Below are 57,671 nucleotides of genomic sequence, written 5' to 3'. Positions count from 1 at the left end.
GACTATGCGCATGAATTGGGCATGGCCACTATCTTGTGGTGTTATCTGCGCAACAACGATTTTAAGAAAGACGGGGTAGACTATCATGCTGCCGCCGACCTAACCGGGCAGGCAGACCGTCTTGGAGTTACCATTAAAGCGGATATTGTGAAGCAGAAGTTGCCTACTAATAACGGTGGTTTCAAAGCAATTCATTTTGGAAAGACAGACGAAAGAATGTATACCGAACTGACTACCGATCACCCGATTGATCTTTGCCGTTATCAGGTAGCCAACGGATATATGGGACGTGTCGGTTTGATTAATTCCGGTGGCGAATCACATGGAGCTTCCGACCTGAAAGACGCTGTTGTTACAGCGGTAGTGAATAAACGTGCCGGTGGTATGGGGTTGATTAGCGGACGTAAAGCTTTCCAAAAACCGATGAAAGAGGGAGTGGAATTGCTCAATGCCATCCAGGATGTATATCTGGATGCATCTGTCACCATTGCTTGATTGAGTTTGATTGTTAGAATGGAGAATGGGGTATGGCTGTGTCGTACTCCATTTTTTATTCAGTGAAGTTATATTCGGATAAGAAATATGCTGGGTCCGAAAGGGTGTAGCTATCCGAGGCATAGGGTGTAGCCATGTACTCCGGATGGTTATACCCTATGCATCGGATGGCTACACCCTATTGCTTTTTCCTTATTTTCTCTTTATACTGAGTCGGTGTCTCTCCTGTATATTGCTTGAATGAAGTACTGAAATAACGGGATGTTGTAAATCCTATTTTTTCCGCTATCTCTGTAAAGGTGAGATCGGTGGTTGAGATCAGTTGGATGGCCTTTTCCATGCGGAATTTATTGATGTAATCGTTGGCGCCCATGTTGGTCATGGCCTTTAACTTGTTGTAGAGTGAAGCACGGCTCAATCCCATTTCCGTACAGAGGAAGGTGACGTCCAGTTCGGGACTGTCCAAGTGGTCGGTGATTAGCCGGTTCAGTTTTCGTAGGAAAGTCTCGTCTGGTTGGCTGAGTTCGCTCTTTTCCTCTTTGGGGATATTTTTAATGTCGGTGTCCGTTTTACTTTTCTCTCCGTTACGGAGCCGGTTTCGTATCAGCTCTACGATTTGCAGTTCTCTTTCACCCGTCTCGGTGAACGAGGGGAGGAGTTCGTTGCTGACATTGACCAGGAATCGGATTTTTTCTTCATATTCCTGTAACTCCCGCTCTTTTAGTTCCCATTTCAACCGGTTTTGCCTGCGGCGCAGAATGGTGAGAATGACGGCAGCAATGACACCCGATGCAATAAGCAATACACAGATGATGAACCATCCGCTCCGGTACCAGGGAGGTAGTATGGTGAGTGACAGGATAGGACGGAAGGGAGTCCAGTCGCCATTCTTGGTACTGCATGCGGCCAATATCCGATATTTGCCTGCCGGAAGTGAACGGATAATCAGTTCCGGATCGTACGATTCAATCGGTTCGTCGTTCAATCCTTCTATCTGATAACGGTATCTTTTTTTACGGAAAATATCTTGTTCGTGGGACATTATGCGTAAGGTTATGGTCCGGCTGTCCTGCGGGAGGGTCAGTTTCTCCGGCTGTCCTGTTATCTGGTTAATGGCCGGCTCACCGTTTATGTATACGTCGGTCAGTTCCACTTCCGGAAAGTCGGATGGAGCTGTCGAAAAACGGTTATCGATGCAGAGCAGTCCGTTTGCGCCTCCCATATAAACTTCTCCCTTGCCGGAGACAAGCCGGGGTTTTGCCAGATATTCATTCGGAATAACTCCGTCCGATTCGCCGAAAAGGATGAACTTCCGGGATTGCAGCATCCAGGCAAACAACATGTGGTCTGCCCCGATCCATACTTTTCCCCGATGATCGCAAATGACCGAACTCACTTCACCGAACAGGGAAGTTGGCAACGGATGATACCGGTTGGTCGACGGCGTATACTGTCCCAGTCCGGTGTTGCTGCCAATCCAGAAATCACCTTTCTCGTCCATCGAAACAGAATATAATAATGTATCGCCCGTACAGCTGAAAAGTCTTTTCAGACAGTTGTTTGTCCGGTCCAGTTCGTAGAGGGTACGGCTGTCGTTGAGGTAGGTGAAACGCTCGTTGTGGGCAATGGCATTCATGCTGCCGGCAATCTCCATACCTTCTTCTTCATTCACTACGCGTATTTTCTGCGAGCCGGTGTCGTATCGGTAAATATGTCCTGCCAGCAAGAGGACGCTGCCCGGTTCGTCCTGATAGACATTTACCGCCATTCCGCTGTAGTAGAGATATTGTTTGAGGCGGGGATGGTCGATGGTCAGTAACTGTTGTTCTCCATTCGCTTTGTTGTAAACAAACAATCCTTTTGAAAAGACAGAGAGTAAGAGTGTTTCCCGGGTGAAACCGGCGATAGAGACTACTTTGTCTCCCCAGGTAGACCGGTCGTGACGGAACTCTTCCGTGTCGGGGTCAAGACTGTTGATACCTCCGCCGTCTGTACCGATCCAGATCCGTCCGTCCGATTCGTCCTGATAAAGACTCAGTACGGCGGGATCACTCAGCCCTTTGCTACTTCCGGGAAAGACATCGGTATAGGTCTTCATGGATACTTCACGGATATTGATCAAACCCTTGCGAATGCTTCCGGCCCACATGTTGTTATAGGTATCGTTGTAGAGCGATAGGATAGAGTTGACGGGAAGTGAATAGTTATCTCCGGGGATATGTTCAAGAACGCTGATCTGATGGTTGTCCGGACGTATGATATTGATGCCTCCTCCGTCTGTTCCTACCCAGATGTGCGAGTCCCGTTCGGCTATGCTAAGCACCACGTTGTTGCTGAGGCGGGAGTTTGCGGTAGTGTACGAGGCTAACAATCTGCCTTCGGGACTGAAGCAGCGCAAGCCTTCATTGTAGGGGGCCACCCAGATGCGGTTGTGCGAGTCGATCAGGAGTGCCATGATCTCTTTCCCACAGTCGAATGGAGGGAGACGGCGTTCTCCCGAACGGAGATTGATCAACCTGAGACCTTGCCACCGGCTGCAACATAGCAGCGTCTCTTCGTCCCATCGGCTGATGGCGGAGATGGCGAAGTAAGGGTCGGAACTGAAGTCCAGCAGAAGTTTTACGGAACGGTTTTCATAATCGTAACGATAGATGCGGTTGCGGCCGCCGAAGATCACCCCCTGTTCCGTCAGGCAAGCGGAATAGGCGAGGATGGAATGTCCCTGTTCGTCTTGTGGAGTTGTAAAATCGTCGCTTTGCCTGCGATACTGCGCTATTCCGTCATCGGTCAGTACCCAGATGTTGTGTTGATTGTCTTCAATGATCTGATGGATGTAATTGTGTGGCAACGAGTGCGCATCTTCTTTCCGGTGGATATATTTCTTCAGCTTTTCTCCGTCGAACCTTCCCAATCCCGCATTGGTGCCTATCCATACGAAACCTTTGGGTTCGGTATAGACACATCGCACGGTAGAAGGGAGTCCCTCCTTCAGGGAAATCTGTTTATAGTAGTAATGGCCGGCTTTCAGCGGGAGGCAGCAGACTGCCAGAAGTATGGTCAACCAACAGAGAAGGCCGGTATATGGGTTGTTTTTCATGGATGCATATCTATCACGTTAACGGCAAAAGTAACAGTTTGCATAGACGTGACCAAAAAAATGGAAATAAAATCTTATCTTTGCCGAAATGAATAACATTAACCACAGAGTACACAGAGTCCCATAGAGCGTATCTTCTATGCTTCCTTCCTCTATGGAACTCGGTGTGACTCTGTGGTGAGCAAATCAAAACACTATGAACAAGAGATTATTATTCCGTTTAGCTCCCGGTTTGTTGGCCGTTGTGCTATTCTGTGCCTGTCGCCCCGCAGTTATCGAAAAGGGGAATCTGGACGTAATTCCTCAGCCGCAAGAGATTGTCCTTGCCCAAGACACTACACCTTTTGTTATCAACCACAGTACTACGATCATCTATCCGGCAGCTAATGAAAAAATGCATCGTACTGCCGATTTTCTGGCTACCTTTATAAAAGAGATGACCGGAACCGAAGTCCGTGTGTCCGATAAAGAGAAGGGCAGTAACGCCATTATCCTTGCTGTAGATACGACAATGACTCACCCGGAAGGTTATAAACTTGAGATCACCCCTGAGAAGGTTCTTCTCACCGGAGGCAGTGAGGCCGGAGTATTCTACGGTACCCAAACCATCCACAAAGCCCTTCCGATTCTGAAGGACGGAAAAGTGGCGGCAGCTCTTCCTGCCGGGACGGTTACCGACTTTCCCCGTTTCCGTTATCGTGGATTCATGATCGACGTAGGTCGCCATTTCTTCCCCGTCAGCTACCTCAAACAGATGATTGACCTGATGGCATTGCATAACATCAACTATTTCCATTGGCACCTGACCGAAGACCAGGGGTGGCGAATTGAAATCAAAAAGTATCCCAAACTAACGGAAATAGGTTCCAGACGAGATTCTACCATTATTGACTGGGAAACCAAGAAGTTCGATGGAAAGCCTCACAGTGGTTTCTATACACAGGATGAAGCCCGTGAGATTGTCCGTTATGCGGCCGATCGCTTCATTACGGTAGTTCCCGAAATAGACCTTCCGGGACATACTACAGCCGCCCTGGCTTCTTATCCGGAACTGGGTTGCACGGGTGGTCCCTATAAGGTGCTTTGTTCATTTGGTGTATTTCCCGATGTGCTTTGTGCCGGTAACGAACAGACACTTCAGTTTACTAAAGACGTGTTGGACGAGATTATGGATATTTTCCCTTCCGAATACATTCATATCGGTGGAGACGAGTGTCCGAAGAGCCGTTGGGAGAAATGCCCTAAATGTCAGGCTAAAATTAAGGAACTGGGTATCAAAGCGCTGCCTAAACATTCGAAAGAGAATCAGTTGCAGACCTATTTCATGTCTGAGTTGGAGAAAGAGATCAACGCCCACGGACGCCGTATGTTGGGATGGGACGAAGTATTGGAAGGCGGTCTGACCCCGAATTCTACCATCATGTCATGGAGGGGTATTCAAGGAGGCATCGAAGCTGCGCGCCAGCATCACGATGTCATCATGACTCCTATCCAACGGCTCTATTTCAGCAATCCGCGCATTAATAAGATGACCGGATTCGAATGGATGAATCGTGTATATAACTTCGAACCTGTTCCTGCCGAACTGACCGATGCCGAAAAGAAGTTTGTAATCGGTACTCAAGGTTGTATCTGGACGGAGTGGACTGCCGATTCAACCAAGATGGAGTGGCAGATTTTACCTCGAATGGCTGCTTTGTCCGAAATACAATGGACATTGCCGGAACATAAAAATTTTGACCGTTTCATGGAACGTCTGCCTGAGATGTTGAAGATTTATTCCGACCTGGGGTATAGCTACCGGAAAGATGTCTTTGCGGCAGATACGGTGGCAGTGAAGCAATAACTGCAAGTTATTAATAATTATAGAGGGCACAGAGATTTTCCATTGAAAGAAATTATCTCTGTGCCCTCTGTGTATTCTGTAATGAAGTAAAATGTTTCTTCTTATTTTTCTCCCGGTAACAGTGGGAAATTAGGATTTGGCACATGTGCAGCCTGCATGATGCCTTTCAGTTCGGCCACTTTTTCCGGGAACTGGTTCAGTACATTGTGGCGTTCCGACGGATCGGAATTCAGGTTGTAGAGTTCGAAATACGGGTTTTTGCCGCGAACGTTCATGTGAACTAACTTCCACGGGCCTTTACGTACGGCCTGGCGTCCGTTCATCTCCTGGAACTCAAAATACAGATATTCGTGTTCTTTCTGTCCTTTGCGGTTTTCAAGTAGTGGTAACAGGCTCACACCGTCCATCTGTTGGTTCTTGGCTTTCGGGTTCAATATTTCACGGAAAGTGGGCATTACATCCCAGAACGAACACATGAAGTCGGTTTGGGTACTGGGTTGTACACGTTCCGGCCAAGAGATGATCATCGGTACACGGATTCCTCCTTCGTAGAGGTCGCGTTTATATCCGCGCCAGATGCCGTTGCTATTGAAGAAGTCCGGATCGGCTCCGCCTTCCATGTGCGGTCCGTTATCGCTGGCAAAGATGATGATGGTGTTGTCATAGATACCCATATCTTTCAGCTTCTGTACAATCTGGCCTACATATACGTCGAGGCGGTAAACCATGGCTGCAAAGGTTGCGTGAGGGTAGAACTGAGAGCAGTATCCGCCTTTACGGAATGCCGGGCTACCCGGTTCGGTGCCATGGAAAGGCTTCTCGGGATACTTGCCGCGGAACTTTTTGATAATGCTGTCTTCGGGCACAATCAGTTCGGCATGAGGGATGATGGTAGGATACCACATGCAGAACGATTCTCCGCTTTTTCCCATCCGGTCAAGGAAGTCGAGTGCCTTTGAGTGGATCAGGTCTTGTGAGTAAGTACCTTTGCCATACTGCACATCCAGTGTGTTGTCTTTCAACTCTACTCGTTTGTCATTGTCCCACAAGTGATCGGGATAGTAGCTGTGTGCCAGCAATTGGCAGTTGTAACCGTAGAATTCGTCAATTCCCTGTTTTTTCGGATCGCCTGTAGAGCCGATGAATCCCAGTCCCCATTTACCGAAAGCGCCGGTTTTGTATCCTGCGTTCTGAAAATCGTGGAAGATGGTCTGTGCATCTGCCGGCAGAGGGAATTGTCCTTCCGGATCGAGTTCGACGTTACCACGGATAGCCGTATGTCCGCTATGAGTGCCTGTCAGCAGGCAAGAGCGTGAGGGGGCACTTACCGTTGTTCCCGAATAACATTGGGTGAAGCGCATTCCTTCCTGGGCCAGTTTGTCGATGTTGGGAGTTTCGAACTTCTCTTGTCCGTAGCAACTCAGGTCACCGAATCCGAGGTCGTCGGCCAAAATGAAAACTACGTTCGGCTTTTTGGGGTCCTGAACTTTTTTCTTTTGTGCAAACGCTTGTTGTGTTCCGGCCATGCCGACAAGCAGCGCACTGCTGAGCAATAATTTTTGATTCATAAAAAGAGTTTGTTGATTAGGTTTGTATTTAGTTCATTCAGTATTTGTTTTTGAGTTTAATTCACCACGGAGGCCACAGAGAACACAGAGAATATCTTTCTCTCAAACATCTTAATCAACAAGAGATCAAAACTCTGTGTCCTCCGTGTACTCTGTGGTGAATCGTATTCATTTCTAAACAGTTTTGTCAGGCTTCTATGTCTGCAAATATACAAATTTCAGTTAAGACTCGTTCACAACAGGCTTCCGATTTTGTCTATCCGATGTTCAAAAACGTCTATAAATGCCCTTTTTATTCCATTATTAGACGTTTTCAGAAGAATCATAGTTGTTTTTGAACTCTATGGGGTGTTAAAACTCTTTATATTTGTACCACTAATTAATCCCTAATAGAAAAACTACTTTATGATGAACAACCTATCTTCCGGAATTCTCTGCTCGCTGACAGGTGCGGCGGCAGTAGCTTCTTTGGCTTCATGTGCCACAGGCAAACAGAAAGAAGAGCAAAAACCCCTGAACATTGTTTATATTATGACGGACGACCATACGGCACAAATGATGAGCTGCTACGATACCCGTTATATGGAAACTCCGAACCTCGACCGTATTGCCCGTGACGGCGTACGTTTTACAAATTCCTTCGTTGCAAACTCTCTGAGCGGTCCCAGCCGTGCTTGTATGATCACAGGCAAGCATAGTTGTGCCAACAAGTTTTATGACAATACTACCTGCGTGTTCGACAGTGCCCAGCAAACTTTCCCGAAACTGCTTCAGAAGGCCGGCTATCAAACTGCACTCGTAGGCAAGTGGCACCTTGAGAGTCTGCCCTCAGGATTCAATTATTGGGAGATCGTGCCCGGACAAGGTGACTATTATAACCCCGACTTTATCACTCAGGACAACGACACCGTTCACAGACATGGGTACATTACCAACCTGATTACCGATGACGCTATCGATTGGATGGAGAACAAACGTGACGAGAGCAAACCGTTCTGCCTGCTGATTCACCATAAAGCTATCCACCGCAACTGGATGGCGGATACCTGTAACCTGGCTTTGTACGAAGACAAAACCTTCCCGCTGCCCGACAATTTCTTTGACGATTACGAAGGCCGTCCGGCTGCCGCAGCGCAAGAGATGAGTATTGTGAAGGATATGGATATGATTTATGACCTGAAGATGCTTCGCCCCGATAAAGATTCACGTTTAAAATCGCTCTACCAGAGATTTCTGGGACGTATGGACGAAGGACAACGTGCGGCATGGGATAAATTCTACGGTCCGTTGATCGATGACTTCTACAAGCAGAATCTAAGTGGGAAGGAACTTGCCAACTGGAAGTTCCAGCGTTACATGCGTGACTATATGAAGACAGTGAAGTCGCTGGACGACAATGTGGGACGTGTGCTTGACTATCTTGAAAAGAAAGGATTACTGGATAACACCCTGGTAGTCTACACTTCTGACCAGGGCTTCTATATGGGCGAACACGGCTGGTTCGACAAACGCTTCATGTACGAAGAATCGATGCGCACACCGCTGATCATGCGTATGCCGAAGGGCTTTGACCGTCGTGGCGACATTACCGAAATGGTTCAGAACATCGACTATGCACCTACGTTCCTTGAATTGGCCGGTGCTCCCGTTCCTGCCGATATTCAGGGTGTATCTCTGTTACCGTTGCTGAAGGGTGAACAACCCAAAGACTGGCGGAAGGCACTGTACTATCATTTCTATGAGTATCCCGCCGAACATATGGTGAAACGCCATTACGGGGTACGTACCGAACGCTATAAACTGATTCATTTCTACAATGACATCAACTGGTGGGAACTTTATGATATGCAGGCTGATCCGACGGAGATGCATAATCTGTACGGGCAGAAAGAATACGAACCTGTAGTGAAAGAACTCAAAGAGCAGATGCTGCAACTTCAGGAACAGTATAATGATCCGGTACGTTTCTCGCCGGAGAGAGATAAAGAATAAGTGGAAATCCCGGATATATGAAACACATTATAATATGCATACTCCTGCTGACGCTCTGCCCCCTTGCGGCGTTGCAGGCCGATGACTTAACACAAACAGTTTCTATAGTCCCCTGCCCGGTACAAATGGTATCGGGCACCGGGCATTTCCGTTTTTCGGGAGGTACTACGCTGGTTGTGGAAAATGCCGAGCAGGCGAAAGTGGTACAGAATTTTATAAACCTCTTCACCAAAGCTGCCGGGTTTACTCCCGTACTGAAAACGGGAAAGATGAAAGGCGATGTACGTTTCGTCACCGACAAGTCATTGAAAAGCGAAGCCTATCGGTTGGATATCATTCCAGAACAGATTACGGTCAGAGCATCGGATGTGAAAGGGTTTTTCTATGCCTTGCAGACCATCCGCCAGTTGCTTCCTCCCGATATTGAAAATCATCATACAGTCAATGCACTGTGGACGGTTCCTTGTTTGAGCATTCAGGACGAGCCCCGTTTCGGTTACCGGGGGCTAATGCTTGATGTTTCCCGCTTTTTTCTTCCCAAAGAATATGTGTTGAGAATCATCGATTGCATGGCTATGCTGAAGGTGAATAAACTCCATTTCCATCTGGTGGACGATAATGGCTGGCGGCTTGAAATTAAGAAATATCCCCGGCTGACCGAGGTCGGTGCCTGGCGGGTGGATCATACCGATGTGCCATTCCATTCGCGCCGGAATCCGTTGCCCGGAGAACCGACTCCCATCGGTGGCTTTTATACCCAGGAGGATATGAGGGAGATGATAGCTTATGCTGCCGACCGTCAGGTAGAGATCATTCCCGAGATAGAGATGCCGGCACATACCAATTCGTCACTGGCTGCTTATCCGCATCTGGCTTGTCCCGTGGTAGACCGGTTTATCGGTGTATTGCCCGGTCTGGGTGGAGACCATGCAGGAATCATCTACTGTGCCGGAAACGATAGTGTATTCACTTTTCTGCAAGATGTCATTGATGAAGTGGCTGCGCTTTTTCCTTCACATTACATCCATCTGGGTGGCGACGAAGCGCAGAAAACTTATTGGAAAAAGTGTCCTCTTTGCCAGGATCGTATGAAGAAAGAACACATTGCCCATGAAGAGGACCTTCAAGGCTATTTCATGAAGCGGATAGGCGACTATGTGCGCAGTAAAGGTAAAGAGGTGATGGGATGGGACGAGTTGACAAACAGCTTCATCCCCGAGGGAGCCGTTGTCTTCGGTTGGCAAGGGATGGGCAACGCTGCCCTGAAAGCTGCTGCGCAGGGACATCGCTTTGTGATGACTCCGGCCCGTGTGATGTACCTGATCCGTTATCAAGGACCGCAATGGTTTGAACCACTCACTTATTTTGGTAACAATACGCTGAAAGACGTTTATCAATACGAACCTGTGCAGAAGAATTGGAAGCCCGAATATGCTTCGTTACTGATGGGCGTACAGGCATCGTTATGGACGGAGTTCTGTAACCGTCCCGAGGATGTGGACTATCTCGTCTTCCCCCGTCTGGCAGCACTTGCCGAAGTGGGATGGAGTCGCCCGGAGCAGAAAAACTGGGCTTCGTTTCTGAAAGCGCTGGATCGTTATAACGAACACCTTGCCGTCAAAGGGGTGGGATACGCCCGTTCTATGTACAACATACAACATACGTCTACTCCGGTTGATGGTACATTGCAAGTGAAACTGGAGTGCATGCGTCCCGATGTGGAAATCCGTTATACAACCGATGGCGCCGAGCCGGGAGCAGCTTCTGCTCTCTATACTCAGTCACTCATGTTCCGTACCGCACAGACCTTGAAGTGTGCCACTTTTGCCGATGGGCGGCAGATGGGAAAGACCCTCGTGTTACCTTTGTCATACAATAAGGCTACTGCGAAACCGGTATTCACCCGGGGGGCTTCCGGTGTTCCGGTTTTAACCAACGGAGTGCGTGGCAGCTTGAAACAAACCGATTCCGAATGGTGCTCGTGGACAGACAATGATAGTATTTCTTTTACGATAGATTTGCAAAAAGAAGAAAATATCCATACTTTTACGCTGGGTTCTATTACAGTGTACGGAATGGCTGTGCACAAACCGGAGTCCGTCAGTGTTGCGTTGTCTTCGGATAACATTAATTTTACGGAAGTGGGAGAGAAGCGATTTACTCCCGAAGATATTTTCCGTGAAGGAACTTATGTGGATGATTTGAAATTCGATCTGGGAGCGGCAAAGGCCAGATATGTGCGCGTTACAGTTCGTGGAGCCGGAAAATGTCCTCCTGATCATGTGCGTCCCGGACAGGAAGCGCGCGTCTTTTTTGACGAAGTTATGATCGAATAGGATCCGTATTTACCTTTAAAAATCAAAGGGAGATGTGTCAAAAGTCTTCTGTCGCGAGTTTTGACACATCCCCCGAGAAAGATAATTGAATATTAAATACCTGATAAACAATGAACAAACCTATCAAACTAACCTTTCTACTGCTACTGGCCTGTCTGGTTATGGTGCCCGCAAAGGCGCAGAAGACTCCCGAATGGCAGAGCCAATATGCGGTAGGCCTGAACAAGTTGGCCCCTCACACCTATGTGTGGCCTTACGCAGATGCTGCCGATGTGAAAAAAGGGGACTATGAACAGTCTCCCTATTATTTGAGCCTGAACGGCAAATGGAAATTCCATTGGGTGAAGAATCCCGACCTCCGTCCGAAAGACTTTTATAAACCTTCGTTCTATACCGGAGGGTGGGCAGACATTAATGTACCCGGAAACTGGGAGCGTCAGGGATATGGAACTGCTATTTATGTGAACGAGACTTATGAATTCGATGATAAGATGTTCAACTTCAAGAAAAATCCTCCTCTCGTACCGTCTGAAGAAAACGAAGTTGGCTCTTACCGCCGAACTTTCACTGTGCCTGCCGGATGGAAAGACCGCCGGGTGGTTCTCTGTTGTGAAGGTGTCACCTCTTTCTATTATGTATGGGTGAACGGCCATTTCCTCGGTTACAACCAAGGCTCAAAGACGGCAGCCGAGTGGGACATTACTGACAAGCTGGAAGAAGGCGAGAATACCGTCGCACTTGAAGTCTACCGCTGGAGTTCGGGCTCTTACCTGGAATGTCAGGATATGTGGCGTTTGAGCGGCATTGAACGTGATGTATATTTATATAGTACTCCGAAGCAGTACATTGCCGACTATAAAGTAAATGCCACCCTCGAGAAGGAGCGTTACAAAGATGGTATCTTCGGACTCGATGTTACCGTTGAGGGACCTGCCAATGGAGCGGTATCTATAACTTATAGCCTGAATGATGCAGCCGGACGTCCCGTACTTTCGGGCGAAATGCCTGTCAAATCACGTGGGTTGAGTAACTTCATCACTTTCGGTGAACAGCGCCTGAAAGACGTGAAGCCTTGGAGTGCCGAGCACCCCAATCTCTATACGCTCGTGTTGGAACTGAAAAATGCGGGAGGACGGGTGACGGAAGTTACCGGTTGCGAAGTGGGTTTCCGTACTTCGGAGATCAAGGACGGACGTTTCTGCATCAATGGTGTACCTGTGCTGGTGAAGGGAACCAACCGGCATGAACATTCGCAATTGGGACGTACTGTCAGCAAAGAGCTGATGGAGCAGGATATCCGATTGATGAAGCTGCACAATATCAATACCGTGCGTAATTCACATTATCCCACTCATCCGTACTGGTATCAGCTTTGCGATCGCTACGGACTTTATATGATCGACGAGGCCAACATCGAGTCGCACGGTATGGGCTACGGTCCTGCTTCGCTTGCCAAGGACAGCACTTGGCTGACAGCACACATGGATCGTACACACCGTATGTACGAGCGTTCGAAGAACCATCCTGCCATCGTCATTTGGTCGTTGGGTAACGAAGCCGGAAACGGAATTAACTTCGAACGTACCTATGACTGGTTGAAATCGGTAGAAAAGAATCGTCCCGTTCAATACGAACGTGCCGAGCAGAATTATAACACCGATATTTATTGCCGGATGTACCGCAGTGTCGATGAAATCAAAACCTATCTGGCACAGAAAGATATTTACCGTCCGTTCATTCTTTGCGAATACGTGCACGCCATGGGCAACAGCGTAGGTGGCCTGAAGGAGTATTGGGATGTGTTCGAAAATAATCCGATGGCACAAGGCGGTTGCGTGTGGGACTGGGTAGACCAGTCGTTCCGTGAGATAGACGCGAATGGGCGTTGGTATTGGTCGTATGGTGGGGACTACGGTCCCAAAGGAGTTCCGAGTTTCGGTAATTTCTGCTGCAACGGGTTGGTAAGCGCTGACCGTGTCCCGCATCCGCACTTGCTTGAAGTGAAAAAGATTTATCAGAACATCAAGTGTACCTTGCTCAATAAGAGTAATCTGACCATAAGAGTGAAAAACTGGTTCGACTTCTCCAATCTGAACGAATATATCCTGCATTGGCAGGTGGTGGGCGATAACGGACAAACGGTCACAGAAGGAACAAAAGAAGTGAATTGTGCGCCACATGCTACGGTTGATATGACATTAGGAAAAGTTGTCTTGCCTGCCAATGTGCGTGAAGGATATCTCAACCTGAGCTGGACTCGTAAAGAAGTTTCACCGATGGTGGGTACTGATTGGGAGGTGGCTTACGACCAGTTTGTATTGCCCGGAACAAAGAACAGTACAGCTTATCTGCCTGCCAAGGCCGGACAGACTGCTTTTACGCTGGATAAGGCGACTGGTGCTTTGAACTCTTTTACACTGGACGGGCAGGAATTGCTGGCAACTCCTGTTACACTGAGTCTTTTCCGTCCCGCTACGGACAATGATAACCGCGATCGCAACGGTGCTTATCTTTGGCGTAAATCCGGACTCGATCAGCTGAGCCAGAAAGTGGTGTCACTGAAGGAGAGCAAGAGTACCGCTACTGCACGAGTAGAAGTCCTGAATGCGAAGGGAACTAAAGTGGGGGATGCCGATTTCATTTACTCACTGAATGCTGCCGGGGCTTTGAAGGTGAAAGTGACTTTCCGTCCCGATACGGCTGTGGTGAAATCAATGGCACGCCTGGGGCTGGCCTTCGAGATGAACGATACGTTTGGCAATGTGGCTTATCTGGGACGCGGTGATAACGAGACTTACGCTGACCGTATGCAGTCGGGCAAGATAGGGCTGTATCGGACTACTGCCGAAAGGATGTTCCACTATTACGTGACTCCGCAGTCTACCGGAAATCGTACGGATGTCCGCTGGATGAAATTGGAGGATGAAGCCGGACAAGGAATCTTTGTCGATTCGAACCGTCCGTTCCAGTTCAGTGTCGTTCCGTTTACTGACGATGTGCTGGAGAAAGCCCGCCACATTAACGATCTGGAACGTAACGGCCGTATCACTGTTCATCTGGATACCGAACAGGCAGGTGTAGGGACAGCAACCTGTGGTCCCGGTGTACAACCGCAATACCGTGTGCCGCTGACGGAGCAGAGTTTTGAGTTCACGCTGAGAGGAGTGAAATAGACAGAATATTTAACGTGGAATAGAAAAGGATACGGTTTACCACAGAGTTTCAGAGAGTTTTTAAGTTCTTGTTAATAGGATATTGAAGAGAGGAAAATCCTTTGTGAGAGACTCTGTGTTACTCTGTGGTGAATCAAACTTAAAACAATAGATTTATGAAGAAACTTATTTTATCGACGGTTCTGCTTGCAGCTATCTGTACAGCCGGACAGGCCCAAAAAAAAGACGACTACTATGTGAAGCACGTGGAATTTCCGCAAGGTGCTACCCTTGAGCAGAAAGTCGATATGGCAGCGCGTCTTGTACCTACTCCGCAACAGCTGGCGTGGCAACAGATGGAACTGACTGCTTTCCTTCATTTTGGTATCAATACTTTTACCGGGCGTGAGTGGGGAGACGGAAAAGAGGATCCCGCACTCTTCAATCCCTCCGAACTTGATGCGGAACAATGGGTGCGTTCACTCAAAGAGGCGGGTTTCAAGATGGCTATCCTGACCGCCAAGCATCATGATGGATTTTGCCTGTGGCCTACCAGGACTACTAACCACTCCGTGGCCTCTTCTCCTTGGAAAGGCGGAAAGGGTGATGTGGTGCGTGAACTCCGTGATGCCTGTGATAAATACGGTATCAAGTTCGGTGTTTACCTCTCTCCCTGGGATCGGAATGCATCTTGTTATGGGGATTCTCCGAAATACAACGAATTCTTTATCGAACAGCTGACTGAACTGCTTACCAATTATGGTGAAGTACACGAAGTCTGGTTCGACGGAGCCAATGGTGAAGGTCCCAACGGAAAGAAACAGGAATATGATTGGACCGCCATCCTCTCTACCATCCGTCGTCTTCAACCCCATGCAGTGACTGCCATTATGGGTGACGATGTACGATGGGTAGGCAACGAACGCGGACTGGGACGTGAAACGGAGTGGAGTGCCACCGTATTGACTCCGGGCACTTATGCCCGTTGTGAAGAGCAGAACAAAGCGTTAGGTGTAAAAGCGACTTCCAAAGATTTGGGCGGACGCGACATGTTGGTTAATGCCAGAGAACTCTTCTGGTATCCTTCCGAGGTGGATGTATCGATCCGTCCGGGATGGTTTTATCATCAGCAGGAGGACGGTAAGGTGAAGAGCCTCAAGCATCTGACCGATATTTATTTCAAATCTGTGGGTTACAACTCGGTGTTGCTGCTCAATATCCCTCCCGATCGGCGCGGACGCATCAGCGATGCCGACGTTAACCGTCTGAAAGAGTTTGCCGACTATCGCAAAGAAATTTTTGCCGATAACCGTGTGAAAGGCGGATTGAAACCATGGGCTGCCAAACCGGGTGATACCCATACCTATCAGCTGAAACCGAAATCGGAAATCAACGTGGTGATGCTGCGTGAGGATATCTCGAAAGGACAGCGTACAGAAGCTTTTACTGTCGAGGCACTGACTGCCGGAGGATGGAAGGAGATAGCCAAAGGTACTACCGTGGGTTATAAACGTCTGATACGTATTCCGGCTATCGAGGCCACTCAACTGAGAGTGAAGATTGATGCTTGCCGTCTGACGGCTAATATCAGCGAAGTGGCTGCCTACTATGCCCGTCCGTTGGAAGAGGCGTCTGCGAAAGAAAATTGGAACGATCTGCCTCGTGCTACATGGAAACAAGTGACTGCCTCTCCGTTGGTGATTGATCTTGGAAAAGCCGTAGAGATGGCAGGTTTCGTATATGCTCCTGCCAATGCGGAAGCGAAGCCGACAATGGCTTTCCGTTATAAATTCTATGTAAGTATCAATGGTGAAGACTGGAAAGAAGTGCCGACTACCGGGGAGTTCAGCAACATTATGCACAACCCTGTTCCGCAGACCGTTTCGTTCGGCAACAAGGTCAGTGCCCGCTACATCAAACTCGATGCCACTACACCGGACGCTACTCCGGCAAAGGTCGCTTTGAACGAAATCGGTATCCGTTTGCAGAAGTAAGTCGTTCCATTGAACAACTGCTCCAGGTTATCTGTTTGAATATAAGATATTAAACACTATTAGGTATGAAATTCTTTATTGATACGGCTAACTTGGAGCAAATCCGGGAAGCACACGATTTGGGAGTCTTGGACGGAGTAACGACTAATCCTTCTCTGATGGCTAAAGAGGGGATAAAAGGAGTCGGGAACCAGCGGAAGCATTACGTGGAGATATGTAACATCGTGCAAGGCGATGTCAGTGCCGAAGTGATCGCTACTGATTACGAAGGAATGATTCGGGAAGGAAAAGAGCTGGCAGCCCTCAATCCCCACATTGTGGTGAAGGTGCCCTGCATTGCCGACGGCATCAAAGCCATCAAGCACTTTTCCGAACAGGGCATTCGCACCAACTGTACGCTGGTCTTTTCTGCCGGTCAGGCTTTGCTGGCTGCCAAAGCGGGAGCTACGTATGTTTCTCCTTTCGTAGGACGCCTGGATGACATTTGTGAAGATGGTGTCGGACTGGTTGCCGATATTGTGCGGATGTACCGTTTCTACAATTATCCTACTCAGGTGTTGGCGGCCTCCATCCGTAGCACCAAGCATATTATGGAATGTGTGGAAGCCGGTGCCGATGTGGCGACTTGCCCGTTGAGTGCCATTAAGGGGCTGCTGAATCATCCGTTGACAGATGCCGGGCTGAAGAAATTTCTGGAAGATTATAAAAAGGTAAATGGATAAGGATTTCTGGTAACAGATGAAGCTGGCTGTATTGAAAATACCGTTTTTCAATACAGCCTTTTTTATTTGGGCTAAACCTAAAGCCCATTCAGATGTTATTTTGATAAAGTGAACATGTTAAAATAAAGACGATAGTTATGATAGATTTAGGAAGTTGGATGAATAAAATCCTTATAGGTTGGGGAGTGGACCCGAAAATAGCGAATACCTTTGATGAAACGATTATTGCCATCCTGATGATTTTTATTGCGGTCGGACTGGATTATCTTTGCCAGGCCATTTTTGTGGGTGGAATAAAGCGTCTGGCACGGCGGACTCCTTATAAATGGGATACATTGATGGTCAAACATAAAGTGATTCACCACCTGATCCATATTCTGCCGGGTATTCTGATGTATATGCTTTTGCCTATGGCATTTGTACACGGAAAGACTTTGTTGCTGGTTTCGCAGAAAATTTGTGTTATCTATATGATCTTTGCCTTGTTACTGGCTCTCAACAGCAGTCTGCTGATGTTGCTGGATATACTCAATGGAAAAGAAAAGTTGAAGAATCGTCCGATGAAAGGCTTTATTCAGGTATTACAGGTTCTTGTCTTCTTTATTGGCGGCATTGTGATTGTCTCCATAATTGTCGATAAATCTCCTGCTACGCTGTTCGCCGGGTTGGGGGCTTCTGCCGCTATTCTGATGTTGGTCTTTAAAGATAGCATTCTGGGGTTTGTGGCAGGCATTCAGTTGTCTGCCAACGATATGATACGTCCCGGTGACTGGGTGACCATCCCTTCAACCAATGCAAACGGCATTGTGGAAGAGATTACATTGAATACCGTTAAGATTCAGAATTTCGATAATACTATTTCTACCGTTCCTCCCTATTCTTTGGTGAACGGCTCGTTCCAGAACTGGCGGGGAATGACGGAATCCGGAGGACGGCGGGTGATGAAGAGCATTTTTCTTGATCTGACAACTTTGAAGTTCTGCACCCCCGAAATGCTTGATACCTTTCGCAAAGAGATACCTCTGTTGGCAGATTATCAGCCGGAGGAAGGAGTGGTGCCTACAAATTCGCAAGTATTCAGGGTATACGTAGAACGTTATCTTTGCAGTTTGCCTGTGGTAAATCAGGATCTCGACCTGATTATCAGCCAGAAGGAAGCTACTGAATACGGGGTACCTATTCAGATTTATTTCTTTTCCCGTAACAAGGTTTGGAAAGAATATGAACGTATCCAATCCGATATTTTCGATCATTTTTTTGCTATGGTACCCAAGTTTGAACTGAAGGTATATCAATATTCGGATTGATTGGTTTCGAAATCGGTATATACAGGTAAGTGATCACTGTATCCTCCCTGGTATTTCATTCCGATGTAGGTGCGGAAAGGCTGCATGCCTCCGTATTTTTCATCTTTTATCAGAAGGAAAGGCAAGCGCAGTACGCTTGCCTTTTTTTCCTCGGTAAAAAGCGTACCGGAAGTATCAAGCAGTGTACCGGATACAATCAGGTGATCCAGCAATCCCCATTCACCCTGATATTTATAGGAACCGAAGTTACGGTTCTTGGCTTTTCGCGCCAGTAAGTGGTACAGTTGTTTATGGTCAGGATTCTCTTCGGGAGAAAGGGCTTTCAGGACTTGTTTTACAGATTTGTCAGTGGGATAATCATTAAAATCTCCCATAATAATCAATTTGGCAGAACGGCGGACACACATTAGGCTGTCTGCCGCATTTTTCAGTTTTTGTGCCGCAAAAAGGCGATAAGGTTCTGATTGACGTGCTCCGCCCGAGCGGGAGGGTAGATGTGCCACTAATACATCCAGTGTATCACCTGTCAGCAATAATCCGCTGACGTGCAGGATATCCCTTGTCGGACGATGATTCTCAAAATTGCCGACAGGGATGGAAGAACAGGTAAGGAGTTTGAACCGGTCGCGTTGGTAAAGCAGTGCTACGTCGATACCGCGCTGGTCAGGAGAGTGTGTCATCACATAACGATAATCTGCCTCCTTAAGCGGAGAATAAAGCGTGAGATCGCGCATAACCGTATCATTTTCCACTTCACACAATCCTATCAATACCGGAAAGTTCCATTCTCCGACTGCTGCAAGAGTGCGGGCCACATTATCTATCTTCTTTTTATATCGGCTATAGCCCCAATGCCGGAGTGAATGGGGCAGAAACTCCCTGTCATTTTTGAGTGAATCGTGCCGGGTATCGAAGAAGTTTTCGGTATTCCAAAAGACGACACGAAAAGGAGGCTGATTTTGTGCAGAAAGAAAAAGTGAAGTGGAGGAAATCAGCAATAAAAAGAAAAGACGGAGCATAGATTTTAGTTCTCGTTTTGATTCACCACAGAGCACACAGATTTTTAATTTTAGAATTATCAAGTGAATTCTTCTTTGTGTCCTCTGTGGTGAAATTGATTTAGTTCTTTGCCGGAATATGTGCCAATACATCCAACAGATGCTTCCAGAATTTATCTACTGAAGGAATATGCATCCGTTCGTCCGGAGAGTGGACTCCTGTCAATGTAGGACCGAAGGAAATCATGTCCAATGCAGGATATTTATCAAGGAATAAACCACATTCCAGTCCGGCGTGAATTGCTTTTACTTTGGCATCTACACCGAACAGACGTTTATATGACTCTTCAGCTACTTTCAGGATTTCCGAGTTCGGGTTGGGTTTCCATCCGGGATATCCGTCACCCCAAGTCACTTGCGCGCCTGCCAAAGTAAATACTGCACGTACAGTGTTGGCTACATCGTCGCGTGAAGAAAGAATGGAACTGCGCTGGCTGGTTTCGATACGGATAGTATTTTCCGGTTTCATCTTGACAGATGCCAGATTGGTCGATGTTTCCACCAGACCCGGGATGTCATGGCTCATGGCATAAACTCCGTGTGGGCAGGCATACAACGAAGTGATCAGGCGATAGGCTGTACTTGGGTCGATAGCCCAGTCACGACGAGGTTCCGTTTCAAGAAGAATACTCAGATCCGGTTCTAGCTTATGAAGTTCGTCTTCTATTTCTGCAATAAAGACATTCAAGGCTGTGCGCACATCGTGCTTATAATGTTCCGGTACGGAGAATACAGCTGAAGCTTCACGCGGAATGGCATTTCGCAGGTTACCTCCATTGAATTCGAAGAGGAAGAAGTCTTCCTGATAAGTATTCTGCATCAGGTACAGGAAGCGATTCAGAATCTTGTTGGCATTGCCGCGTCCCAGATGGATATCTCCACCGGAATGCCCGCCTTTCAGACCTTTCACGGTGATATGGAAGCAAAGGTGGCTGATGGGTGTCATCACCGTTTCGTATTTGAATTGGGCAACCGAGTCGATACCACCTGCACAACCGATGAAAAGTTCACCTTCATCTTCCGAGTCGAGGTTTAATAGGATTTCCCCGTTCATGAACCCCTCTTTCAGGGCAAAAGCACCGGTCAGACCTGTCTCTTCATCTACAGTGAACAGACATTCGAGAGGACCGTGCTCAATGCTGTCGTCGGCCAGAATGGCCAACTCAGTAGCTACACCGATACCGTTGTCAGCCCCCAGAGTTGTTCCTTTTGCCTTCATCCATTCCCCGTCAATCTCCGTTTCGATAGGGTCGGTCAGGAAGTCATGCTCCGTATCGTTATTCTTTTCGCACACCATGTCTACGTGTGATTGCAAGATCACTGTCTTCAGGTTTTCTTTACCCGGAGTAGCCGGCTTCTTGATAAGTACATTACCGGCTTCGTCCACTTTTGTCTCTAAATTATATTTTTCTCCGAACGCTTTTAAATAAGCGATTATCTTTTCTTCCTTCTTTGAAGGACGGGGCACCTGGCAGATTTCGTTGAAGAAGTGAAATACGCCGGCCGGTTTCAGTTCTGATTTTTCCATTCTCTTTTCTTTTTATGGAATTAAAAATTCAATTTTAACCCCTTATTGCTAAATATGGTTAATTTGCTTGCGAATTTTGAACCCGTTTCTCTTTTTTTATGGTAAAAAAGGAGGCTTAGTCAGTACAAAAGTCTATATTTGCACCCACAAAATTAATAGAAATGCTCTATACAATACTGATAACTCTGTTAATAGTTGCTATTTGCCTTGGTTTATTAGGCATAAAAGTCTTCTTTACAAAAGGCGGAAAATTTCCCAACGGGCACGTCAGCGGCAATAAAGCGTTAAGGGAGAGAGGCATAAGTTGTGCACAGTCTCAAGATCGGGAAGCACAAAAGAAACGGCGCTTTTCTATTGATGAAATTGAGAAAACCTTAAACGATAGTATGAACTAATTAATTAAAAAACTATATTTTACAAGTATGAAGAGAATGAATTACCTCATTAACGGATTTGCTGCTCTTGCATTCCTCTTTCTTTTTTCACAATGCGCTGGTAAAGCCGACAATGCTGCTGCTCCTGCTGCTTCCGGAAATGCAAATGCCACTTCTGGTCTGAAAATCGCTTATGTAGAAGTAGATACATTGTTGTCTCAATATAATTTCTGCAAAGATCTGAATGCTGATATGATCAGTAAGGAAGAGAACAGCCGTATGGTATTAAATCAAAAAGCTAACGAACTGCGTAAATCACAGCAGGAATTCCAGAAGAAATATGAAAGCAATGCTTTTATTTCTCCGGAAAGAGCACAACAGGAATATGCACGCTTAGGTAAATTGGAGCAGGATTTGCAGGCATTGCAAAACAAACTGGCTACCGAAATGGCATCTGAAAATGCTAAAAACAGCCAGATTCTGCGTGACTCTATCAATGCTTTCCTGAAAGAATACAATAAGACTAAAGGTTATAACCTGATTATCAGCAATACCAGTTTTGATAATCTGTTGTATGCCGACAGCACACTGAACATCACAAAAGAAATTGTAGACGGACTTAACGCAAGATATGCTCCTGTGGGTAAGAAGTAAAATCCGGTTTATCATATTATGAAATAGGAGAGGCAATTCTGAAGAGGATTGCCTCTTTTTGTCTTTAAGATTATCTCTCGATTTATAGCTGTCCGTTCGATATTTTATATTATTTTGCAACAAGAGTGAAAAACAGAATACAAATGAGAAATCATTGGAGTGAAAAAATACGAAGACACCTGCAAAGTCCTTATCCGGTTGTGTATCAAAGATGGAAGGTGGTATTGATTTCTTCGTTGGTCGTATTCCTTATATTACTGGTTTTACAGCCTTTCGGAATATCGGGCATTGAGGGGCATAAGTTTTGGATACTTTTGGGCTTTATGGGTGTGACAGCAGTATTTCTGAGCATCCCCGTGTATCTTTTTGCCTGTCTGTTTCCGGAGTTTTACAAAGAAGAGGGGTGGACTGTATGGAAACAGATAGTCAATCTGTTGATGGTAATCTTATTTATTGCTGTCGGTAACTGGCTTTATTCAACATTTGTTTTTGGCTGGGGGCTGCGTTGGGATGTCTTTTGTGTTTTTGCATTGTTCACTTTGGTTATCGGACTTTTCCCTACAGTACTTTTCATTTTATTGAATCAAAACAGGTTGTTGGCTATCCATTTAGAGGAAGCGACGGAGATGAACCTCCATTTACAGCGGTCGGTATCTGCGATGGAATCTGTAGAAACAACTGAAATAGTTTCTTTGCTTTCGTTCCAGGGCGGTACCAGGGAATCTATGGAATTGGACTCTAAGGACTTGTTGTATATAGAGTCCGATGGAAACTATATCCGGGTGAACTATCAGAAAGGAGGCAGAAATATGCAGTGTCTGTTGCGGACGACCATGAAGCAGGCGGAGGAAGTAACCGGTGGGTCTCCGTTGGTGGTGAAGTGCCACCGTGCTTTTCTGGTCAATCTCCGTAAGGTGGTAAAGGTTAGTGGAAACTCACAGGGCTACCGTTTGCTTTTGGAAGGTTATCCGGAAGAGATACCTGTATCACGGGCCTATTCCAAACAGGTTAAAGAGTTGATGGAAACTATAGTCGGCAAATAACCGTTGGTCACAAAAAGATGCAGTTCGTCACATAGGACGAGCTGCTTGTCACATATCCGGGCTGTCTGTCCCGGATATTTTTTTGCTTGGAACCGATCCTTTATGTTTGCCGGTGAAAATGTTAGCAAACAGACCACAATGAAGAGATTCTATGTAACAGTGATTGGAAGCTTGATGCTTCTCCCGGTTTCACTCGTAGCCCAAAACGTAACTACGGATACCATTTTTTTCACGACTTTAGGTGATAGTATATTGTTGGACGAGGTAGTCGTCAAAGCACATAAAACTCCCAGGGCTAACAGCCGCTGGAGCGATTTGCGACCGGTCGATCTGGTAACGGTAGGAGGAGCTAACGGAGATTTATATCGGGCTTTGCAAACCCTTCCGGGGGCTCAAATTCAGGGTGAAAGCGGTCGTCTGTTGGTGCGTGGCGGGAGCAGTAACGAAACACAAACCTATATAGACGGCATGCATGTGTTGAATCCTTATACTACAACCGGAGCGGATACTCCTGCACGAGGACGCTATTCCACTTTTATGTTCAGTGGTGTCAATCTGGCTTCCGGCGGACAGTCACAGGAGTATGGAGAGGCCTTGTCTGCTGTACTTCCTCTGGAAACCAAGGACCATAGTACGGTCAATAAACTGGGAATGAATGTTTCTACCGTCGGATTGGGAGGAGGTGGTACGCGGGCTTTCGGGCACTCTTCACTTTCGCTGAATCTCGATTATCAGAATCTGTCACCTTATTATCGGGTTTATCCTTCCCGGACTGATTTCAAGCAGCCATACGGTATGTTTTCCGGTGCTGCCCAATATCGGTACACGCCGGATGAAAGGACTGTATTCAAATTATATGCAGGGTATGACCGTACTTCCTTTTCGAATTATGCAGATGCAGACCGTCATCTTTTCGCTTTGAGTGAAAATAATGTTTATCTGAACACTACCTTCCGCAAACGTGCCGCTTCCGGTTGGAATTGGTTTTTCGGGGCTGCGTATTCTTTTTATGACCGGCGAGTGGGAGGTGCAGTGACAGGCGGGGATGCATGGAGTGAGCGGCAGCAGGAACTTCATTTGAAAGTCAGGTCCTTCCGGCAATTTACTCCTTGGCTACGTCTGGATGCGGGAGTTGAAACTTTTATCCGGTCATATCGGGATTATTATCGGTTTGAGTTGCTCTATGATGAAAACCGTATGTACCCCACGATCTGTGCAGGATTTCTTTCGTCCATTTTTTATCTGTCGGAACACTTCAAAACAGAACTGTCTTTCCGTCCGGAGTATGTTTCATTGAACCGGCGGATGAACTGGTCTCCCAGAGCTGCTGTCAGTTATGCGTGGAATCGTTTGTCAATCTCGGTTGTGGCAGGACAATACACTCAATTACCGGGAAATAAATACCTGATAAAAAACACTGCTTTGCCCTCTAATATCTGTAGGCAGACTCTCTTCAGTCTCCAATACGAACAGAGCGGGCGATTTTACAAAGCGGAGTTTTATTACAAAAATTATAAAAGGCTGGAATTGTCTGTTCCCCAAGGTATGGTTCCCGATGGATACGGACATAGTAAAGGCGTTGACCTATATTTTTGTGACAATGCCCTATGGAAGAATTTTGAATACCGTTTGTCCTATTCTTATAATCTTTCAAAACGGAAATACCGGGAATATACTGAACTGACCGTTCCGCAATACGCTACCCGTCATAATGTGTCATTGGTACTGAAATACAGTGTTCCCCGTCTGCGAACCATCTTCAGCGTGACCGACCGGTTGGCAAGTGGGCGTCCTTATCATAATCCGGAACTGCCGGGGTTGATGAATGATGAAGTAAAACCCTGCCATTCTCTCGATTTGGGTATCACTGTGCTGGCGAGTAAGAAGGTTATCGTACATGCCTCTGCCACTAATCTGACGGGGCGTAAGAACGAATATGGACGGATTAACGGACAGGCCGTCCGTGCTTCCAGTGACCGTTTCTTCTATCTGGGAGTTTATATCACTTTAGGTAAGAAAGTAGCTTATGATGTTTCTAATTTTTAAATATTTACCATTATGAAGACAATGATTATTTTGCTGTTTGCAGTACTAACGAGTGTGTCCGTAGCGGGTCAGAATCTGACATTGATTGTCAAAGACGTGGAGCATGTGGACGGATCTGTTTACGTGGCTATCTATTTTTCCAAACAGACCTTTATGAAGAAGCCTGTTTTCGGTTTTCGGGTAGGAGTGAAGGACCGGACGATAGAGATACCCTGTAAGGGAATTCCTGCCGGTACTTATGCCATTTCCCTCTTTCAGGATGAAAATGAAAACGGGAAGTTGGATACCGGTGCATTCGGGCGTCCTTTGGAAAAGTTCGGGTTCAGCAATGATGCCGAAGGAGTCTTGGGAGCTCCTTCGTTTGAAAAATGCTGTTTTGAACTCGAACGGGACACTACGATGGTTATTCATTTAAAGTAGTGTATCATTCGGTTTCAATTGCTGATGCAAGTGGAAGGTAGAGAGGAAACTTTGAAAAAGGGGAGCTCTTTTTTATTTAGAGAGCTCTTTCTCCTCTTCCTGCGGAATGCGAAAAGCTGTATAAAGTTCCAATATAGCTGCTATGGTGAGGCAGGCAATCCATTCGTTGCCGCGTGTGGTGAACATGAATGCACCTGTCAGTATCAATGCCAGTGCACCGAATATCTGTTGAATGCGCAGTCGGCGGAGCGTTTTGCTTTTTGCCCGGAGCGGAGTGTTGACCTGGGCCAATGCCACAAAGCCTGCCCCGATGGTATATATATAAGGTGCATACACCCATCCGGTGATAAAGACGGCAGCTCCTACGAGAGCCATCACGGCGCCTACGGCGAAAAGTGCGGGTATCAGTTGTTTCATTCGTTCTCGTCAAATACGTAAATGTCTTCGTTGGGCTTTTTCATCAGATATTTTTCGCGCGCTATCTGTTCGATGGCTTCAGGATTGGTGCTCAACTCGTTGAGGCGCTCCGTGTTTTCTTCATACTCTGCGCGGTATTTATCAATCTCTCCCTGCAAGCGGCTGATTTCGCGTGCATAGCCGATGCGGCGGATCATACTGTTTTCGTCCAGAAAGCCGATGATGACTCCGAATGCCAAGACGGTGATCCAGTATTTATGTCTGCCTATAAACTCCCAGATTGTGATTAATTTGCCCATGATTTTCTCATTAATTCCAGATGCAAAGATAAAACTAATAACTTAAAACGTAGCATTTCCGCTCTAAAACTTATTCCGCTTCCTTTTTTCTCCTTGCACTTTTTTGCGTACATTTGCACAAACTCAAAAAACAGAGATCATCCGGAATATGGAAAACTATATCGTATCCGCCCGTAAGTATCGTCCTTCCACCTTTGAGTCGGTCGTGGGGCAACGGGCACTGACCACTACACTGAAAAATGCTATCGCCACCCAGAAACTGGCGCATGCTTATCTGTTCTGCGGACCGCGCGGAGTGGGTAAAACTACTTGTGCACGTATTTTTGCCAAGACCATCAACTGTATGAATCTTACGGCAGATGGCGAAGCCTGCAACGAATGTGAGTCGTGTGTCGCTTTCAACGAGCAACGCTCGTACAACATTCATGAACTGGATGCGGCGTCCAACAACTCGGTAGACGATATCCGCCAACTGGTGGAACAGGTGCGTATTCCGCCACAGATAGGTAAGTATAAAGTGTATATCATTGACGAGGTACACATGCTGTCGGCCTCGGCTTTCAACGCCTTTCTGAAGACATTGGAAGAACCTCCCCGCCATGCCATTTTCATTTTGGCTACAACGGAGAAGCATAAAATCCTTCCCACCATTTTGTCGCGTTGTCAGATTTACGATTTTAACCGTATCAGTGTGGATGATACCGTGAATCATCTGTCTTATGTGGCATCGAAAGAAGGAATCACAGCCGAACCTGAAGCCTTGAACGTGATTGCGCTCAAAGCGGATGGAGGTATGCGTGATGCACTTTCCATTTTCGACCAGGTAGTAAGTTTCACCGGAGGTAATATCACCTACAAGAGTGTGATTGAGAATCTTAATGTGCTGGATTATGAATACTATTTCCGCCTGACAGACTGCTTCCTTGAAAATAAGGTAAGTGATGCTTTACTATTGTTCAACGATGTACTGAACAAAGGATTCGACGGTAGCCATTTCATCACCGGACTTTCATCACACTTCCGTGATTTGTTGGTGAGCAAAGATGCTGCTACACTCCAGTTGCTTGAGGTAGGTGCCAGTATCCGCCAACGTTATCAGGAGCAGGCACAGAAGTGCACATTGCCGTTCCTGTACCGGGCCATGAAACTTTGCAACGATTGTGATATGAACTATCGCGCCAGCAAAAATAAACGTCTGTTGGTGGAACTGACCTTGATACAGGTTGCTCAGCTTACCGTTGAGGGGGATGACGGCAGTGGTGGGCGTGGCCCTAAACAAGCCATAAAACCCGTCTTCACGCAACCTGCCGCTGCACAGCAGCCTCAGGTAGCACCTGCCGCTTCGCAATCTCAGAGTACGAATGTCGCTGCACCTGCTGCTCCGCAGGTTGCGCCCCAGCAAGCCACTGCCTCTCCGGCTGTCAACATACGTCCGGGCGGAGCGGTTTCTCCACCGGGAGCTATGCCCGATGCGGTACGGATGGCGCAGTTTAAAGAAGAAAAGAAGATTCCTGTGATGAAGAAATCCAGTCTCGGACTTTCCATCAAGCATCCTCAGAAGGAGGAAGAGCAGCAGGGATCGGGAGCGGTCCATACTGTCCAGGTGCAAACACAGCAGATTGAAGAAGATTTCATCTTCAATGAACGCGATTTGAATTATTACTGGCAGGAATACGCCGGACGTATGCCGATAGAACAGAAAGCGATTGCCATGCGTATGCAGAACATGCGTCTGTCATTGCTCAATGATACGACTTTTGAGGTGGTGGTAGACAATGAAATCATTGCGAAAGATTTCACGGCACTGATTCCCAACATACAAGCATATTTGCGTGGTTCATTAAAGAACCGCAAAGTGACAATGACCGTTCGTGTCAGCGAAGCGACGGAGAATGTACGTGCCGTCAGCCGTGTGGAAAAATTCCAGATGATGGCACAAAAGAACAGCGCATTGTTGCAACTGAAGGAAGAGTTCGGTTTGGAACTGTATTAAGGAAAGCAACCATCCGTTTTTTTGCAAGAAATACAGGTTTCTGTGCAACGTTCCGGATACTTGTTACGTCTAATAGCTATAATCAAAAAATAGAATGAATATGAAAACAATTCGTAAGAGAGGGATCAGTGCATTTCTTTTTCTGTCTTTGTTGATGTCGGCAACGTTGGTAAGTGCCCAAGGAGCGATTGTGGCAAGTGGTAAATACATAACGAAGAACGTTAAAGTGTCGGGATTCGACCGGATTCAGCTGAAAGGAAGTCCGACCATTGAATACACACAGTCGTCGGGAGGAACCAAGGTTCAGGTTACAGGATCGGACAATCTGGTTGATTTGATAGAATGCCGGGTAGAAGGAAGTACGCTGATAGTGAATATGAAGCCACATACTAATATTTCTTATGGTAAAGCGGGACGGCTGAAAGTCCTGGTTTCCAGTCCGTCTTTAAGAAGTGCTTTCCTTCAGGGGTCGGGCGATATCTATTTAGGTAATCTGAAGGCAGAAGAACTTGAGGTATCATTGGCCGGTTCGGGAGACATCGTTGCGGGAGATGTAACATGCAATGGTGATTTTTCTGCTTTGTTGAAAGGTTCCGGAGATATTGATGTGAAAGGACAGATTCGTGCTAAAAGTGTGAGTCTGACTTTGCAGGGTTCGGGTGACTTGAATGTTGTCGGTGTTACCGGGAGCGAAATCAGTGCAATGCTTCAGGGATCAGGTGATCTGAAAGTAAGAAGTGCTTATACCACATCGACCGTAACGGCAAAATTGAGCGGATCGGGTGATATGGATGTATTGGGTATCCGTGCCAATAATGTAGCTGCACAATTGGCCGGTTCGGGTGATATGACTCTGTCCGGTTCTACCCGCGATGCCACACTGGTGCTGAGCAGGTCGGGAGAACTTAATGCGCGTAAGTTGGATGCAGAGAATGTAACAGCCCGTGTCAACGGTTCCGGAGATATTACCTGTGTAGCTACAAAGACACTTGTGACTAATATTCAAGGAAGCGGTGAAATTTCATACAAAGGAAATCCGAGTGTGCGGTCGACAGGTAAGAATCACCTGAACAGACTTTAAACACTTTGTATCCTACCTGTCGGGTAGAATACACGAAACGCCCCTTAACAATATATGTTATTCCGATTACATATATTGTTAAGGGGCGTTTCATATATTGTTATTTCATAGGGGTATATATTGGATCAAGATTCCTGTGAGGTAAGCCGAAATAGGAACGTCCCGCATTTGACCGGATGTTATCTATATATAAACGTGTTTGGAGGAAGATTAGGACAGTAAATAAAAATGAGTCATAACTAATACCAGAATGGTAATCCTGTAATGGAAGGATTTCATCAAAAGTGATTTTGCATTGATAAAGATTAGGTAAAACAACTAAATGTAGGTATTATGTTTGCATATAGATACAATATTATACCTAAATTTTGGTATTGTCCCCGCTGTGGGTATATTGTACTTTTGCGAGCTAATAGAAGGTGAGATGATTCGTAAAATTGCATATATACTTTTTTTATTTATAATTTGCTGTAATGTGTCTCGTGCGTGGGGGCAGACGTTTGTATTCCGGGGTACTGTATTGGATGAACAAACTCATAAAGCATTGGATTATGCCACCATTCAGTTGTTTGTGGAGAAACAGTTTGCTTATGGCGGAATAACAGATGCAAACGGACATTTTGAACTTCTTCATATCAAGCCCGGGACCTATCGGATCGTCGTATCTTATTTAGGGTATGATTCTACCGAAAAAGAGATTAAAGTGCTTGGAAATACTTCAGAAATCTTTCATTTAAAGCCCTCAAACATGGCGTTGAACGAAGTGGTAGTGACTGCTTCCGAATCAAAGCGTGCTACCAGTGCTTCCATAGTCGACCGTACTGCCATGAAACATCTTCAACCCAGCAGTTTCAGTGATTTGATGGAACTGATACCCGGAGGAAAATCGGCTGATCCTCAGATGGGACAGGCCAATCTGATTCGTATACGTGAAACGGGTAAGACGGAAGATATCTCTTCATTGGGAGTTGGATTTTACATTGATGGTATTTTTCAGAATACGGATGCCAATCTGCAGTATATGCCGAGTAGCACTTCTGCTGTAAATGCGACGAGTACGATGTCAAAGGGACTGGATATGCGTACCATTCCGACTGATAATATTGAAAAGGTGGAGATCATTCGTGGTATTCCCTCTGTAGCTTATGGTAACGTGGCAAACGGCGCTGTGATTATCCAGCGTAAAACCAGCGAAAGTCCGTTATCTGCACGCTTCAAGGCTGATAAGACCAGCAAACTGTTTTCAGTGGGCAAAGGATTCCGGTTGGACGGGAACGGACGTTATGTTTTGAATGCCGATTTGAGCTATCTGGATTCAAAAATAGATCCGCGCAACAGCGTGAAAAACTATACCCGTCTCACAGCCTCCACCCGTCTGGATGGAAAATGGTTATGGAATGAACATAATATTCATTGGAATATCAGTACCGACTATACCGGATCGTTTGATGATGCGAAGCGGGATAAAGATGCAACCGTAAAGGAGGACTCTTATAAATCAGACTTCAGCAGTTTGAAGATGGCAGGAAAATGGAACCTGAAATTCCCTAACCATTCGTGGATTCGTGAGATTAGCGCGGCAACTTCTGTCAGTTGGCAGTGGGAGAAGATGCGTGAAACGAAATCTGTGTCTCTGAATCGTCCGGCCGCTATTGCTACTCAGACAGAGACCGGAGAATCTGATGGCATCTATCTGCCCTATAATTATGTGGCGCAGATGGAGATTGACGGTAAACCTTTATATGTTACGGCTTCTGCCCGTACGCAATTGGCTTTTCCACTGGGGATGCTGCAAAATGCAATGAATATAGGGGTGGAATGGAATTATCAGAAGAATTTGGGAGAAGGCCAGGTATTCGATGTGACACGACCCATCAGTGAAAGTTTGAGTACACGTCCGCGCTGTTTTAAGGACATACCGGGGCTGCAACCTTTCGCCTTCTATGCCGAGGAGGTGTTGAATCTTCCTGTAAATAGACATAAATTGGCTTTTACGGCCGGTATCCGCTTGCAGTCCTTATTGGGGCTGGACACTAAATATAAGATGCAGGGTAAGATATATCCCGATCTCCGTCTGGACTTGCAATGGAGTTTGCCGGTATCAAACGGATGGAATGTTGCCTTTTCGGGAGGTTTGGGCTGGATCAGCCGTATGCCGACCACCGCACAGCTATATCCGGATTTTAAGTATGTAGACTTGATCCAGCTGAATTATTACCATACTAACCCGGATTATCGCCGTATCAATATGATGACGTATAAATGGGATAATACAAACTATCAGTTGGAACCGGCACGTAACATGAAATGGGAAGTGCGGGCCGACGTCAGCTATAAGGGAAACCGTCTGTCGATGACTTATTTCCGCGAACGGATGAACAATGCTTTTGATGATATCACTTATTATAAATCATTGGCGTATAAGCTATATGATCCTGCAAGTATCGACGGCTCAGCTTTGACGGCTCCTCCCCAACTTTCTCAGTTGACTTATGCAAATGAATATAATCTGGATGTGTATTCCACACAAGGCAATGTAATGAAGGTGCGTAAAGAAGGAGTGGAGTTTCAGTTCGCTTCCAAACGAATCGAATCGCTCAAGACCCGCGTCACTATGTATGGAGCCTGGATAAAGACAGTTTATAATTCGGACTCTCCCAAATATAAGGCCTCTTCTATATTGTTGGACAACAAACAGTTGAAATATGTGGGGTTGTATAATGGGGACAACGGAACAGAAAGCCAGGCATTCAATACGAACTTTATGTTTGATACCTATATACAGCGTTTGGGGCTTACTTTCTCCACGTCGGCACAATGCACTTGGTATACCAACAGACGGAACTTGTGGAATAACGGCGTGCCGGTAAGCTATATCGATCAATCCGGTGAAACGCATCCGTTTCGTGAAGAAGATAAAAACAATATTCAGTTACAGCATCTGGTGGAGAAATATTCAGCCACTTATTTTGAGCGTACTACTGTGCCTTTTTATATGGATATCAATCTGAAGGCGAGTAAACGGATCGGTAAGTATCTGAATCTGGCTTTTTATGTAAACCGGCTTTTGGGTATTTATCCTGATTATACGTTACGGGGCGTACTGCAACGGAGAACGTCCGAATCGCCTTATTTCGGCATGGAAATGAACTTGACTTTTTAGTAAATGAATAATAAAACAAAATAGAAATGAAGATGAAAAAGAATCAATTGACAATCGCAATCCTTTTTGCGACAATGCTGGGATTTACCGCATGTAGTGATGATGATAAAGTGAGCATATCCACTGTAGGTATTACCACTACTGTAGATACAACCATCGAGGGTCTGCAACTGACCGGTGGGACCTATACTTTTGAAAATGTAAATACATCTGTCAAGACAGACATTGCCTATCCGGCTCAAAGTATTGAATTGGCGGACGGGTTGTATAATGTAACTTTCATTGGTAAGGGAACTTACTCACTGAATGGAACTCCGGTGGAAGTCGATGTACAGGGAGTGCAACAGAATGTGGCCGTATCCGGAGGGTCATACAAGTTGGAACTGAAAGTTCATGTACTCAATACAGGTGACCCCGATTTTGTGATTGCCGAGATATTTATTCCCGGAACCTATAATGAAGCAGGCAAGCAATATAATGGCGACCAGTATGTACGTATCTATAATAACTCGGATAAAGTTTTGTATGCGGATGGATTGATATTTATGGAATCACAATTCCAAACTACCCAGAAATATCAGTCGGTAGATCCGGATATTATGAATGAAGCTATTGCGGTAGGCTCTGTTGTAGCGGTGCCGGGCAGCGGAACAGATTATCCGGTACAACCGGGAGAGTCCTTTATCCTTTGTGACAATGCGATCAATCATAAAGAGGCTAATCCGAATTCTATAGATTTAAGTAAAGCCAATTTTGAGTGGTATATTGAATCGAAGCAAGATGTGGATAATCCGGCTGTTCCCAATCTGGATGTTTATTATTGTTATTCCAAAACTATCTGGGTGTTGAATAAACAGGGAAATCGCGCCTATGCTATCGGCAGATTACCCAAAGGCATGACTAAAGAAAAGTATATTTCAGACTATGCATACAACTATACGTATATCATGCAAAATGGAACAGCCAGTAAGCCGCAAAGCAAATATAAGTTCCCCAATGAATGGGTGATTGATGCTGTAAATGTAGGTGCTTCCAATGAATGGCAGTGGAATGTTACCTCTACCGGGTTGGATATGGGGCATACTTATATTGGTGTGAACAATACCGTTGCAGAAAACATCGGAAAGTGCGTAATGCGTAAAGCTGCCTATAAGGATGGTGATCGGGAAGTATTGCAGGATACAAATAACTCTACTGTTGATTTCACACCTGCGGCTACTCCGAGCCTGTTTAACAAATAATTGAATCCATCCTATTGATATATAAATCTTTATTATTCATGATGCGAATCCGAATTATCATTACGTTGCTGATTGCTTTATTTGTGGAGAGTCGGCAGGAAGCCTTCGGGCAGACTGCCGACACACTCTCCCTGTCCGATAAGGTGATCCGTACCGCTTCATTCGCGACCGGATTTCGTGGTGAGGTATGGCGGAATCCGGCACTTTATTATTACTATACTCCGTATACATGGACAAGGCTGGACGTAAATGGAGCTTATCATGATAAAGGAAAAGCATCTTTGAAACAGGAAGGTGATAAGGATACCCGTATCGGGGTAGATGTCAACTCCTTCGTCATTCTTTCGGAACGTGATCGTGTATTCGGTTCAGCAGGATACAGAAGTGAGAAGCAGGAGAATGTGTTATGGAATGAGAATATAGACTGGAAACTGATCGCTCCTTACGTGACCGGTGATTCCATTGGCGGTTTCCTGAAAGGAGAAACTTATTATTTCAATGGAGGTTACGCCAGTGAGTCGGGTTCCTGGACGTGGGGAATCACCGGTGGTTACAGGGCGTCTCATAATTATCGGGATAAAGATCCGCGTCCGCGTAATACAGCTTCCGATCTCTCTTTGGCTTTGGGAGCAGGATATCGTCTGGGGACATATCGTTTGGGAGTTTCCGCAGATTTCCGGCTTTATCAACAGAAAAGTGAGATTTCATTCCTTGCAGATAAAGGTTCCACTTCGGTATACCATATGTTGGGATTGGGCATGGATTATGTGCGTTTTGCCGGAAACCAGACCGGAACGAAGCATCAAGGCACCCGGTGGGGAGGAAGCATAGGCATTCTGCCGGCTGATACGGAGAAGGGGATATCGGCCACAGTCTCAATTGACCGTATGTCGATGGACAAGAAATTGAGCAATGCCAATAATCTCACTTTGCTGGAATTGAATACGACTGATTTGAAAGGGAACGTGACTTGGATGCGGGAACTTCAGCAGGCAGAACACCTTGCAGTGAAACTGGATGCAGGCTATACAGTCCGTAAAGGAACGGAGAATATTTACGGAGAGGCGGGCGGAAGCTCCTATGGAGCATTAATCAGCACATCTCCGGGAATGAAGGTCACGAATAGTCGGATTGCCGTAAGTGGTTTGTGGGAGAAGCTTTTGACCGATAAAGGTGTATGGGGAGGAGCAATTGTTCCAAACATAATCTACCATCGGTTGGAGACGGATTACAACGCCGTATCCCGGTTTGTTCACCTGTCTGCTCTGGAGAGTTCTTTGCGTGCCCGTTTGCAGTATCAGAAGAGGCAACTGCGATTGACCGCAGAAGCTAACGGTGGATATTATGCCAATTTATCGGCTGAATATTCTTTACCGGGATTGGATGCCGCGAAGTCTTCCGCCCAGACTTTGTTGGCGAATATTGACTATTTATCTGATAGCTACAGTATGGTAGGGATTCGTCTGCAAGGGGATTATCCTATCATGAAACAGTATAACCTGTCTTTGTCTGTTCAATGGCAGACTGCATATTATAAAAAATGCGGAACGGCCCAGTATGCCGCTTGTTCACTGGGCATCTTTTTCTGAAAAAATAAAAACAGTTAGCATATGAAAATTAAGTTTATGGTCGCTGCAACCTTAATGGCAGCTTTAGTAACTACTACTTCTTGTGGAAACAGTAACAAACAGAGTCAGTCCGAAAAAACGGAGCAGGCGGCTCCGGCGGCATTGAGCGTCGATAACCTGCTGGCGCATGCCGATTCACTGGCTAACCGGGAGGTGACTATAGAAGGAATCTGCACACATACCTGCAAGCACGGAGCTACAAAAATATTCCTGATGGGCAGTGATGATACTAAAACGATTCGTGTGGAAGCCGGACCTTTGGGTTCGTTTGACACCAAATGTATCAATGCCATTGTCACAGTGACCGGAACGTTAAAGGAACAGCGGGTAGATGAAGCTTACTTGCAAAACTGGGAAGCTAAACTGAAAGCCCAGACCGAAAAATCTCATGGAGAAACTGCTGCCGGATGTGATTCGGAAAAAAAAGCACGCGGCGAAACAGCCAACACTCCTGAAGCCCGTATTGCAGACTTTCGCGCAAAGATAGCAGAAAGAAAAGCTGCTACCGGAAAAGATTATCTGTCATTCTACTATATGGAAGCCAGTTCTTATGAGATCGCAGAATAAAGGTGCTGCATTCCGCAAATGGAGCCGGATTATCCACCGTGATCTGTCTTTCTTCTTTGCAGGAATGATTTTGATTTATGCTATTTCGGGTATCGTAATGAACCATAGGGATAGCATAAATCCCCATTATACAGTGACACGAACGGAATATAAAATAACAGAGGACCTGTCGGACAAGAATAAAGTCAATGAGAAGATGATTTTGGCTTTGTTGGAACCACTGGACGAAGCCGGAAATTTTACTAAATATTATTATCCGAAACCGGATCGGATTAAGGTTTTTCTGAAAGGAGGTTCAAGTCTGGTGATTAATACCCGGACAAAAGATGCTGTCTACGAGGGGGTGAAGCGCCGTCCGCTGATCTCTTCCATGGTACAACTCCATTTCAATCCGGGCAAGTGGTGGACTTGGTTTGCCGATGCCTTTGCTGTCTGTCTGATTATTATCACTGTCAGCGGTATGGTGATGATAAAAGGTCCTAAAGGATTGTGGGGCAGAGGGGGAGTCGAGTTGGTGGCCGGTATTCTGATTCCTATTCTTTTCCTGACGTGTTTCTAATAACAAACGAAAAATGATTTATAAAGCATGAGTGCAATTATAGAATGTAAGAACCTGACTCATTATTACGGTCAACGTAAAATTTATGAGAACTTGAGTTTTGAAGTACCTCAAGGGCGTATCTTGGGATTGTTGGGTAAAAATGGCACAGGGAAAACGACAACCATTAATATATTGAGCGGTTATCTTCAGCCACGTTCGGGCGAATGTCGCATCTTTGGTGAGAACATTCAGACCATGGACCCTGCTTTACGCAGGAATATCGGCTTATTGCTGGAAGGTCATGTTCAATATCAGTTTATGAATATCACACAGATAGAAAAGTTTTATGCTTCTTTTTATCCGGGACAATGGAAAAAGGAGGCTTATTATGACTTGATGAATAAACTGAAGGTAGCTCCGGGGCAACGTATCTCAAGAATGTCGAACGGACAGCGTTCGCAAGTGGCATTGGGACTGATCCTGGCACAAAATCCGGAGTTGTTGATTCTGGATGATTTCTCTTTAGGACTTGATCCGGGTTATCGCCGCCTTTTTGTGGATTATTTGCGTGACTATGCCCGTTCCGAGAACAAGACTGTTTTCCTGACTTCCCATATTATTCAGGATATGGAGCGGTTGATTGATGATTGTATTATTATGGATTATGGCTCTATCCTTATTCAACAACCTATTGAAACGTTGATGAAAGAGCTGAGAAGATATACTTGTGCTGTGCCCGAGGGTTATCAGCCTCAGTTGCCGGAAACTTGCTATCATCCGGCTGTCATCCGTCAGACCTTGGAGACGTATTCTTTTTTGCCTCCCATGGATGTGGAGAAACTATTGAAGGAAAGTCAAGTTCCCTTTACTGGTTTGCAGCACGAAAATGTAAGTCTGGAAGATGCCTTTATCGGTCTTACCGGAAAGTATTAATATGTAAATAAATAGAAGAAATATGATACAAGCCATATTTTATAAAGAGTGGATAAAAACGCGTTGGTATTTGTTGCTGGCAACTCTTTTTATGATAGGAATCACAGGATATTCCATGCTTCGTATTGGCCGCACCATTGCCATACAGGGAATCGATCATTTATGGGTGGTAATGGTTCAGAAGGATGCTATATTTATTGATTTGTTGCAATTTGTCCCTTTACTTATCGGTATCTTGCTTGCTGCCGTACAGTTTTTTCCCGAGATGCAACGTAAGTGTTTGAAACTTACTTTGCATTTGCCTTATTCACAGAAGAAGATGGTCATGTCGATGTTAGCTTATGGTGTACTTGCACTGGTTACCTGTTTTGCTATGAGTTTTATTATTATGGGAGTTTATCTGCCACAACATTTTACAAGTGAGTTGGTGCAGCGTATCTTATTATCTGCAGCTCCATGGTTCCTTGCCGGATTTGCCGGTTATCTGCTTGTTTCATGGATTTGCCTGGAGCCCACATGGAAACGCAGGGTTTTGAATCTGATTATTGCGGCATTGATTTTCCGTGTCTACTTTCTGGCTCCGGGAGCGGAGGCTTATAACAGTTTCTTGCCCTGGCTGACACTTTATACGCTGCTTATCGCTTCTCTTTCGTGGATTTCTGTGGTACGGTTCAAGGCCGGTAAGCAAGACTAACTGAATGTTTATTACTAAAAAATCAAACAAACATGATTCGATTCAGCAAAATATTTTTTTATGTTACTGTGGCTGTCCTGCTTGTATGGCAGTTGCCTTGGTGCTATGCTTTTCTCACATTGAAGCCTGTCAAAGCTCCTTTTACTATGTATAGTTCCGTACTTGGTGATTTTGTTATTACACAACTGGATGAGAATAAGCAACTTTACCGCTATGATACAAAAGGCAATACATATACACAGCAGCAGGTGGACAGTTTATTGCCTTCTCTCTATGTACGCCAGCTTACGGCGGACGAACGTTTCCCTGATACCATTTGTGGCAAGGCGGTTAGTCCGAAAGATATTCAATTGACAAACTTTACTTTCAAGAGTGTGCCGTCAGCCATCAATGCTCCCCAGACAGGACTTTATTTCCTGATGGAGTCCATGTCCAAACGGGTGGATTTAAAAATGCCCGAAGATGCATTCCGTTTTACCGATAAAGGTATGGAATTTATTCGTATGGAGACGAATCGTATAGATGAGGCGAAGAGCAAATTGTTTACGGATATGCTGGTTCAGAAAGGGTTTGCTTTTCCCGCAAGCTATGCTTCGGGCAATCCGACTACCCGTAAAGACTATGATGAGGGATATCTGGTTTTAGATGCCAACCATAAACTGTTCCATCTGAAGTGCACCAAGGGACGTCCGTATGTGAAAGCTATTCAGTTGCCTGAAGGAGTCTTGCCGGAATATGTGTTTATTACTGAGTTCCGTAGTCGCCGGACTTTGGGGTATATGGTTGATAGCAAGCATCATTTTTATGTTATCAATAGTGATGGAAGTTTGGTGAAATCAGCTCTCCCCGGTTTCGATCCGGCAAAAGATGAGTTGACCATCTTTGGAAATATGTTTGATTGGACTGTAAAGTTATCGACAGATAAAGATGATTATTACTATGCCCTGGATGCTACAGATTATTCACTGATTAAAGAACATGCCTATAAAGATATGCGTCGTTCTGTTCCGGGATTGTCCTTTACATCTCCTGATGATAAGTTTGTCATGCCGCGTTTTTAAATGCGGCATGATAAAATATATTTCATTTTAATGACTATATGAGGGTGTGTCATAACTCACCACAGAGGACACAGAGTAACACAGAGGTGTTTTTAAGTTACTGATTATTAGTAAAAAAAACTCTGTGATACTCTGTGGTGAAAAGAGTTTCGACACAGCCTCATAATTTTCTGGAAAGCCTGATATATAACAAAGAAGAGGAAATTCATTATTGAATTTCCTCTTCTTTGTTGGGTGGAAGACCGGACTCGAACCGGCGACATTCAGAACCACAATCTGACGCTCTAACCAACTGAACTACATCCACCATGTTAGCATCTCTCTCAAATGCGATGCAAAGGTAGCGATTCTTTTTAAATCTGCAAACATTTCGCGAACTTTTTTCTTCAAAAAATGTATTCATTAATTCCGCGGTTATGCTTGCGGAAGAGTTCACGCGTGTCATTAATAAAGATTTTCAGGCGGTTACGTTCTTCTGCCGATAAAGAGTCTGTCGGAATACTTGCGGGATATAAAACGTAATTTTTCTTTTTGGAGAGTATGGGGCGTGCCGTCCATACCAGACCATATCCGCAATTACTGACAGATATGCCCGTGCTGTCTTTCATTAATTCGAGTTTAAAGAGCAGTCCGCCGTCTGTTTTACGGGCAGACATGTTCGAAATAAAATTGCCTAAAGAGTAGAGGACTACATTCTGCCGACCGGTGAGAGTATCGGTCCGCAGCTCCATGGGTTGCACTACATGGGGGTGGGAGCCGATCACATGGGTGACTCCTTGACTAAGTAGCCAGTCGGCCAGGGAGGTCTGCTCCTTATTGGGCAGTGACTGATATTCGATCCCCCAGTGCATGCAGGCAATCAATACATCCGGATGCAGAGCCTTAGCAGCTTCAATGTCCCGTGTCATGACAGCCTTGTCGATGTAGTTGACTATGTTTGGGTGAGAAACTTTAATGCCGTTGGTGCCGTATGTATAGTTGAGCAGGGCAATCCGAAAGCCGTTCTGTTCCAACAATAGTGGATAGCGTGAAGCGCGGGCCGTACTGTCAGTGTAAGTTCCGGCATAAGGAATTTGTAGCGAATCCAGCATCAGGATGGTTCGTTCCAGCCCTTTTTTGCCTCGGTCGAGACAATGATTATTGGCGGTTATCAATACATCGAAGCCGGCGTCTTTTATGGCGGACAGATATTCGTCGGGAGCACTGAAAGCGGGATAACCCCGGTAAGGTTTTCCTCCGAGGGTTACCTCCAGATTGCCGATGGCAATGTCTGCTTTACTGATTTCTTCTTTTACCAGTTTAAAGTAGTCCGTGTAGTCGTATCCCTTGGTGGTCCGGGCTGCATCTATCTGTGCCTGATGCTGCATTAAGTCGCCTGCAAAGAGGAGTGTAATCTTCTGCGCAGATATCGTATCGGGCGCCGGGACAGGGACGGGCTGTTCTTGTGCATTGCTGCTGCAAGATACAGAGCAGAAAAACAGGGAAAGAAGAATCAGATGTTTCATAAGCAACAGGTATTAAAGTTCTTTCTGAAGAATGTGTTCCACCTCCTCGGCTGTAGGGTTCACGGCAAGAATGATTCCTTGGGCGTTCACCAGGAAAGTTCCTCCGGCAGCATTCGGTATCCGGTATTTTGACCAGATCTGTTGAACATCATTCAGTTCGATAAGGTTCAGCCAGGGGTAACCGTCTTTCCGTATGGCTTCTCTCATACGGATATCGCTGTTCTGCTCGCGCGCTACGCCGATGACGGTGAATCCACGGTCTTTGTATTTTTCGTAGATGGGAATCAATTGCTTGGAGGCCGTACGGCACGGACCACACCAGGAGGCCCATAGGTCGATCAGAGCCACTTTGCCCCGGATCTGTTCGGACAACTGAACCATGTTGCCGTTCAGGTCGGGAGCGGAGAAGTCGATGAAACGGTTTCCCGCTTTGGGCTGGTTATTGTCGACAAACATTTGCATTTCCCGGGTATAAGGATGTTCGGGATAGCGGGAGGCGTACACTTTTTGAAATGCTTCCAGATAGGGGGTGACGTCTTCGCCTTTCCGTGCGTTCTCCACCTTTATTTTCAAGATGAATAGTCCTAACAGCGAAGGGTGTTGCGAGGCTTGTTCCGTTTCCCAAAGAGTCTTTTTCCGGAAGAGTTGTTCCCTTTCCTTCATCAGTGCTTTTGCTTCTTCTGTGAATGCTTCGCCACTTTCTTCCAGGCGGTCCCTTTCTCTGAAGAACTTGTTCTTTTCTTCGGGATTGTCTTTCACCTGATCGAACTTTTTCCAGAGTGCTTGCATGGCTTCGCTTTCAAAACGTCCGTATTTCTCGAGCGTATCTCTTCGTGCGTTGAGTTCATCGAAACTGAACTTATCCTTCCCTTCCGCTTCAAATTGCCGGAGGGCCGTGGTCAGTGGGTTGAGGGTCTCTATGCGATAGGGTGGGTGTGCGTCTATGGGAGATATGGTGAAAGATACCGTTCCATTCTCTGCGAAGAAAGTGACCGGATACCAACAGCCGTTCAGCAGGTCGTCCCAGCAGATAAGTTCGTAAGCCTTTTCGTGGTCGGTATAGAAGTCGTACTCAAAGATGCCGTTGCGTACCGGTATCGAAATCCACGGGGTACCGTTCGTATTCTTGTTGCTTTCTATGAGTATCAGGCGGCTGGTTTGTGGGCGGTCTGCCATTTTTCCGGTCAGGTGGCAGTGTACTTTCTTTTGGGGGGCAGATGCGTCAAGGCAAATCCCCTCGATCCGGAAGTCCTCTTCATTGTTGCTTTCTGCAAAGTCTATCGTCCGGTCCTGCGGGTCGATAGGGGCAAATTGCAGGATAAACGTCACATTGCCCGAAGCCGGCATGTATACTTGCTTGTCCAGCTCGAAACCTTGCGATCGGACGACAGGGTAATTCTTTCCGCTTTGCACTCCGTGTAGAGAGAGCCCCGAAGCCAGCCGTATCCAATAGTTAGGGCGCGAGTAAGCATCCATATACAGAATGGTAGCTGTGTCATTACGGACGATCCGGCTGATTTCAAGTGCGTCGGTATTTCTTTTTTGATATGAAGGATAGTCGATAGAGAAATTTTGTGCGGTAGCCCATGGGGTACATGCGAAGAGAAGGACGCACAAGCCTGTGGTTTTAAATATCGTATTCATGATACTAAGGTATTGAAAAGCAAATTCTCCGTTTCCCCTTCTATGAAGAGGGAAACGGAGGAGTGGGTTATTGATAGATCGCCTTCTTACCTGCCAGCAATGTATTTTTCATCAGTGACACGATGGTCATCGGGCCGACTCCTCCCGGAACGGGAGTGATGAACGAACACTTCGGGGATACTTCGTCAAACTTCACATCTCCTGTGAGCTTGAACCCGGACTTCTTGCTGGCATCGGGCACCCGGGTGGTACCTACGTCAATGACCACGGCACCTTCTTTCACCATTTCCGCCTTTACGAAATTGGGTTGTCCCAATGCAGCGATAATGATATCGGCTTCCCGGCACTCTTTCACCAGATCTTTTGAGCGGCTGTGACATACGGTCACCGTAGCGTCTCCCGGATAAGCCTTCTGCATCATCAGTGCAGCCATCGGTTTGCCAACAATATTGCTGCGTCCCAATACGACGCACTTTTTCCCGGATGTCTCTATCCGGTAGCGTTTCAGCAGTTCGAGGATTCCATTCGGAGTGGCCGATACATAGCAAGGCAGTCCGATAGACATGCGTCCTACATTGATCGGGTGAAATCCGTCCACATCTTTGCGGTAATCGATGGTCTCAATCACTTTTTGTTCGGAGATGTGTTTGGGCAACGGAAGTTGTACGATAAATCCGTCTACATCATCATCTTCATTCAGTTCGCGTACTTTGGCAAGCAGCTCGTCCTCTGTCACATCACTTTCGTAACGGATCAGTGACGACTTGAATCCGCACACTTCGCAAGCTTTTACTTTGGCGGCTACATATGTCTCGCTGCCTCCGTCGTGTCCTACGAGGATGGCTGCCAGGTGAGGGCGTTTGCCTCCATGAGCCACTATTTCTGCCACTTCGGCTGCAATCTCCTGCTTTACTTGTTCGGAGATGGCTTTTCCATCAATCAGTGTCATTTCTTATTCGTTTATTGAGTTATTTATTGTTTAGTACTTCGGCTACTTTATTTTTCATTCCTTCTCCTCTGAGGTCACGTGCGATGATGGTTCCGTCAGGTCCGAAGAGGAGGATGAAAGGGATACCTTTTACACCGTACAGATCCATGGGCGTCATACCGGTGTCGATAATTTGCGGCCAGTCGATATTGAGTTCCTTGATCGCTTTTTTGGTATTTTCCGGTTTGTCCCAGACTGCTACTCCCAGAACAGTCAGTCCTTTGTCTTTGTATGTGTTGTAGAGTTCGGCTATATGAGGCGATTCGGAACGGCAGGGGCCACACCAGCTTGCCCAGAAATCTACCAAAGTGTATTGACCTTTGCCCACAAAATCGGATAAAGAGCTTGCGGCGCCGTCTATGGTCTTACCGCTGAAGTCGGTAAACTTTTGTCCTACTGCCGTCGCTTTCATGCCTTGAAACTGCTTTTCGATGCGGTGATATACGCTCAGTGACTTCAACCAGGGGCCGGAAGCCGCAAATATGGTGTCCATCTCTTCGGGCAAAGCGCACATGGCAAGCTCTCTGATGGCAAACTCTCCGAGTGCATTGTCCGGGTTCTTCATAAACATGTCTTTGTATAGTCGGGTATAAGTCGGATGCCAGTAAGTATCGGCGTATTCTTTTTTAAGCCGGAGTTGTTCCGATTTGTCTTCTGTTTGCTGTTCGATGGCCGCATGTCTTTTTCTCAACTCTGTGACCAGCTCGGATGTCTTATCAGATATGTGGGTATACTCCTCATTCATTGGCGTTCCCTTCGGGTCATTGTGAGTCAGTACATTGACCTGGATGTTGCCCCCTTCGAGGATGAAGTTGGCATACTCTCTCCCCGCATCGATGCGGCAAAAACAGGGGATGTCCGCTTTTCCCGTGAATTTAAATTGCCCGTTGGTCACTTGCGTGCTATCCACTTTCATTCCGTCGTCATAACGGCTGATATAGAGTGTCTGTCCGTTCAGGGTAGAATCGTTTATCAAACCTTCTACCGTATAGGAGTGCCCATTGTGTTGTGCGTTGGCTATCCCGGCTACGGAAGCAAGCGCCAGAGTGAAGAGAATGTGTTTCATTGATTCAATGTTTTTATGGTATCGGACAAAAGTAATATCATTTACCATCTCCTGTTTTTTGTCAAGAGTAGCTTTATAGATTATTAACAGGAGGAGGGGAGGGGTCGAAAGCAGGGAGGTGCTTTTCGGGATAGAGCCTCGGTCCGATACAAGTAGAGCCGGGGTTTTGCTGAAATGCAGTAAGCATTTGGAGGAAATGCAACTGGCATTCGGGAGTATGGCAACCGTCTTCGGAGGCTTAAGCTGCGGGCTGTAGGTTCTCCTTTCGGTTAGGTGCATAAAAAAAGGAGGAACCACGGTTTCCTCCTTTTATTGCATTCTGATTGGATCTATTGAATGATTACATTGACAAAGATACATCATCCCAAAGCCAAAGTCAAGCTTTCGGGACGAAAAGTGCAGTTTTATTTCATCTTCGGCATCATCTTGCCCATTTTGCTGCTGGTTACCATCTTCATCATTTTGCGGGTCTGGTCGAATTGCTTCAGCAAGCGGTTCACTTCCTGGATAGTCGTACCGCTACCTTTGGCGATACGTGTACGGCGCGAGCCATTCAGGATAGCCGGATTGCTGCGCTCTTCCGGAGTCATGGAGTAGATGATGGCTTCAATGCTCTTGAAAGCATTGTCATCAATGTCGATGTCTTTGATAGCCTTGCCTACACCCGGAATCATCGATGCAAGCTCTTTCAGGTTACCCATCTTTTTGATCTGGCCAATCTGGCTGAGGAAGTCGTTGAAGTCGAACTGGTTCTTGGCAATCTTTTTCTGAAGGCGTTTGGCTTCTTCTTCATCATATTGTTCCTGCGCACGTTCCACCAGAGAAACAATATCACCCATACCTAAGATGCGGTCGGCCATACGGGCGGGGTGGAATTGGTCGATGGCATCGAGTTTCTCGCCTGTACCTACAAATTTGATAGGCTTGTTCACAACCGAACGGATAGAGAGGGCGGCACCACCACGGGTGTCACCGTCGAGCTTCGTCAGCACTACACCGTCGAAGTCGAGACGCTCATTAAACTCCTTGGCAGTGTTTACGGCATCCTGACCGGTCATGGAGTCTACCACGAACAAAATTTCGTTCGGTTGGATGGCTTCCTTGATAGCTGCGATTTCATTCATCATCTGCTCGTCGACTGCCAGACGTCCGGCCGTATCGACAATTACCAGATCGTAACCTTTGGCACGTGCCTCCTTGATGGCGTTTTGAGCTATGGCAACGGGATCTTTGCTGTCGATTTCCGAGTACATCGGTACATCGATTTGTTCGGCTAATACACGAAGCTGTTCGATAGCGGCAGGACGGTAAACGTCACAGGCAACGAGCAACGGGCGCTTGTTCTTCTTGGTTTTCAGCATACGTGCCAGCTTGCCTGAGAAAGTAGTCTTACCCGAACCTTGCAGACCGGACATCAGGATGACTGCCGGTTGGCCTTTGGTATCTATCTCGACAGTCTCTCCACCCATCAGTTGAGTCAGCTCGTCGTGAACGATCTTCACCATCAATTGGCTTGGTTTTACGGCTGTGAGCACGTTTTGTCCCAATGCTTTTTCCTTCACCGTATCCGTGAAGCCTTTGGCTACTTTATAGTTAACGTCGGCATCGAGCAGTGCCTTGCGCACGTCTTTCAGGGTTTCTGCTACGTTGATTTCGGTGATTTTGCCTTCACCTTTCAGAATCTTAAACGACCTTTCGAGTCTTTCGCTTAAATTGTCGAACATATCTTTGAATTATGAATTACTAATGATGTGTAAAATCCACCACGGATTACACGGATTAACACGGATTTTGTATTTGAAATAGAGAGTATCTGTGCTAATCTGTGTAATCTGTGGTGAAATCAGCCGCAAATGTACAAAAATCTCTTGTACTTTATATCTTTTTGTTCTGCCATTTTGCTTTTTTGAAGTAAATATAGCTTGTGGCGAGCAACAGTGTATAGTACAGTATCTCAATTGTAAAGCACCATTCGATGGGAGCTTTTACCCACATTCCGATGAAAATGATATACGATCCGTAGATTGCGATGGTGATGGCTTCGAGCATCAGTGCCGCCTGAGTGTTGCCTGTGCCCGATATGCCGTTGAATACCACATTGGCTACCGAAGCAATCAGCATGGCCGCGCAGATAACGTATACCGATGGTACGGATTCGCTGATCAGCGCTGCCTCGTTGGTGTATACCGAAAGCAATGCCTGTGGGAAAAGGGCGGTTACGATGACCAGTCCCAGCATGATCAGGAAAGAGAAACGCCCGATTTTGTTTATCAGGGGCATCACGTGTTCGATGCCTCCCGCGCCGATGGCGTTGCTCACCAGGCTGTTGGTGGTGGTTGCCAGTGCATTTACCGGAATCAACATGACGATGTAGATACTTCGTACGATGTTGGCAATGGCGAGTTCACGCTGTCCCAACCTTTCCACAGCCACGAAGAAAATGAACCAGGTGGCCATTGACAGAAAATACTGCAACATGGTGAAGCACGATATGCTGAGGATGCGCATCAGCAAAGCCGGGTCGAACGAGCGTAAACGGTTGAGACCGTATCTTTTCAGGTCGACGGTGATATACGTATAAATCAGAAAGAACAGCAGCGAAGCCGCTTCGGCTATTACCGAGGCGATGGCGGCTCCTTTGATGCCCATCTCCGGCAATCCGAAGTGTCCGAATATCAGGGCATAGTCCAGTACCACATTGGTCAGAGCCATTACTACCGCATTGATGGTAAGTACCTTGGTGCGGGTGATTCCGATATAGAGTGCCCGGAACATGACGTTGACAAACGAGAAGAAAAAGCCGAAAATGCGCCAGTCGAGAAATTCCATCGTGGCGTCATAAATGCTTTCGGAAGATACCAGCAGGCGCATAATGTTGCCACCGAATGCTTTGGTAAAGCCGAAAAGCAGAAGAGCCATGGCAAGCAGGAACAAGACTCCCTGGATCATGACAGGCCCCACGTCGGTATAACGCGCTTCACCGTTGCGGCGGGCAATGACGATCTGTGAACCGGTGCTGAATCCGAAGGCAATGGTGAAAATACAAATATAGAAAAGCCCGCCCATGGCAGAGGCACCAAGAGCTATCTCACTGACGCGTCCCAGAAAGGCGGTGTCGGTGACATTTATGACATTTTGCGCAAGCAAGCTCAGGAGAATCGGGTAACTGACACTCCAGATCTGTTTGTTGGTATACATAAATAAGGATTTTAGTTTGCAGGCCGCAAAGATACAACTTTCTGCAGAAGTTGACGAGCCACCGGGAAAAGAAGTCAATTTTTTCCCAACGGATAGGTGAAGAGGATGGTCGGTTTTTCGCCTGCGTTTGCCTGTACTTTATAGCTTCCTCCGAAATACTCCAGCAACAACCGGTTAATTTCGTGGCGGATGTATACCTCCTGTGAGGTAAATCTTTCGTCGGCCAACGGGGAGTTAATGATGCGGAAACGGATCATGTTCTTTTCTGTGTCATGGGTCACTTTGAAGTCGATCTCCCGTTTTTCTTTACACTTCTGCGGATAAGTCAAAGTACTCAGCAGCGCTTGGCCGAAACGGGCCGTATCGATACGGATGTCCAGGCCGGGGGCTGTTTCGTTTCCGAGCCGGATACAGATGTTCTCTTCGTTGCGCATACGCGCCATGTAGAGAGCTTCGTTACAGAGTTCGGTTAGTCCGTATTCCTGAATATTGAACTTCATCATGCCTGCTTCAAGCCGCGATAAATCGAGTACATCATTGACCAGGCGCATCAACTCTTCCGAATTTTTCTGGATGATGGAGGAGTATTCTTTCCGGACTTCGTCGGTCATGTTGGATTCGGAAGCTATCAGTTGCGAGAAGCCCACTACGCCGTTCAGCGGGATACGGATGTGGTAACTCATGTTCGACAAAAAGCGGTTCTTCATCTCGTTGGCTTCTTCCGCCATACGGGTTGCCTTCCGTGTCTCTTTTTCCGATAGCTCCAATGCTTTACGAACGTGCGAGATACGAAGCATGAAGACAATCAGGATTGCCAGGACAATGCCGACAATGACCAAAGCCGTCAGTTGGATATCGCTTTTCAACTGTTCTTCTTCCAAAGCTACTTTGTCGATATTGTATTTGGCCTTTATCTGCTGCATCTGTTTATCGAAAATAGTCGTTTCGATGGAGTCTTTCAGGTGGAGTGTCCTGATATACAACGGAAGAGCTTCCGCACTCCGCCCGGCTTCTACCAGAAGATCGGCTTTAGACAGCTGCTGGTGGATATAATTGCTGTTCCGGTCTTCCTGTAATAAAATGATGGTAGAGTCCATCTTCGCAAGTGCTTTGTCATACTCTTTTTGAGTTCGGTAATAAGCTGCATAGGCATCGTAATAGAGCACCCGGTACATGAAGAAAGTATTGGGAGTAAGATATTTCCCGGCTTTTTCCAGGCTTTCGTGTGCCTGTTCCGATTGGCCGGTATTCAGATAATAATAGGTATAGTACACCTCACCGAACAGATAAACATCATAAAATGCCTCTTTGAGCATCGGGTTTGTGGCAGTGTGCTGTTGCAAAGTCTCTTTTAACTTTCCGAGGTATTCGGACAGCTGTTTGTTGTTCTGTTTATCCTTGGCTACCGCAATCAGTTGGCAAAGGATCGAGATCCGTACCACGGCATTGTCCGTTCGCGAAGATAGTTGATAGGCTTCTTCCAATGCTTTCATTCCCTCGTCCCATCGCTCCGTGCCGATATAAGCATTGCCCAGACATTGTTTGGCTCCGATCAGTCCGCGGACACAGTCCACTTTCTTTGCCCTTTCGAACATCTGGTTTGCCTCGTTGATGGCAAGTTCATACTGCTCTTCATAAGTGTAGAGGTCTGTCTGGAAGCGGAGAGCGTCGAAATACAGATCCCAGGTTTTCGACTTCCGGGCATAAGGCTCCATAATGTCCAGCCATTTCTTTACACTGTCCCGGTTGCTTTGGTTATAGTAGTACACTGTGTGCAGATAGGCAGCTATGGTGTTGTATTTATCGTTATTCTGTAGAGTTGCTTCTTCTCTCAGCAGGTTTGAATATGTGATACATTTCGGTGTCAACTGTTCTATTTGTGCCAGTTTCTTGAGCATTTCCAGACGTGTGGAATCATGCGGAAGTGTCTGTGCCACCCGATACAGGCTGTCGGCTTCTGTTTGTCCGTCCGCGTACGCTCCTGAGGCCAGACAGCATGCAATAAGGATCAGTATGAATCGTTTCATCCTTCTGCCTCCTCTTCTTTTGTGGGTCCGATGGGGTGTGTAAACCGGAAGCGTGCACCTCCGGTGTACTCCGGATCAATCCATATCTTTCCTCCGATTTGTTCGATGATAAGCTGGCAAATGGAGAGTCCCAGTCCTGTTCCGTGTGCCCCTTCATTCAGCTTTTCGAAACGGTTGAATATCTGATTCTGTTTTTCGGGGGGGATGCCGCATCCGGTATCCGTTACTGTGAACAGGGCCATGGTCTCTGACTCTTTCTCCAGTGTCAGGGTGATGTTGCCTTCGGTGGTGAATTTGGTGGCATTGATCAGCAGATTGATCAATACCTGTTGCAGACGTGATTCGTCGGTACGCAAAGTCAGTTTGTCCAGTGAAGTGACGAAACTGACTCCGGCCTGAGTTTGCTTCACCTTTTCTACAGTATCGATTACGTTGCGGCATATATTGACTGCGCCACATTCCTTAAAGTTGAAAGTCAACTTACCCGGGTCGAGACTCGACAGATCTATCACGTCATTGATCAGCTTTAACAGCAGCTCGGAATTCTGCTGGATGATGTCGTTGCATTGACGTCGTGTATCATTGTCGATAGACTCTTCGGTCAGGATGGACGAAAATCCGGAAAGGGCATTCAGCGGTGTCCGTATTTCGTGGCTCATATTGGATAGGAACAGGCTTTTGGTATGTATGGCGTTTTCGGCATACTTGCGTGCAATCTCCAACTCTTCTTTGGAATGGAGAAGGCGGTTGGCTTCCTGCCGGATGCGGACGATCAGCAGCAAAATAAGCACTAATATGAAAATGGAAGCTATGATAACCCACAGGGTGATCTGGTTGCGTTGTATCTGGTTCCGGATTTCCATCTGGTCTATCTGGTACATGCCTCTCAGGTCATTGATTTGCCGGGCATAACTCAAAGCGTTCAGCGAGTCTTTTTGTTCGTTGGCCTTTTGGTAAATCAGGCAGGCTTCTTCTGTCCTTCCCATCTTAGTCAGTAGCTGCGCACACTCCAATTGCAATCCGATGTGTTTGTTGGGAGCGGGTGCTTTAGGGGTATTTATCAGGCGTTCATATTGTTGCAAGGCGAGTCCATACTCACCGATAGCCTGGTAGTATTGCCCCAATATGTAGTTAAAGATACTGCGGAGATAGAGGAATTTCAATTGGTCACTGATTTTCCTTGCTTCGTCCAAACTGGCTTTTCCTTTCTCCGGATTGCCTGCTTCAATGTCATAGTAAGCTTTACATGCACATAAAAAAAAGTGGAATGTAGGAGTTGGAACGGCGGTATGCAGGTTCTCGAATCTTTTTAGATAGGTACGTGCTTCGTCCATGTGTGATGTCTGGATCAGGGTCAGAATGAATTTCGGAAGTATTTCCTGTTCGAGGATTTCGCTGCCCGGTATCTTGTCCAGCAATTCCAGGGCTTCCTTATAGGATTCGATGGCAGGTTCCTGCATGTTGGCGTTGAGGTAAGCATCCCCGATGGCGCGGCTGGAAAGGGCAATGCCGATGGGGTAATTCAGTTCTTTGGCTTCCTTGTACATCTGGCGGGCATGGTCGATGGCCATGTTCATGTCTCCGCGTGTGGCATAGGCAGTCGCAATAAGCTGTTTCAACTGGAAGAGGGTTTTGTACTCTTTCTGTTTTTTCAGGATAGGAGCCAGTTCATGACCCCATTGGATGATACTGTCGTTGGGAGCTTCTTTACTATAATTGAGGCTGTTGTCAATCAGGTTTTGGAGTGCTGACACGTGCATTGTTGCTTTATTGGCAGCATGTGTAGTGACAGAGTATAGGGTTACTACTGCTATAAACGTTATATTAATAAACTTTCCCACAGTAATTGTTGTACTTCCGGTGTTTGTTTTATGCTTGTTTATGATGCATGTAGTGCAAAGCTAAATAAAAAGAGTGAGAATCAAACAGAATCTCACTCTTTTTTTTATGTTTTGTTCACAAAAGGACTTTTTTAACTGTTCATGCTCATCAGGAACTCGTCGTTGTCTTTGGTTTTTTCCAGTCGGTCTTTTACAAAGTCCATTGCTTCGATCGGGTTCATATCCGACAGGTACTTGCGCAGGATCCACATGCGGTCCAGTGTCTGTTTGTCGAGCAGCAGATCGTCGCGGCGTGTGCTCGATGCCACAATGTTGACAGCCGGGAAGATACGCTTGTTGCTCAGGTTGCGGTCGAGCTGCAACTCCATGTTACCTGTACCCTTGAACTCTTCGAAGATCACTTCGTCCATCTTAGAACCGGTGTCGATCAGGGCGGTAGCGATGATTGTGAGCGAACCTCCGTTTTCGATGTTACGGGCTGCTCCGAAGAAACGTTTCGGTTTGTGAAGTGCGTTTGCATCCACACCACCCGAAAGTACCTTGCCCGATGCCGGAGATACAGTGTTGTATGCACGTGCCAGACGTGTAATAGAGTCGAGGAAGATAACTACGTCGTGTCCGCACTCTACCAGTCTTTTGGCCTTCTCAAGAACGATGCCGGCTATTTTTACGTGGCGTTCGGCGGGTTCGTCGAATGTAGAAGCAATCACTTCGGCATTGACGCTGCGGGCCATGTCGGTAACTTCTTCCGGGCGCTCGTCAATCAGCAGCATAATCATATATACTTCCGGATGATTGGCAGCAATGGCATTGGCAATTTCTTTCATCAGGATGGTCTTACCCGTCTTAGGCTGGGCTACGATCAGTGCACGCTGTCCTTTACCAATGGGCGAGAAGAGGTCTACCACACGTGCCGACATGGAGTCGGAATAGCCACCTTTGCAAAGCTTGAACTTTTCGTCCGGGAAAAGCGGAGTAAGGTGGTCGAACGGCACACGGTCACGCACGAAAGCAGCGTCACGTCCGTTGATTTTAGAAACCTTCACCAATGGGAAGTATTTCTCACCCTCTTTGGGCGGACGGATTACACCTTCTACTACATCACCGGTTTTCAGTCCAAATAGTTTGATTTGTGATTGAGATACATAGATATCGTCCGGTGAAGAGAGGTAGTTGTAATCTGATGAACGGAGGAATCCGTAGCCATCCTGCATGATTTCCAATACACCGGTTCCGGTGAGGATATCATCGAATTCGTATGGTTTTTCGCGTTCAATCACACGGCGTTCCTGAACAGGAGCGGGCTCAGTTGCATTTTGTTGCGGCATGGGACGTTGTTGTACAGGAGGACGCTGGTTATTGTTGCGCTGATTGTTATTATTATTGTTGTTATTATTATTGCTGTAGTTGTTGTTGTCGCGTGGGCGAATGACACGGGGACGTTGAGGTTGTGCAGCCGGTTCGGGAGTGGTGGTTACCGGTTCTGTTTTTGTTGATTCGAATTTGCCGAATAATTCAGTAGGCAGTTCTACTTTTTCTGAAGGCAGATCTTCGATGGGGATAAAATCATCATCTGCATCCATATCCGAGAGGATTGAGCTTTCTTCGTCTACAACGGTTGGTTTCGGTTTGAGGATCGGTTTGCTGATAGGGCGTTTTTCCGTTTCCGGTTGAGCAGCCGGCTTTTCTTCCTGTACCGCTGGGGCTGTTACAGGTTTGTCTGCTATAACCTCTGCAGGTTTGGTTTCTGCTTCCACTGCGTTTTTGCGGGGACGTCCCGGTTTCTTTTTCGGAGTGGCATAAGGGGTCACCTTTATCGATTCTGCCGGAGTGGCGCTCGTTTCAGTACTCATCTCTTTAGTTGCTTCCTTAGTCGGTTCTGTTGTCTTAGCTTGTGCTTTGGTTGCAGGTGCGTTGGCATCTGTCTTGGTCAGTTCGCCATTTTTGGTAGAAGAGAAAACCTTGTCGGCGTTTTCCTTCTTTACTGTCACTCGAGAGCGTTTTTTCTTGTCTTCTTTACGTTCCTCTTTAAGTTTGTCAGCTGCTACTTTTTTAGTAGCTCCGGCTATAGCTTGTTCATCAAGGATTTTGTAGACAAGTTCTTCTTTCTTAAGTGAGTCTGTTTTTTTGATACCCAGTTCCTGGGCAATAGTTTGTAGTTCCGACAAATTTTTGTCGTTCAATTGGATAATGTTATACATACAGTATATGTGAGTTATTTAATATTTTAATTTTATTTGTTGAAATACGTACGGCCGAAGCTACGACGCAATGGCCGGAAGCTTAACAAACGCAACAGTTTTTATATGATGAATTTGGGATGTTTTGTTGAATCGGAAATCCGAGTTTCGTCTCCCGTTGGAGGATTATCGGAATGTTTCAACGCCGCAAAGATAATAAATAAATTTGGTTTTTATGATCGTTTACTCTTTTTTTCTTCATAAAAGTGTACCTTTGTTGCACAAAACATAACTATTATGACAGCAAACGAAGTCCATCTGATTTATTTCTCGCCTACCCACACCTCAAAACAAGTTGGAGAGGCAATTGTTCGTGGAACTGGAATAACAAATGTGATAAACACGAATTTAACACAACAGGCAGCTCAGGATTTAGTAATTACCGAATCTGCGTTAGCCATTATTGTCGTACCTGTATATGGAGGGCGTGTGGCTCCTCTGGCCATGGATCGTCTGGCAAGTGTACGCGGGAATAATACTCCGGCAGTTATCGTGGTGGTATATGGTAATCGCGCTTATGAAAAATCGTTGATGGAACTTGATTATTGGGCTATTCAACAGGGATTTAAGGTGATTGCCGGTGCAACCTTCATCGGAGAACATTCATATAGTACAGAGAAATATCCCGTAGCTGCCGGACGTCCTGATGAACGTGATCTTACTTTGGCAGCTGATTTTGGAAAGCAGATCTCGGATAAAATAGCATCTGCTGCCGAGCCGGAGAAGCTGTATGCAGTGGATGTCCGTAAAATCCGGCGTCCGCGCCAGCCTTTCTTTCCGCTGTTCCGTTTTTTGCGAAAGGTGATTGCTTTGCGTAAGAGTGGTGTCCCACTTCCCCGTACTCCTTGGGTAGAAGACGAATCCTTGTGTACTCATTGTGGTGCATGTGCGAAGATGTGTCCCGTGAGTGCCATTATAAAAGGTGACGAGTTGAATACGGATGCCGAACGCTGCATTAAATGCTGTGCCTGTGTAAAGGGGTGTCCTCAGAAAGCAAGAGTATACGATACTCTGTTTGCCGTGCTGCTGTCACAATGCTTTGTTAAGCAGAAAGATCCTTGTACATTGCTTTAAAAAGGTCGGAGCACTGACTTTTAATCTTAATTTCCTCATTTTCCGGTTGGGTGTATCAGTGCTCTTCATTAACATTGTTAACGCCCTCTTCCGGCCATTTTATTCTTAGATGCAAATAACAAGTCTTTTGCACGTAAAACACTTGTTATTTGCATCCAAAGAACAAACTTTAACTCTGTGTTAAAGCAAAGCTTTTACCGACAGGAATCTTGTACATTAAAAGCGCTGTGTTTTAGTTTTTTAAGTACGCTCTTTGCTTCTTTGTTTCACTGAATCCCTTTCAGACCAAAAGTCTGGATACTTGCTTTTTTGTCAACTACAAATCGGAGACTAACACTTCCTGCTATCTTCTTTTCGCCTTGTTTAGCGCCGCTATCAGATACCTTCCTTTTGCCCCTATGTCACTCCAGCAAGTGTTGGCAATCAGCCGCCACACCGTCGTTCCCTTCCTTCCATAGTCCGACAGCCTGAGTATGGAGTTTACTTCCCCGGTGTCGGTAACGCTCAATCTCTTTAGCGTGTCCATCAGTCCCGAGTAATTGTGCGTCATTGTATTGAAGGCGTATCCCGGTATCTGTAGATAAGAAGAATCCTCCTTCCTTTCTTCCTCCTTCCCCTCGGGGGGAGCTGAGGGGGGTAATTCTTTATTTTCCTTTGCTTTACTTTCCTTTACTTTACTTTGTCCGGAATTGCATGCATTTTTTGCGTCAACGGCTACATGATGTACTACATTTTTCGGGTTAACAGGTGTTTTTTCCCCTTTGAACAGCTCCGGTTGCTGAATTTCCTGTGTTATAGAAGGAGTATCGGGTTTTCCGTTTTCCTTTTCCGTTTTTACTATCAGGTAGGGGAGTTCCGACAGTTCTCTCTTCCTTCGCTTCGTTGCCTCCAGCCATACCTTTTGTATGTTTTCTGAAGTCAGTATTCCGTTTTCCAGATAACTGTTTCTGTCCAGTATCCCTTTGATAAAGAGAATTTCGATAATTCCCTGCACCTCCTCGGCCTGCACTTCCCTTCCTGCCTTGTTGGCAAAGATCAGGCACTGCTCCTCATCCCACCGTATGAAGTATCCCTCCTTGTATATTTTGCAAAGGAGCTTCAGTACGATTGCGGGGCCTTTGATTCCGTATTTTGCCTCTATCACTTCCATTGCGTTCTCTTCCATGAAGTTTACGCCCATCGGGAAATAGTTGATCCCGTCGTATGCTATTGCCATTGTATTTTCAAATTAATCGTTTGTACTTTCAATAAAACATTCATCACAAATTACCCCGGATTCCCAAAGACGTTTTCACTTGATTCCTCAAAATAGAAATAATTCATCTGTGAAAATCCGTGTAATTCTGTGGTGCCCACCCTATGCCATCGGCCTCCATTCCATGAAGTTCTCCACCTGGAACGTTGTCCACCGCTGTTCGTCCACATTCCAGTAGACTACTGCGCCTTCTATTTTTGTGGGATCATACTTCTTGTGGAATTCCGCTTCGTAATAGATCAGTGTCGCCTTCACCAGCCTGAAGTCTCCGTTCTGCTTCTGATAAGCAATAACTGCGTGCCCGTATTGCAGGTGGTCTGTTAATGCTTCCAGACGCTCTGCCATCCATTCGGCACATTGTTCGGTATATCCTTTCTCAAAGACAATCCGTTTCTTCCATCTCAGTTTCATGGCTTCACTCTGTGATGCCGGTCTTTTTTTTCGTTTCATACGTATATTTTTTAAGTTGATAAAATGTTATCACCACGAAGATAGGGGACGTTTCATGTAAGGCGGATTATGATAATTCATTGTGCGTATTTTTGTGGATGGCGGGTTTGTGCTGTCTATCCTTTTCCACTTCTTCCCAAATGCTGCTGATATAGACTAATATTGAACTGATGGATAATGGTTTAAATACTCCGTTTTTAATATTTCCGATTAGTCTTTTTTCATTGATGTAGCGTGCGAGTGAAGCCTGACATGTATTGATATTTTGTATATTCGCATCCTCTATGTAGGATTCTATCAACGCTTTGATAAGTTCTTCTTTATGCGAAATTATTCCACGTATCGGTATTCCTTTCTTTCTGCCTCTTGTTTCTTTAACTATTTCTGTAATAGTTGATTGCGTTTTGCTAATAGCGTTTTTTTACACTTTTGTCTACGGCTTGAAATACTACTTTTTGTTTCTTCATTGTGATTTTTATTTTATTAAAAACTAATTTGTGTTAATGTGTTGCAAAGGTAGAAAGGAATCTCTCAGCGGACAAGTAAATGTGAAATTAAAGAAAAAATGAACGTTCTTTCGTGGGTTAAATATTTGATATATAGTTTGATATGGGATGGAAATGTGAGTGTTTGAATAGACGTTCGTTTAATTGAACGCAAAGATAGAGGGTATTTTTAGAACTACAAAATGTTTAATAAAAAAAATAATATTCCTCTTTCACTTATTACATTAATGCACTAATATATAGTTGTTTATGAATTAATAAAAAACTATTTATTATCTGTCTGATTTTGTTTGTCTGATACTTTTGATTTATTTACAAAAAAGGTGTTTCAAAAGACGAACGTCTATTGAAACATTTCTGCTTCATAATACGCTTGTTTACAAAATCTAAGATCAAAAATTCCCTGCTTCTTTGTGAAGATGGTCTTTTTTGCTCTGAATCCCTTTTCAAACCGTCTCTCCTGCGATAGGGGAGTACCTGATGAAATGATATACGCTGCAAGGCAAATAATAGAATTAGCAAACTTGACCGGAAGGTATTTCACTACCCCGGTGTCCCCCAATCATATCCTTTCGTGAACAACAGCATTGATAAATCCTGGTACGCCCTTCGTATCACCTATAGCCG

The 57,671-nt window shown here is 46.0% G+C and carries 41 protein-coding genes and 1 tRNA gene (1 of these 42 running past the window's edge); 24 read left to right on the top strand and 18 right to left on the bottom strand.

Features of this window, described 5'->3' with window-relative positions; genetic code table 11:
* Positions 1–495, top strand: partial view of a class I fructose-bisphosphate aldolase gene (locus KO473_RS14510; RefSeq protein ID WP_005780549.1) — the final stretch only. Its footprint begins 558 nt before the window's first position; the window shows 495 of its 1,053 coding nt (coding positions 559–1,053); its start codon lies off the left edge, out of view; its stop codon occupies positions 493–495.
* 178 nt (positions 496–673) lie between these two features.
* Here the strand turns inward: KO473_RS14510 and KO473_RS14505 are convergent, their stop codons facing one another.
* Positions 674–3,592, bottom strand: coding sequence for a two-component regulator propeller domain-containing protein (locus tag KO473_RS14505; RefSeq protein WP_005821139.1), 2,919 nt, complete (start codon positions 3,590–3,592; stop codon positions 674–676).
* Between the two features lie 196 nt (positions 3,593–3,788).
* On the opposite strand from KO473_RS14505, the gene KO473_RS14500 reads away from it, so the two are divergent.
* Entirely contained in the window at positions 3,789–5,438 is a 1,650-nt protein-coding gene (locus tag KO473_RS14500; protein WP_122130172.1) for a beta-N-acetylhexosaminidase, read from the top strand.
* 101 nt (positions 5,439–5,539) lie between these two features.
* Here KO473_RS14500 and KO473_RS14495 read toward each other — a convergent pair whose 3' ends face one another.
* Positions 5,540–7,006: an arylsulfatase gene (locus tag KO473_RS14495; RefSeq protein ID WP_005780543.1), complete on the bottom strand. Its 1,467-nt coding sequence runs from the start codon at positions 7,004–7,006 to the stop codon at positions 5,540–5,542.
* Between the two features lie 405 nt (positions 7,007–7,411).
* On the opposite strand from KO473_RS14495, the gene KO473_RS14490 reads away from it, so the two are divergent.
* From KO473_RS14490 to KO473_RS14465, 6 genes are all read left to right on the top strand, one after another.
* A complete protein-coding gene (locus KO473_RS14490; RefSeq protein ID WP_005780539.1) occupies positions 7,412–8,998 on the top strand; it encodes a sulfatase in 1,587 nt (528 codons plus the stop codon).
* Positions 8,999–9,015: 17 nt separating this feature from the next.
* Positions 9,016–11,334 carry a glycoside hydrolase family 20 protein gene (locus KO473_RS14485; RefSeq protein WP_122130171.1) on the top strand — a complete coding sequence of 773 codons (2,319 nt, stop codon included), beginning with the start codon at positions 9,016–9,018 and terminating at the stop codon, positions 11,332–11,334.
* Positions 11,335–11,444: 110 nt separating this feature from the next.
* On the top strand, positions 11,445–14,507 hold the full coding sequence (locus tag KO473_RS14480; protein ID WP_005821136.1) for a glycoside hydrolase family 2 TIM barrel-domain containing protein: 3,063 nt from the start codon (positions 11,445–11,447) through the stop codon (positions 14,505–14,507).
* A gap of 155 nt (positions 14,508–14,662) precedes the next feature.
* A complete protein-coding gene (locus tag KO473_RS14475) occupies positions 14,663–16,480 on the top strand; it encodes an alpha-L-fucosidase (protein ID WP_005821134.1) in 1,818 nt (605 codons plus the stop codon).
* Between the two features lie 65 nt (positions 16,481–16,545).
* The gene (fsa, locus tag KO473_RS14470) at positions 16,546–17,202 is read left to right on the top strand and encodes a fructose-6-phosphate aldolase (RefSeq protein ID WP_005780531.1); all 657 of its coding nucleotides are present in this window, start codon (positions 16,546–16,548) and stop codon (positions 17,200–17,202) included.
* A gap of 137 nt (positions 17,203–17,339) precedes the next feature.
* Entirely contained in the window at positions 17,340–18,509 is a 1,170-nt protein-coding gene (locus KO473_RS14465) for a mechanosensitive ion channel family protein (RefSeq protein ID WP_005780530.1), read from the top strand.
* On the opposite strand, the gene KO473_RS14460 is transcribed toward KO473_RS14465, so the two are convergent.
* Together KO473_RS14460 and KO473_RS14455 are read right to left on the bottom strand one after the other, a co-directional pair.
* Positions 18,494–19,528, bottom strand: a complete 1,035-nt coding sequence (locus KO473_RS14460) for an endonuclease/exonuclease/phosphatase family protein (RefSeq protein WP_032531690.1) — start codon at positions 19,526–19,528, stop codon at positions 18,494–18,496. The genes KO473_RS14465 and KO473_RS14460 overlap by 16 nt on opposite strands.
* Positions 19,529–19,628: 100 nt before the next feature.
* Positions 19,629–21,095: an aminoacyl-histidine dipeptidase gene (locus KO473_RS14455; protein ID WP_005821127.1), complete on the bottom strand. Its 1,467-nt coding sequence runs from the start codon at positions 21,093–21,095 to the stop codon at positions 19,629–19,631.
* Between the two features lie 161 nt (positions 21,096–21,256).
* On the opposite strand from KO473_RS14455, the gene KO473_RS14450 reads away from it, so the two are divergent.
* The 5 genes from KO473_RS14450 to KO473_RS14430 all read left to right on the top strand — a co-directional run bounded on the left by KO473_RS14450 (position 21,257) and on the right by KO473_RS14430 (position 25,632).
* Positions 21,257–21,490, top strand: coding sequence for a hypothetical protein (locus tag KO473_RS14450; RefSeq protein ID WP_005807575.1), 234 nt, complete (start codon positions 21,257–21,259; stop codon positions 21,488–21,490).
* A gap of 27 nt (positions 21,491–21,517) precedes the next feature.
* Entirely contained in the window at positions 21,518–22,123 is a 606-nt protein-coding gene (locus KO473_RS14445; RefSeq protein ID WP_005780522.1) for an OmpH family outer membrane protein, read from the top strand.
* Positions 22,124–22,266: 143 nt separating this feature from the next.
* On the top strand, positions 22,267–23,166 hold the full coding sequence (locus KO473_RS14440) for a LytTR family DNA-binding domain-containing protein (protein WP_122130169.1): 900 nt from the start codon (positions 22,267–22,269) through the stop codon (positions 23,164–23,166).
* Positions 23,167–23,268: 102 nt separating this feature from the next.
* On the top strand, positions 23,269–25,212 hold the full coding sequence (locus KO473_RS14435; protein WP_005821123.1) for a TonB-dependent siderophore receptor: 1,944 nt from the start codon (positions 23,269–23,271) through the stop codon (positions 25,210–25,212).
* Positions 25,213–25,224: 12 nt separating this feature from the next.
* Complete coding sequence (locus tag KO473_RS14430) at positions 25,225–25,632, top strand: DUF2141 domain-containing protein (RefSeq protein ID WP_005780516.1); 408 nt, start codon at positions 25,225–25,227, stop codon at positions 25,630–25,632.
* 72 nt (positions 25,633–25,704) lie between these two features.
* Here the strand turns inward: KO473_RS14430 and KO473_RS14425 are convergent, their stop codons facing one another.
* Positions 25,705–26,049, bottom strand: coding sequence for a hypothetical protein (locus tag KO473_RS14425; protein ID WP_005807567.1), 345 nt, complete (start codon positions 26,047–26,049; stop codon positions 25,705–25,707).
* Positions 26,046–26,348 carry a septum formation initiator family protein gene (locus tag KO473_RS14420; RefSeq protein ID WP_005807565.1) on the bottom strand — a complete coding sequence of 101 codons (303 nt, stop codon included), beginning with the start codon at positions 26,346–26,348 and terminating at the stop codon, positions 26,046–26,048. Before KO473_RS14420 ends, KO473_RS14425 begins: the two co-directional genes overlap by 4 nt.
* Positions 26,349–26,496: 148 nt before the next feature.
* On the opposite strand from KO473_RS14420, the gene KO473_RS14415 reads away from it, so the two are divergent.
* The 10 genes from KO473_RS14415 (at position 26,497) to KO473_RS14370 (ending at position 39,250) form a co-directional block, all read left to right on the top strand.
* Complete coding sequence (locus tag KO473_RS14415) at positions 26,497–28,341, top strand: DNA polymerase III subunit gamma/tau (protein WP_005821122.1); 1,845 nt, start codon at positions 26,497–26,499, stop codon at positions 28,339–28,341.
* A gap of 100 nt (positions 28,342–28,441) precedes the next feature.
* Complete coding sequence (locus KO473_RS14410) at positions 28,442–29,422, top strand: head GIN domain-containing protein (protein ID WP_032537668.1); 981 nt, start codon at positions 28,442–28,444, stop codon at positions 29,420–29,422.
* Positions 29,423–29,846: 424 nt separating this feature from the next.
* On the top strand, positions 29,847–32,585 hold the full coding sequence (locus KO473_RS14405) for a carboxypeptidase-like regulatory domain-containing protein (protein ID WP_032537528.1): 2,739 nt from the start codon (positions 29,847–29,849) through the stop codon (positions 32,583–32,585).
* A gap of 26 nt (positions 32,586–32,611) precedes the next feature.
* A complete protein-coding gene (locus KO473_RS14400; protein WP_005821116.1) occupies positions 32,612–33,826 on the top strand; it encodes a DUF4876 domain-containing protein in 1,215 nt (404 codons plus the stop codon).
* A gap of 38 nt (positions 33,827–33,864) precedes the next feature.
* The gene (locus KO473_RS14395; protein ID WP_181996016.1) at positions 33,865–35,415 is read left to right on the top strand and encodes a DUF6850 family outer membrane beta-barrel protein; all 1,551 of its coding nucleotides are present in this window, start codon (positions 33,865–33,867) and stop codon (positions 35,413–35,415) included.
* A gap of 21 nt (positions 35,416–35,436) precedes the next feature.
* Positions 35,437–36,021, top strand: coding sequence for a hypothetical protein (locus KO473_RS14390; protein ID WP_005807551.1), 585 nt, complete (start codon positions 35,437–35,439; stop codon positions 36,019–36,021).
* Positions 36,005–36,580, top strand: a complete 576-nt coding sequence (locus KO473_RS14385) for a PepSY-associated TM helix domain-containing protein (RefSeq protein ID WP_005807549.1) — start codon at positions 36,005–36,007, stop codon at positions 36,578–36,580. Before KO473_RS14390 ends, KO473_RS14385 begins: the two co-directional genes overlap by 17 nt.
* Before the next feature lie 27 nt (positions 36,581–36,607).
* Entirely contained in the window at positions 36,608–37,495 is an 888-nt protein-coding gene (locus KO473_RS14380; protein ID WP_005780422.1) for an ABC transporter ATP-binding protein, read from the top strand.
* Positions 37,496–37,517: 22 nt separating this feature from the next.
* The gene (locus KO473_RS14375; protein ID WP_005807545.1) at positions 37,518–38,189 is read left to right on the top strand and encodes a hypothetical protein; all 672 of its coding nucleotides are present in this window, start codon (positions 37,518–37,520) and stop codon (positions 38,187–38,189) included.
* Positions 38,190–38,221: 32 nt separating this feature from the next.
* On the top strand, positions 38,222–39,250 hold the full coding sequence (locus tag KO473_RS14370) for a DUF4857 domain-containing protein (RefSeq protein ID WP_005780419.1): 1,029 nt from the start codon (positions 38,222–38,224) through the stop codon (positions 39,248–39,250).
* 232 nt (positions 39,251–39,482) lie between these two features.
* Here KO473_RS14370 and KO473_RS14365 read toward each other — a convergent pair.
* From KO473_RS14365 to rho, 10 genes are all read right to left on the bottom strand, one after another.
* A tRNA-His gene (locus KO473_RS14365) sits at positions 39,483–39,558 on the bottom strand.
* Positions 39,559–39,636: 78 nt separating this feature from the next.
* A complete protein-coding gene (locus tag KO473_RS14360) occupies positions 39,637–40,755 on the bottom strand; it encodes a CapA family protein (RefSeq protein WP_005780417.1) in 1,119 nt (372 codons plus the stop codon).
* A gap of 12 nt (positions 40,756–40,767) precedes the next feature.
* The gene (locus KO473_RS14355; RefSeq protein ID WP_032541720.1) at positions 40,768–42,399 is read right to left on the bottom strand and encodes a TlpA disulfide reductase family protein; all 1,632 of its coding nucleotides are present in this window, start codon (positions 42,397–42,399) and stop codon (positions 40,768–40,770) included.
* A 67-nt stretch (positions 42,400–42,466) separates the two neighbouring features.
* The gene (folD, locus tag KO473_RS14350; protein ID WP_005780414.1) at positions 42,467–43,348 is read right to left on the bottom strand and encodes a bifunctional methylenetetrahydrofolate dehydrogenase/methenyltetrahydrofolate cyclohydrolase FolD; all 882 of its coding nucleotides are present in this window, start codon (positions 43,346–43,348) and stop codon (positions 42,467–42,469) included.
* Between the two features lie 19 nt (positions 43,349–43,367).
* Complete coding sequence (locus KO473_RS14345) at positions 43,368–44,453, bottom strand: TlpA disulfide reductase family protein (protein ID WP_005821103.1); 1,086 nt, start codon at positions 44,451–44,453, stop codon at positions 43,368–43,370.
* Between the two features lie 404 nt (positions 44,454–44,857).
* Positions 44,858–46,177, bottom strand: a complete 1,320-nt coding sequence (ffh, locus tag KO473_RS14340) for a signal recognition particle protein (RefSeq protein ID WP_005780411.1) — start codon at positions 46,175–46,177, stop codon at positions 44,858–44,860.
* Between the two features lie 151 nt (positions 46,178–46,328).
* The gene (locus KO473_RS14335) at positions 46,329–47,651 is read right to left on the bottom strand and encodes an MATE family efflux transporter (RefSeq protein WP_005780409.1); all 1,323 of its coding nucleotides are present in this window, start codon (positions 47,649–47,651) and stop codon (positions 46,329–46,331) included.
* Between the two features lie 74 nt (positions 47,652–47,725).
* Positions 47,726–49,678, bottom strand: a complete 1,953-nt coding sequence (locus KO473_RS14330) for a HAMP domain-containing sensor histidine kinase (protein ID WP_122130167.1) — start codon at positions 49,676–49,678, stop codon at positions 47,726–47,728.
* Entirely contained in the window at positions 49,675–51,438 is a 1,764-nt protein-coding gene (locus tag KO473_RS14325; RefSeq protein WP_005821098.1) for an ATP-binding protein, read from the bottom strand. The genes KO473_RS14330 and KO473_RS14325 overlap by 4 nt, the downstream gene beginning before the upstream one ends.
* A gap of 212 nt (positions 51,439–51,650) precedes the next feature.
* Entirely contained in the window at positions 51,651–53,720 is a 2,070-nt protein-coding gene (rho, locus tag KO473_RS14320) for a transcription termination factor Rho (protein ID WP_005821097.1), read from the bottom strand.
* A gap of 276 nt (positions 53,721–53,996) precedes the next feature.
* On the opposite strand from rho, the gene KO473_RS14315 reads away from it, so the two are divergent.
* The gene (locus tag KO473_RS14315; RefSeq protein WP_005821094.1) at positions 53,997–54,833 is read left to right on the top strand and encodes a 4Fe-4S binding protein; all 837 of its coding nucleotides are present in this window, start codon (positions 53,997–53,999) and stop codon (positions 54,831–54,833) included.
* Positions 54,834–55,176: 343 nt separating this feature from the next.
* Here KO473_RS14315 and KO473_RS14310 read toward each other — a convergent pair whose 3' ends face one another.
* Both KO473_RS14310 and KO473_RS14305 read right to left on the bottom strand, forming a co-directional pair.
* Positions 55,177–56,049 (bottom strand): DUF4373 domain-containing protein, encoded by an 873-nt coding sequence (locus KO473_RS14310; RefSeq protein WP_005821092.1) that lies wholly within the window; start codon positions 56,047–56,049, stop codon positions 55,177–55,179.
* A 141-nt stretch (positions 56,050–56,190) separates the two neighbouring features.
* Positions 56,191–56,538, bottom strand: coding sequence for an SH3 beta-barrel fold-containing protein (locus KO473_RS14305; RefSeq protein WP_005780395.1), 348 nt, complete (start codon positions 56,536–56,538; stop codon positions 56,191–56,193).
* Positions 56,539–57,671: the final 1,133 nt, after the last annotated feature.

It is taken from the genome of Bacteroides sp. HF-4919 (assembly GCF_018860125.1).
Note: the sequence above shows the minus strand (reverse complement) of the source record. Positions and strands in the feature narration are given on the sequence as shown.

What these genes read in the sequence shown, in the direction of transcription:
- KO473_RS14460 (WP_032531690.1), bottom strand. Translation starts at nt 19,528, where the DNA reads ATGCTCCGTCTTTTCTTTTTATTGCTGATTTCCTCCACTTCACTTTTT.
- KO473_RS14410 (WP_032537668.1), top strand. Translation starts at nt 28,442, where the DNA reads ATGAAAACAATTCGTAAGAGAGGGATCAGTGCATTTCTTTTTCTGTCT.
- KO473_RS14450 (WP_005807575.1), top strand. Translation starts at nt 21,257, where the DNA reads ATGCTCTATACAATACTGATAACTCTGTTAATAGTTGCTATTTGCCTT.
- KO473_RS14380 (WP_005780422.1), top strand. Translation starts at nt 36,608, where the DNA reads ATGAGTGCAATTATAGAATGTAAGAACCTGACTCATTATTACGGTCAA.
- KO473_RS14355 (WP_032541720.1), bottom strand. Translation starts at nt 42,399, where the DNA reads ATGAATACGATATTTAAAACCACAGGCTTGTGCGTCCTTCTCTTCGCA.
- KO473_RS14435 (WP_005821123.1), top strand. Translation starts at nt 23,269, where the DNA reads ATGTTTGCCGGTGAAAATGTTAGCAAACAGACCACAATGAAGAGATTC.
- KO473_RS14495 (WP_005780543.1), bottom strand. Translation starts at nt 7,006, where the DNA reads ATGAATCAAAAATTATTGCTCAGCAGTGCGCTGCTTGTCGGCATGGCC.
- KO473_RS14315 (WP_005821094.1), top strand. Translation starts at nt 53,997, where the DNA reads ATGACAGCAAACGAAGTCCATCTGATTTATTTCTCGCCTACCCACACC.
- KO473_RS14395 (WP_181996016.1), top strand. Translation starts at nt 33,865, where the DNA reads ATGATGCGAATCCGAATTATCATTACGTTGCTGATTGCTTTATTTGTG.
- KO473_RS14385 (WP_005807549.1), top strand. Translation starts at nt 36,005, where the DNA reads ATGAGATCGCAGAATAAAGGTGCTGCATTCCGCAAATGGAGCCGGATT.
- KO473_RS14490 (WP_005780539.1), top strand. Translation starts at nt 7,412, where the DNA reads ATGATGAACAACCTATCTTCCGGAATTCTCTGCTCGCTGACAGGTGCG.
- KO473_RS14345 (WP_005821103.1), bottom strand. Translation starts at nt 44,453, where the DNA reads ATGAAACACATTCTCTTCACTCTGGCGCTTGCTTCCGTAGCCGGGATA.
- KO473_RS14305 (WP_005780395.1), bottom strand. Translation starts at nt 56,538, where the DNA reads ATGAAACGAAAAAAAAGACCGGCATCACAGAGTGAAGCCATGAAACTG.
- KO473_RS14310 (WP_005821092.1), bottom strand. Translation starts at nt 56,049, where the DNA reads ATGGCAATAGCATACGACGGGATCAACTATTTCCCGATGGGCGTAAAC.
- KO473_RS14400 (WP_005821116.1), top strand. Translation starts at nt 32,612, where the DNA reads ATGAAGATGAAAAAGAATCAATTGACAATCGCAATCCTTTTTGCGACA.
- KO473_RS14485 (WP_122130171.1), top strand. Translation starts at nt 9,016, where the DNA reads ATGAAACACATTATAATATGCATACTCCTGCTGACGCTCTGCCCCCTT.
- KO473_RS14455 (WP_005821127.1), bottom strand. Translation starts at nt 21,095, where the DNA reads ATGGAAAAATCAGAACTGAAACCGGCCGGCGTATTTCACTTCTTCAAC.
- KO473_RS14430 (WP_005780516.1), top strand. Translation starts at nt 25,225, where the DNA reads ATGAAGACAATGATTATTTTGCTGTTTGCAGTACTAACGAGTGTGTCC.
- KO473_RS14370 (WP_005780419.1), top strand. Translation starts at nt 38,222, where the DNA reads ATGATTCGATTCAGCAAAATATTTTTTTATGTTACTGTGGCTGTCCTG.
- folD (WP_005780414.1), bottom strand. Translation starts at nt 43,348, where the DNA reads ATGACACTGATTGATGGAAAAGCCATCTCCGAACAAGTAAAGCAGGAG.
- ffh (WP_005780411.1), bottom strand. Translation starts at nt 46,177, where the DNA reads ATGTTCGACAATTTAAGCGAAAGACTCGAAAGGTCGTTTAAGATTCTG.
- KO473_RS14415 (WP_005821122.1), top strand. Translation starts at nt 26,497, where the DNA reads ATGGAAAACTATATCGTATCCGCCCGTAAGTATCGTCCTTCCACCTTT.
- fsa (WP_005780531.1), top strand. Translation starts at nt 16,546, where the DNA reads ATGAAATTCTTTATTGATACGGCTAACTTGGAGCAAATCCGGGAAGCA.
- KO473_RS14420 (WP_005807565.1), bottom strand. Translation starts at nt 26,348, where the DNA reads ATGGGCAAATTAATCACAATCTGGGAGTTTATAGGCAGACATAAATAC.
- KO473_RS14475 (WP_005821134.1), top strand. Translation starts at nt 14,663, where the DNA reads ATGAAGAAACTTATTTTATCGACGGTTCTGCTTGCAGCTATCTGTACA.
- KO473_RS14505 (WP_005821139.1), bottom strand. Translation starts at nt 3,592, where the DNA reads ATGAAAAACAACCCATATACCGGCCTTCTCTGTTGGTTGACCATACTT.
- KO473_RS14445 (WP_005780522.1), top strand. Translation starts at nt 21,518, where the DNA reads ATGAAGAGAATGAATTACCTCATTAACGGATTTGCTGCTCTTGCATTC.
- KO473_RS14500 (WP_122130172.1), top strand. Translation starts at nt 3,789, where the DNA reads ATGAACAAGAGATTATTATTCCGTTTAGCTCCCGGTTTGTTGGCCGTT.
- KO473_RS14425 (WP_005807567.1), bottom strand. Translation starts at nt 26,049, where the DNA reads ATGAAACAACTGATACCCGCACTTTTCGCCGTAGGCGCCGTGATGGCT.
- KO473_RS14465 (WP_005780530.1), top strand. Translation starts at nt 17,340, where the DNA reads ATGATAGATTTAGGAAGTTGGATGAATAAAATCCTTATAGGTTGGGGA.
- rho (WP_005821097.1), bottom strand. Translation starts at nt 53,720, where the DNA reads ATGTATAACATTATCCAATTGAACGACAAAAATTTGTCGGAACTACAA.
- KO473_RS14440 (WP_122130169.1), top strand. Translation starts at nt 22,267, where the DNA reads ATGAGAAATCATTGGAGTGAAAAAATACGAAGACACCTGCAAAGTCCT.
- KO473_RS14480 (WP_005821136.1), top strand. Translation starts at nt 11,445, where the DNA reads ATGAACAAACCTATCAAACTAACCTTTCTACTGCTACTGGCCTGTCTG.
- KO473_RS14375 (WP_005807545.1), top strand. Translation starts at nt 37,518, where the DNA reads ATGATACAAGCCATATTTTATAAAGAGTGGATAAAAACGCGTTGGTAT.
- KO473_RS14335 (WP_005780409.1), bottom strand. Translation starts at nt 47,651, where the DNA reads ATGTATACCAACAAACAGATCTGGAGTGTCAGTTACCCGATTCTCCTG.
- KO473_RS14390 (WP_005807551.1), top strand. Translation starts at nt 35,437, where the DNA reads ATGAAAATTAAGTTTATGGTCGCTGCAACCTTAATGGCAGCTTTAGTA.
- KO473_RS14325 (WP_005821098.1), bottom strand. Translation starts at nt 51,438, where the DNA reads ATGCACGTGTCAGCACTCCAAAACCTGATTGACAACAGCCTCAATTAT.
- KO473_RS14360 (WP_005780417.1), bottom strand. Translation starts at nt 40,755, where the DNA reads ATGAAACATCTGATTCTTCTTTCCCTGTTTTTCTGCTCTGTATCTTGC.
- KO473_RS14405 (WP_032537528.1), top strand. Translation starts at nt 29,847, where the DNA reads ATGATTCGTAAAATTGCATATATACTTTTTTTATTTATAATTTGCTGT.
- KO473_RS14330 (WP_122130167.1), bottom strand. Translation starts at nt 49,678, where the DNA reads ATGAAACGATTCATACTGATCCTTATTGCATGCTGTCTGGCCTCAGGA.